The organism is Nonomuraea recticatena (assembly GCF_039533245.1).
Lineage (GTDB): Bacteria > Actinomycetota > Actinomycetes > Streptosporangiales > Streptosporangiaceae > Nonomuraea > Nonomuraea roseola.
The window spans coordinates 1-57,671 of sequence record NZ_BAAATE010000037.1 but is presented as its reverse complement, the minus strand read 5'-3'; the positions used below and the strand labels follow the sequence as shown (position 1 = coordinate 57,671).

Genomic DNA, 57,671 nt, shown 5'->3' with positions numbered 1-57,671 from the left:
GTTACAGCGTCCGCATGTCCCTGATGACGCTGCTGGTCGCCGGCTTCGCGGTGAACAGCGCCGGCAACCTCCTCACCGGACTGACCTGGGCCGTCGCCGCCGCGTTCACGACCCAGTTCATCCGCGGATTCGGTATCGCGGCGATGGACGTGGCCACCAACACCCTGCTGCAGCGGCTGGTGGCTCCGAGGATGCTCGGCAGAGTCTTCGGCAACCTCTATGGAGCGATCGGAGTAGCCGCCGCGCTGTCATACATCGCAGGCGGCTTCCTGCTGGACGCCACCTCCGCACCGATAACGCTCCTCATCGCGGGTGGCGGGGGGCTGCTGGCCACCATGCTTGTCGCGTTGGCGCTGCCGAGAGTGCTGGACGAGCACACCGCCGGCCAGGGCACCGACGACACCCCAACACCGAACGTCACGAAGTGAATATCTGTCGCATCTGCCGAGTGGCTGCCTCCCCTCCTGGCCAGGGCGTGGACGAGATTGCTGGAAAGACGCGCTCAACGACCGGCGACGGCTGTCAGCGCAGCGTGTGGCTGCCGTGGGAGCCCGGGCTCCGGTCAGTCGCGTCGGCACGGGGTACGGCGCGCCTCGTTGCCAGGTTCGCCAGCAGTCCGGCCACGCTCACAGCGGCGCCCGCCAGACCCAGTCCGGCGGGCGTGAGCTGCTCCTGGAGCAGGCCGCCGAGGGCGCCCCCGAGGGCGACGCCGACGTAGATCGCCGAGTTGTTCAACCCCAGCAGCACAGCAGCGGCGTCCGGCGCGTGCGCGACGAGGCGGCTTTGCTGCGGCACAACAGGCAGCGAGACGCAGACGCCCCAGAGCACCGCCCACACGATCGTCATCGCGAAGTCGCCGGTGGCCTGAGGGCTGATCCCGAGCATGACGGCGGCGGCGGCCAGCCCCCACGAGACCACCTGCCGAGGGGGGAAGCGGTCGGCGAGCCGTCCCGCCGCCATGTTGCCCACCATGTTGCCCACGCCCCAAGCCAGCAGCACGACGGTCAGCGACGTCGCAGAACCACCGGTGGCACCCGCGACCGCGGGACTGATGTAGGTGTAGAGAACATGGGTGCCCGCAAGGGTCAACACGGTGACGGCGAGCATGCCGAACACGCGGATCTCCCGCAGCGGGGCCAGTCTGTCCCGCAACGTGACGGCCGGCAGGGAGATGGGCCCCAGGGCGACGGTCACACCCGCCGCCGCGACGACGCCCAGCGCGGCGACGGCCCACAACGTCAGCCGCCAGTCGGCGCCGCCGATCAGCGTGCCCGCCGGCAGTCCGAACGCGATGGCCAGCGTGAGCCCGCCCATGACGAAGGCCAGCGCCCGGCCGCGCCGTTGCTCGGGTGCGATCGCGGCCGCGGCGCTGAACGCCGCGGCGCCGATCAATCCGGCGCCCATGGCCGTCACGACGCGCGCGATGATCACGATCTCGTAGTTCGGGCCCATGGCCGTCGCGGCGTTGCCGACCACGAAGATGGCCAGCGCCAGCAGCAGGGCGGCCCGCCTGTCCATCCCGCTCGTCAGCGCTCCAAGGATCGGCGCCGACACGGCGAACGCCAACGCGAACGCCGTAACCAGTTGCCCGGCCACCGCGACGCTCACGTCCAGGTCGGCGGCGATCTGCGGCAGCAGTCCGGCGATGATGAACCCGTCGGTGCCGACCGCGAAGAGCGCCATCGACAAGGGGATCAGCTGCCTGAGCAGCCGCTTCTGATCTCTCACGTGCTTTCGTGTCCTTCCCGTGGCCCACCCCGCCGCGGAGCGCTCACGTCGAGCGGTCACGACCGTGGCGGCATGGGCGCGGCAGTATGTCCTTGCTGCGCCAGCATTTTCAGCGCCACTTGCTGATCGCTGTCCGACGGCTGTCCGGCGTAGGGTGGGCAGGTGCGGTTCGGTGTGCTTGGCCCTCTCTCGGTGGCGAAGGCGGACGGGACGCCGGTTCCCGTGCCCGGGGTCGAGGTACGGGCCCTCCTTGCGCTGCTCCTGCTGCACGAAGGCCGCCTGGTCTCGGTCGACAGGCTGATCGGCGACCTGTGGCCTGGCTCGTTGCCGGCGCATCCCGCGAACGCGTTGCAGATCAGGGTCGCCCGGCTACGCCGGGCGCTGGAGGCTGCCGAGCCTGGCGCGCGTGCCTTGGTGGAGCACCGGTCCGCCGGTTACCGGCTTCGCGTGCCTGCCGAGTCGATCGACAGTGTCAGGTTCCAGACGCTGCTTCATCGTGCCCGCGCCTCCGTCGATCCATGGACCCGGCGCCAGGTGCTCACTGACGCGCTGATGTTGTGGCGAGGCCCGGCGCTCGCCGGCTTCGAGGACCGGGCGTTCACGCAGCCGGTGGCCGAGCGGCTGACCCAGCAGCGGCTGGCCGCCCTGGAAGACCTCGCCGAGACGCGACTGGACCTGGGCGAGCACCACGCGGTCGCCGCGGAACTGACCGAATGGGTACGACGGCACCCCGGCCGCGAGCGGCTCGTGGCAGCGCAGATGCGTGCGCTCCACCGCTCCGGACGGCAAGCGGAGGCGCTGGCCGCCTACGACGAGTTCCGCCGCCGGATGGCGGTGGACCTGGGACTCGATCCGAGCCCGGAGTTGGCGGCGCTCCATCAGGCGGTCCTGGTGCGCGACCCGGCGCTGGAGACGCCGCCGGATCAGTACCCCACGAACCTGCCCACCCCGGTGACCGAGCTGATCGGCAGGGAGGCGGCGGTCGCCGACGTGCTCATGTCGCTGGAGAGTCGACGTCTGGTCACGCTCACGGGCCCCGGCGGGGTGGGCAAGACCCGCCTGGGAGTGGCGGTCGCCGCTGCGCTGGCCCCTTCGTATCCGGACGGCGTGTGGCTGGTCGAGCTGACCGGGCTGGATGGCGCCCACGCGGCCGACGCCGTCGCCGAGGCCGTGATGGCGGTGCTGGGCATCCGCGAGAACACCATGCTGGGGCCGGTTCCCGCCGGCGAGCCGATGGGCCACGTCGATCGGCTCACCGCCTTTCTGCGCGGCAAGAGACTCCTTCTCCTGCTCGACAACTGCGAGCACGTGGCGGGACAGGTCGCGGAGCTCGTGCTGGCCCTGCTCCATGCGGCGCCTGGCCTGCGCGTGCTGGCGACCGGCCGCGAACCGCTGGGCATGGCCGGCGAGGTGCTGTACGCGGTGCCGCCGCTGGACGTCCCCGCTCCCGGGGCGGATGTGGAGGCCATATGGGAGTCCAGTGCGGCGCGGTTGTTCTGTGCCCGCGCCGCCGACGCCGATCCGGGGTTCGCGCTGGAGGCGTCCAACGCCCGGGTCGTGACCGACCTGGTGCGAGGGCTGGACGGTCTGCCGCTTGCTCTTGAGCTGGCCGCTGCCAAGGTCCGGGCACTGGGTGTGCACGAACTCGCAGCCCGTCTGGATGACCGGTTCCAGCTGCTGGCCTCCGGCAGCCGCGGCGCTCCGGCCAGGCACCGGACTCTGCAGGCCGTACTCGACTGGAGCTGGGAACTGCTCACCGACAACGAACGGGTCGTGCTGCGCCGTCTCGCCGTCATGGACGGCGGCACACTGGCGGCGATCGAGTCGATCTGCGCGGACGGCGACGCCACCGCCCGAGGCGTGGCCGGGGTCCTGGCACAGCTCGTGGACCGCTCGATGGTCATGGTCACCGGCGATCGGCGCTACCGCCTGCTGCAGACCATCGCCGCCTACGCCCGGGCGCGGCTCGAGGAGGCAGAGGAGAGCGACGCCGTACGTGCCAGACACTCCCTGTACCACGTGTCGATGGCCGAGGCGCTGCTGCCTGGACTGTTCGGTCCTGATCAGCAGTCCTGTCTCCAGCAGCTCGACACCGAGCACGGCAACCTCCATTGCGCGCTGGACCATGCGATCGCTCAAGGGTCCGCCGAGCTCGCGTTGCGGCTGGTCGACGCGCTGGCCTGGTCGCTGTTGCTGCGGGGCCGGGTACGCCAGGCGGCACGGTGGGCCGACCGGGCGCTCGCCGTCGCCGGGCCCGCGCCGAAGGCCCTGCGCGCGCGGGTGCACGCCTGGCAGGCGGGCATCGCGATCCTGCTCGACGTCGAGCACGACCCGGCGGCCGCGGCCCGCACCGCGCTGACACATTTCAGCGGCGCCGACGACCCTGACGGGCTCGCCATGGCGCACTGGCTCCTGGCGTACGTGCTCCTCCACGCCGGAGACCTGGACACCAGCGAGGAGCTGGCGATGCGTGCTGCGGCGGGCTTCCACACGCTCGACCACCCCTGGGGCCAGGCCGTCGTCGCAAGCCTGCGCGCCAACCACGCACTGGCAAGGGGAGATCTGGCCACCTCACAGGCGGCATGCGACAAAGCCCTCGCGCTGTTCCGGTCACTCGGAGACCGGGGCGGCGAACTGCTCACGGTGTACCCGCGCGCCGCGCTGGCCGAGATCCGTGGCGACCATGACACGGCCGAGCGACTGCACCGCGACGGGCTCCGGCTGGCCGAGGATCTGGGCATGTGGGCCGAGGCCGCCGATCGGCTGTCCGGGCTCGGCCGGATCGCGATGCTGCGCGATGATCACGACACGGCGAGAGAGCTCCACGAGCGGGCCAGGCGGCTCGCCGCCGAACACGGCTTCAAGGCCGGCGAGGTCTACGCCGTCATCGGCCTGGGGCAGACGGCCCGCCATTCCGGCGACCTGGCAGCGGCCAGCGATCATCTGCACGAGGCCGCCGCGTGGTATCGCCAGACGGTCAGCGCACCGGGATATGCGGCAGTGCTCAGCGAGCTCGGCTTCATCGCCGAGCAAAAAGGCGACCCGGCAGAGGCGGCGGCCTACCACCGGCAGGCGCTCGCCTTCGCTCGGCGGCTGGGTAATCCCCTGGCCCAGGCCACAGCCCTGGAGGGCATCGCCGGGGCCCACCTGCTGGCCGGTCGGCAGTCACAGGCCGCCCACCTTCTGGGCGCCGCACACGCCCTGCGGGAGTCGTCGGGGGTGAGGTGATCTCACTGAATTTCCGCCAGGTGGTTGTGCCTTCCGGCTGAGCCGGGTGCGAGTGCGCGGATCTGGTTCGGATCCTCCCCCTCCTCAACATGACCGCCCGGCAGGTCCCACACATCGGGATACCAACGGCGTCCGGCGCTTCGATGACACAGCAACACCCGATCGCCGTCGCGCAGAACGGCCGTCACGATCCGGACCGGACCGGAGTCGTCAGCGGAGATCGTCATCGGCACATTCTGACCCAAGCGGATCCGTCGCAGACAAGGCGCGTCCCGCCGCCCGACACCCGTCACCGTGCGTGAGCGGTGCGCCGGCCGGCGACAGACGTATCCCGCCCCCCGAGGGATGGCGCCCAAACTCACGAACATCGAGATCGGTGAGATTCCGCTGGTGCCGAAACTCAGCGACATCTGGTGCCGGAACTCCCGAACAAAGCCATTGGGGATGTCGCGTTCGCCGCGGAACCAGGGCAGCACCATGACCGCTTGCCGGAATGGGTCAAGGCCGGCCGGCTGAATTGCTTGTGGCGAGAGCTCTTCTACGGGGGCTCCACGTCTGTTCCGGCCTTCGACAACTTACCCCCGAAAGCCTGGAACGCCCTTGGAAGCCAAATCTCCCCGAACTATTTCGCTGAGATCACGACCGTTTCTCTGGGCCTATGGCGATGTGCCGACTTCGTGGCCAGTGTCATGCGCCTGAAATTCGTCGGCGATATTCACCGAGGGATTCGCGGATCGTCGGGGGTCTTTGTCCGGACGAACGGCTTCGGGTCGTCGTTCGATTGATCCATCCAGTCGCGGGATGTCGTGCTCCCATACTTGGACGCTCTTGTGGACCCCGCGGCGGAGCTCTTCGGGTGATCGAGGCGGCTCGGCAGTACTCGTTGATCGCTTCGCTGAGCACCTTTCGGCGCTGAGTCCGCCCCTCGATCGGCATGACGACTCGGTCGTCTTGATCCGGTGGGCATTGCCGGTAGTGCTCGGCATACCCCACTGGGACGGTGTCAGGTGCGGGTCCAGCGCTGGTTGGCGCCGCCGTGACAGGAGTAGAGCTGGAGCCGGGTGCCGTTGGCGGTGCCCTGGCCCACGGCGTCCAGGCACAACCCGGACTGCGCCCCGGTGATGGTGCCGTCGGCGTTCAGGCGCCATTTCTGGTTGCCGCCGCCGTGGCAGGAGTAGATCTGGATGCCGGCGCCGTTGCCGACGCCGGCCGCATCGAGGCACTTGTTGCCGTAGACCCGGAGCTCGCCGGCCGAGGTGGCGGTCCACTGCTGGTTGCCGCGCCCGTTGCAGTCCCACAACTGCACCGCGGTGCCGTCGGCGGTGGCGGCGCCGGGCACGTCCAGGCAACGCCCGGAGCCGACTCCCCTGATCTGCCCGGCGGGTGGCGGAGTCGGCGTCGTGGTGGACGAGCCGCCGTCCAGACCGAAGAAGCGGATGGCGTGCGCGGCCATCCCTGGTCGCGGCAGGTCATGGCCGGCTCCGGTGATGGTGTACGCCTCGACCTGCCCGGAGCCGAAGACTCGCCGGGTCCATCCGGACTGCGGGCTGTCGGTGGAGGCCGGAGTCTGGCTCAGCCCGTGCACGTTGGTCCACTGGTCGACCTCCTCCTGCAGCATCGTGTACGGCAGCACGGAGTCGGCGGTGCCATGCCAGGCCATCACGCGCGGCCGGGGCCCTGTGTAGCCGGGGTAGGCGTTCCTGACCAGGTCACCCCACTGCTGCGGCGTCTTGTCGCCGCACCCGGCGGGGCCTAGGCAACCGTAGGGAACTCCCGCGAACGGCGCGCCGGCCTTGAACACGTCCGGGTACGTGGCGAGCAGGTTGTTGGTCTCCATGGCGCCGGAGGAGAAGCCGGTGGCGAACACCCGCTGCGGGTCGCCGTTGTAGCGTTGCAGCACATAGGCCGTCATGGAGACGATCGACACCGGGTCACTGCCGCCACCGTGGCGCAGAGCCTCGTCGGACCACACGTCGAAACAGTTCGACATGCCGTTGGCGCTCTTGTTCGCCTGCGGGTAGATGACGATGAAACCGTACCGGTCGGCCAATGAGGCGAACTCGGTGCCCTGGTGGAAGCCCGGGGCCCAGCCGTTGCAGCCGTGCATCGCCACCAGGACTCCCGGGCGGGATGCCACCGTGTCGGGGACGTAGAGGTACATCCGCAGGCCGCCAGGGTTGGCTCCGAAGCTGGTCACTTCGGTCAGGGTCGCCGCCGACGCTCCCGGCGCGACCGTGACGAACACGGACAGAGCAGCGGCTACCGCCGCGATCAGAGCCGCCAGGGCGGCTCCGATACCCGCGCACCTTCTCGTACGGCGTTCGCTTCGCTGCATGGGTTCACCTCTGCGCTGTTAGCGTTAACAAACCGCTGGGCTGGTGGGGCTCCCCTGGGGCCGGTGGAGGTGGTGGCAGAACGGAGCAAACACGAGGCGGAAAGGTACTGTCAAGAGCGCCTTAACGTGCAGCGCGCCCAGGCGGCAACACCCGAGCGCGCTCACCTCGGATGACGAGCCATGCCGCATTCGACCAGCGCGAGCGTCTCAGTGAAACTTTCATCCGCATCCCCAGCCCGCGCCTCCGGTGAAACTTTCAAGGGGCGCCGTCCCAGAGAACGCCCAGCGCAATCGGCAAAGACAGGATCGATTCACCGAAAGTTTTTGTTCCATCCTTGACTATTTTCGGTGAACTTCTCACACTGAGTGCCCGAGGTGATCTCCCCTGCCGGCTCGGTGGTGCTCAACAGGGGCTGCCGTCCCGACGCCTGTGGTGTGCGTCCCAGCCGGGGCGCGGCGTCGGTCCCGCGGGTGTCCCGCACCGACCCTTCCTCTGATTCGCATACGGAGGCTCAAGCATGCGTGTCAACGCCATGTCCCCACCCACCGCCCGACGGCCGCTCGGCGCGCGCCGCCGGGCGCTGATCACCGGCGCGCTCGGCGCCCTCGGCCTGATCACGGCACTGGCGACGGCGATTCCGGCCGATGCCGCGGCGAGCACGCTCGGCGCGGCCGCCGCGCAGAGCGGCCGCTACTTCGGCACCGCCATCGCCTCGGGCAAGCTCGGCGACTCCGCCTACACGACGATCGCCAATCGCGAGTTCGACATGGTGACGGCCGAGAACGAGATGAAGATCGACGCCACCGAGCCCAACCGCGGCCAGTTCAACTTCACCGCCGGGGACCGGGTCTACAACTGGGCCGTGCAGAACGGCAAGCGGGTGCGCGGGCACACCCTGGCCTGGCACTCACAGCAGCCGGGCTGGATGCAGGCGCTGTCGGGCAGCTCGCTGCGCCAAGCGATGATCAACCACATCAACGGCGTCATGGGCCACTACAAGGGCAAGATCTACGCCTGGGACGTGGTCAACGAGGCCTATGCCGACGGCAACTCCGGCGGCCGACGTGACTCCAACCTCCAGCGCACCGGCAACGACTGGATCGAGGTGGCCTTCCGCACCGCGCGCGCCGCCGACCCTGCCGCCAAGCTGTGCTACAACGACTACAACATCGACAACTGGACCTGGGCCAAGACCCAGGGTGTCTACAACATGGTCAGGGACTTCAAGGCCCGCGGCGTGCCGATCGACTGCGTCGGCCTGCAGTCCCACTTCAACAGCAACAGCGCCTACAACAGCAACTACCGCACGACCATCCAGAGCTTCGCCGCGCTGGGGGTCGACGTACAGATCACCGAGCTGGACATCCAGGGCGGCTCGGCCACCACGTACGCCAACGTCGTCAACGACTGCCTGGCGGTGCCACGCTGTACCGGCATCTCGGTCTGGGGAGTTCGCGACAGCGACTCCTGGCTCGGCGCCAACACCACCCCGCTGCTCTTCGACGGCAACGGCAACAAGAAGGCCGCCTACACCGCGGTGCTCAACGCGCTCAACGGCGGCAGCACGACGCCGCCGCCCGGTGGGGGCGACGCGGGGCAGATCAGGAGCACGGCCTCCGGCCGCTGCGTCGACGTGCCCAGCGCCGGCACCACCGACGGCACCGCGGTACAACTGTGGGACTGCAACGGTCAGAGCAACCAGCAGTGGACGCGGACCTCAGCAGGGGAATTGAAGGTGTACGGCAACAAGTGCCTGGACGCCGGGGGCACGGGCAACGGCGCCAAGATCCAGATCTACTCCTGCTGGGGTGGCGACAACCAGAAATGGCGCGTCAACTCCGACGGCACGATCGTGGGCGTACAGTCCGGGCTGTGCCTTGACGCCGTCGGCGGCGGCGCCGGCAACGGCACGGGGCTGCAGCTGTACAGCTGCTGGGGCGGCAGCAACCAGAAGTGGACCTACAACGCGGGCTCCGCGTGAGCTTCACCGGCTGCTCGCCCTGGCGCCGGGCCTACTGACCCAGAACAGCTCCCCCTCGCTGACCGCACCCCGGTGCGGTCAGCGAGGGGAGGCGGAGCAGCGCGCGCACGGCCGTGGGTCGCCCGAGCGCCGGCGTGGTGCCGAACATGGCCCCAGACAGTAAGTTAACCCGCACGGGCCCGCACCTTACCTGTTGCCTCCCGGCGACTTCTGTGAAACTTTCACAGCAACGAGCGGTGCGGCGCGATCCTTGGGCGCAGAACTCCCAGGCGGGAAGGCATTCCGGCGGCAACGCCATGGTCGACGAGGAATGCCCTCGTTGACGCCGGGCCGGCCGTCGGATGTACTCCGCGACAACGTACTCAATGGAACAGGCCACACAGCTGGACAGAGAGATGTTAACGCTAACAGGAGTCCCGGATACCCCCTTCATCCCCGGCTACGGCACAGGACGCACCGTCCGTCGGCATGCCATGAGCCCAGGCGACGTCACCCATGAAATGTTAACGCTAACACTCACCTGAGAGTGAACCCGTGACCCCCGGGCGGTCACCACCCCCCATCTCCGAGGAGCACCGCATGTCCTTGAGCCGTCGTCAGCTCTTCCACGCCGCAGGTGCGACCGCCGCGCTCTCGGTCGCCGGCCAGGTAGCCGGCACATCCCCCGCTCTGGCGGCACTCCCCCAGGCCAGATCCGACATCGGCGTCTCGGCCTACGAGTTCGACCTCGGCCAGGTCCGGCTGACCTCCGGTCGCCTGCTGGACAACCAGAACCGCACCCTCAGCTACCTGCGCTTCGTCGACGTCGACCGGCTCCTGTACGTCTTCAGGGCCAACCACCGGCTGTCCACCAACGGCGCGGCGGCCAACGGCGGCTGGGACGCGCCCAGCTTCCCGTTCCGGTCTCACATGCAGGGCCATTTCCTGACGGCGTGGGCGCAGGCCTACGCCGTGCTCGGCGACACCACCTGCCGGGACAAGGCCGACCACATGGTGGCCGAGATGGCCCGATGCCAGGCGAACAACGGCGCCGCCGGATTCACCAGCGGCTACCTGTCCGGTTTCCCCGAGTCGGACATCACGGCCGTGGAGAACCGCACCCTGACCAACGGCAACGTGCCGTACTACTGCATCCACAAGACCCTGGCCGGGCTGCTGGACGTCTGGCGGCTGATCGGCAACACCCAGGCCAGGACCGTGCTGCTGGCCCTGGCGGGGTGGGTGGACGCACGCACGTCGCGACTCGGCCCAAGCCAGATGCAGGCCATGCTCGGCACCGAGTTCGGCGGCATGAACGCCGTCCTGACGGACCTGTACCAGATGACCGGCGACTCCCGGTGGCTGACCGCGGCCCAGCGGTTCGACCACGCGGCCGTGTTCGATCCGCTGGCCGCGGGCCAGGACCGGCTCAACGGGTTACACGCCAACACACAGGTGCCCAAGTGGATCGGGGCGGCCCGCGAGTACAAGGCGACGGGCACGACCCGCTACCGCGACATCGCCGTCAACGCCTGGTCCATCACCGTCGGCGCGCACACGTACGTGAACGGCTCCAACAGCCAGGCCGAGCACTTCCGCGCACCCCACGCGATCGCCGCCCACCTGAGCAGGGACACCGGTGAGGCGTGCAACACCTACAACATGCTCAAGCTGACCCGGGAGCTGTGGCTGCTGTCGCCGGCCCGGGCCGACTACTTCGACTACTACGAGAACGCCCTGCTCAACCACCTGATCGGGCAGCAGAACCCGGCGGACGCACACGGTCACGTCACCTACTTCACCCCGCTCAACCCCGGCGGACGGCGGGGTGTCGGCCCGGCCTGGGGCGGAGGCACCTGGAGCACGGACTACAACTCCTTCTGGTGCTGCCAGGGCACCGGGGTCGAGACCAACACCAAGCTGATGGACTCGATCTACTTCCACAACGGCACCACCCTGTTCGTGAACCTGTTCGTGCCCTCCACGCTCAACTGGAGCCGGCGCGGCATCACGGTCACCCAGACAACCTCCTATCCGGTCGGCGACACCACGTCGCTGCAGGTCACCGGCAACGCGAGCGGATCATGGACGATGCGCGTCCGCGTCCCGGCCTGGGCCCACGGCGCGACGATCAGCGTCAACGGAGTCCGGCAGAACATCGCCACCACGCCGGGCACCTACGCCGACCTCACCCGGCCGTGGGCGCCGGGCGACACCGTGACCGTGCGGCTGCCCATGCGGGTGGTCATGAAGGCCGCCAACGACAACCCCGACGTGCAAGCCGTCACCTACGGCCCGGTCGTGTTGTCGGGCGATTACGGCGACACCGGCCTGTCGTCAGCCCCCGCCCTGGCCCCTTCCTCGATCACCCGGACCAGCGCCTCCTCCCTGACCTTCACGGCCACGGCCAACGGGGCGTCGGTGCGGCTGGGGCCGTTCTACGACGCGCACGACCACAACCACGTCGTCTACTGGAACACCGGTGGCCAGGGCGGTACCGGCGCGGCGAGCTTCCGGCTGATCAACGCGGCCACCGGGCTGGCCCTCGGCGTCCAGAACATGTCCACCGCCGACGGCGGCCTGGCCCTCCAGTGGACCGACAACGGCACCGCCGACCACGACTGGGTCCCGGTCATCGACGGCGGTGCCCTGCGGCTCCGCAACGTGAACAGCGGCAAGGTGCTCGGTGTCGAGAACATGTCGACCGCCGACAACGCCCGGGTGCTCCAGTGGGGTGACACCGGCACCGCCGACCACCGCTGGACGATCAGCGACGTCGGCGACGGCTCAGTCAAGATCCGCAACGTCCACAGCTCCAAGCTGCTCGGCATCCAGAACGGCTCGGCCGCCAACGGCGCCCAGGTCGTCCAGGACGCCGACGACGGCAGCCCCGACAACCAGTGGCGGTTCGTGCCGAACGGCGCGCGGCGTCTCCAGAACATCGGCACCGGGATGGTGGTCGGCGTCACCGACATGTCCACGGCCGACGGCGCGATCGTCATCCAGTGGGGCGACACCGGCACCGCCGACCACTTGTGGACGGCGATCGTCGACACCGGCGGCTACCTGCGGCTGCGCAACTCCCACAGCCAGAAGGTGCTGGGCGTGGAGAACATGGGCACCGCCGCAGGGTCGCGCGTCGTGCAGTGGGCCGACAACGGCACCGCCGACCACCGCTGGCGGCTGCGCTACGGGTCGGCCGCCGCCTTCCGCATCCAGTGCGCCAACGGCGGACGCGTCCTCGGCCTCGCCGGCACCTCGCAGGGCGCGCGGGTCGTGCTCGCCGACGACAACGGCGCGGACAACAACCTCTGGAGGTTCCTGTGAGGCGCGTGCTCGCGGTTCTCTCGTCACTGCTTCTCGTGGGCGTGTTCCTCACGCCCCAGGCGTCGGCCGCGACGGTCGACACGAACGCGTGGTACGTGCTGCTGAACCGCAACAGCGGCAAGGCCCTGGACGTCTACAACCTGTCCACCGCCGACGGTGCGCGGATCACCCAGTGGACCCGTAACAACGGCAACCAGCAGCAGTGGCAGTTCGTCGACTCCGGCGGCGGCTACTACCGGCTCAAGTCCCGCCACTCCGGAAAGGTCCTGGACGTCCACAACTTCTCCACCGCCAACGGCGCGAACATCGTCCAATGGGCCAACCACAACGGCACCAACCAGCAATGGAGACTGGCCGACCCCGCCGGCGGCCACATCCGCTTGATCAACCGCAACAGCGACAAGGCCCTCGAAGTCCAGAACGCCTCCACCGCCGACGGCGCCGCCATCGTCCAATACGACGACTGGGGCGGGAACAACCAGCAATGGCAGCTCGTCCCGGTCAGCGGCGACAGCGACTACACCAACCCGGTCGTCTGGCAGGACTTCGCCGACGGCGACATCATCAGGGTCGGCGACGCCTACTACTACTCGGCCTCGACCATGCACTATTCGCCGGGCGCGCCGATCCTGCGCTCCTACAACCTGGTCGACTGGGAGTACGCCGGCCATTCTGTCCCGAGGCTCGACTTCAACTCGGCCGCCTACGATCTCACCGGCGGCCGGGCGTACGTGAAGGGCATCTGGGCCTCGACCCTGAACTACCGGCCCAGCAACGCCACCTACTACTGGATCGGCTGCGTCGAGTTCAACCGGACCTACGTCTACACCGCCTCCGCCGTGGACGGCACGTGGACCAAGCGCTCGCAGATCGGCAACTGCTACTACGACGCCGGCCTGCTGATCGACAGCGACGACACCATGTACGTCGCCTACGGCAACGGCACCATCAGCGTCGCCCAGCTCTCGGCCGACGGGCTCAGCCAGGTGCGCGCCCAGCAGGTGTTCCAGACTCCGAGCAGCGTCGGCACCCTGGAGGGCGCCCGCTTCTACAGGCGAGGCGGCTACTACTACATCTGGCTGACCCGCCCCGCCAACGGCCAGTACGTGCTCCGCTCCACCTCGCCGTGGGGCCCGTACGAGATGCGCCAGGTCCTGCTCGACATGCCGGGCCCCATCTCCGGCGGCGGCGTCCCCCACCAGGGCGGGCTCGTCCAGACGCAGAACGGCGACTGGTACTACATGTCCTTCGTCGACGCCTACCCCGGCGGCCGGGTCCCCGCCCTCGCGCCGATCACCTGGACCAACGACTGGCCGACTGTGCAGACCGTCAACGGCGGCTGGGGAGTCACCTATCCCAAGCCGAACATCCAGACCAACCGGACCGTGGCGCCCATGATCGGACCCGACGACTTCACCTCGGGCAGTCTCGGGCACCGCTGGGAGTGGAACCACAACCCCGACACCAGCCGCTTCTCCACCGGCAACGGCCTGCGCCTGCAGACCGCGACCGTCACAGGCGACCTCTACAACGCCCGTAACACGCTGACCCACCGCGTCCAGGGCCCGTCGTCGACGGCGACGATCGAGCTCGACCACTCGCAGATGGCCAACGGCGACCGCGCCGGGCTGGCCATGCTGCGCGACCAGTCGGCCTGGATCGGCGTCAGGCGCGACAACGGCGTCAACCGGGTCGTGATGACCAACGGCCTGACCATGAACAGCTCGTGGCAGACCACCGGCACCGGCACCGAGGCGGCGAGCGCGGCCATCTCGGGCGGCCGGATCTGGTTGCGGGTCAGCGCCGACATCCGGCCGGGGTCCGGCAGGCAGGCCCGCTTCTCCTACAGCACCGACGGCAGCACCTTCGTGAGCCTCGGTCCCGCCTTCACGTTGAACAACGCCTGGCAGTTCTTCATGGGCTACCGCTTCGGGATCTTCAACTACGCCACCAAGTCCCTCGGCGGCGCGGTCACCGTGCGCCGCTTCGACCTCATCACCCCCTGACCCGACCCGTCGACAGATGAATCGGAGAATTTCATGAAATTCAGACCACTGGCCGTCCTCGCGACGGTGGCCACCTTACTGGCGAGCCTGTTCGTCGTCCTTCAGACGCAGTCCGCCTACGCGGCCGCCGTCGACACCAACGCCTGGTACGTGCTGGTGAACCGCAACAGCGGCAAGGCTCTGGACGTCTACAACCTCGCCACCAACGACGGCGCCCGCATCACCCAGTGGACCAGGAACAACCAGAACCAGCAGCAATGGCAGTTCGTCGACTCCGGCGGCGGGTACTACCGCATCAAGTCCCGCCACTCCGGCAAGGTGCTCGACGTCCACAACTTCTCGACCGCCAACGGCGGCGCGATCGTGCAATGGGCCGACGGCAACGGCGCCAACCAGCAGTGGCGGCTGGCCGACAGCTCTGGCGGCCATGTGCGGTTCATCTCGCGCCACAGCAACAAGACCCTGGAGGTCCAGGGCGCCTCCACCGCCGACGGCGCGAACATCGTCCAGTACGACGACTGGGACGGCGCCAACCAGCAGTGGCAGCTCGTCCGGGTCGACGGCGGCAATCCCGGTACGTGCGATCTACCGTCGACGTACCGCTGGACCTCGACGGGCCCGCTCGCGAACCCGAAGTCGGGCTGGGTCTCGCTCAAGGACTTCACCGTCGCCCCCTACAACGGCAGGCACCTCGTCTACGCCACGACGCACGACACGGGCACGAGATGGGGGTCGATGAACTTCAGCCCCTTCACCAACTGGTCCGACATGGCCTCGGCCGGCCAGAACACGATGTCCTCCTCGACAGTCGCGCCCACGCTCCTCTACTTCGCGCCGAAGAACATCTGGGTGCTCGCCTACCAGTGGGGCGGGACCGCCTTCTCCTACAGGACCTCCAGCGACCCCACCAACCCGAATGGCTGGTCGGCGCAGCAGGTGCTCTTCTCAGGAAGCATCACCGGCTCCAGCACGGGCCCCATCGACCAGACACTCATCGGTGACGGCACGAACATGTACCTGTTCTTCGCCGGGGACAACGGCAAGATCTACCGGGCCGGCATGCCCATCGGGAACTTCCCTGGCAGTTTCGGCACGACCTCGACGGTGATCATGAGCGACACGACGGACAACCTGTTCGAAGCCGTTCAAGTCTACAAGCTGCAGGGCCAGAACCGATACCTCATGATCGTCGAGGCGATCGGCTCGCAGGGCCGCTACTTCCGCTCGTTCACCGCCACCAGTCTGAACGGTTCATGGACACCCCAGGCCGCCACCGAGAGCAACCCCTTCGCCGGCAAGGCCAACAGCGGCGCCACCTGGACCAACGACATCAGCCACGGCGAGCTGGTCCGCGCCGGCGCCGATCAGACCATGACCGTTGATCCCTGCAACCTGCAGCTGCTCTACCAGGGGCGCAACCCCAACTCCGGCGGCGACTACGGCCTCCTGCCCTACCGGCCGGGTCTGCTGACACTGCAGCGCTGATGGCGTGACGCCGTTCGGGGGCGGCCCGGCGGTCCGGGCCGCCCCTCCATCAACGGCGGGAGCGTACGGCGCGACCAGCGACACCGACACCGACACATGCCGTGCACGCGCGCGGCCACGGTCCCCGTCACCTCGCGGGCCGGAAACGAACGGTCCTTCCGCTCGCTCTAGACTGCCGCCATGACCACGGAGTCGTCCCCTCTCACCATCGCTCAGCTCGCCGAGCTGGCCGGAGTCTCCACCGCGACGGTCTCCAAGGTCGTGAACGGCCGTTCCGAGGTCTCGTCCGAAACCCGCGCCGCCGTGGAGGAGCTCATCCGCCGGCACGGCTACCGCCGCCAGCGCCGCCGCTCCCCGCCGACGGCCCTGGTGGAGCTCGTCTTCCACACGCTGGAGGGCGATTATCCCGTCGAAATCACCAAAGGGGTGGCGCAGGTCGCGCGTGAGCACGACCTCACGGTGGGGATAGCGGACCTGCGCCGCGACCACACCGCCGCGGCCGCCTGGCTGGAGGGTGTGCTGCGGCGCCGCCCGAGCGGCGTGATCGCGGTGTTCTCCGGCCTGACCGAGACCCAGCACGAACAGCTCGCCCGCCACGAGATCCCGCTGGTCCTGCTCGATCCTGCCGACGCTCCCGCACGGAACATCCCATCGGTGGGCGCCGGCAACTGGAACGGCGGCCTCATGGCCACCCGCCACCTCCTGGAGCTCGGGCACCGCCGCATCGCCATCATCACCGGGCCCGACTCCGCGCTGTCCAGCCGAGCCCGGCTCGACGGCTACCGCACCGCCCTCGACATGGCCGGCGTGCCCGTCGACCCGGAGCTGATCGGCCGGGGAGACTTCCTCATCGAGGGCGGTCTGGCCGAATCGCACCGCATGCTGCGCCTGCCCGACCGGCCAACCGCGATCTTCGCCACCAACGACGGCCAGGCCATCGGCGCCTACCACGCGGCTTATCAGCTCGGCCTGCGCATCCCGGACGATCTCAGCGTGATCGGATTCGACGACATGCCGTCGGTGCGGTGGACCATCCCACCGCTGACCACCATCCGCCAGCCCCTCACCGAGATGGCCGCCGCGGCCACCTCGATGCTGCTGACGCTGGCCCATGGCGAGCCGCTGCCCCAGAGCCGCGTCGAGCTGGCCACCGAACTCGTCGTCCGCGAGAGCACCGCGCCTCCCACACCCCCACCCCGCTGAGCCGAACCGCGTCGTCTATGCCTTCCTGTTCTTCACCCGCGAGCGGAGGAGCTTCCTGTGACGAGACCGGAAGGGGCGGCTCGGCGATGCCGTCGGCATCAGCAGGCAGAGCGCCCGCACGCTGGCCTCACTTACCGGCCCCCACGCGCCGTCGTGGCCGCTGTCGTTCGGCCACTCCCCCGGCGTCGGACATCCCCATGACGGCTGACCCGAGTTCGATCCGCGCGAGCGTGCGCGACTCGGCCCCGACACGGAGCAACGCGCGTGGCTGAGTTCAGCAGAGGTCGACCCGGCTGGCTCCATGTCGGCCCTCTGGAACCGCGTCTCATCCGAGCTTGGGATCCATCCGCCTTTCCGCCCGCCGAGTGCCTGCTGACCATCATGACGCTGGCCACCGTTCCCCGAGCCCTGGCCTCCCGCCTGGCCGCACACCTGACCGGCGGGATCACCGTGGGCCCAGGCGCGGTCCCCGACCTGCCGGGGTACGAGGGACTACGGAACATCTCCTTACCGGTCCAGGAGGGCACCTGGGAGAGGTCCGCCGGCGTGTACGATCCAGCGCGCCGCCGCATCGGGGTGGGGAGCGTGCCTTCTGCTTCCGTCAGCGTCGCCGCCCACGAGTTGGCCCACGCCCTCGACGATCTTGAAGCGCGCCCGTCGCACTCGACGTTCTGGATCACGCTGCACGCCTTGCGCGCAGCTGACCTGGCTCCGCCCTTTCAGCAGGACGTCAGCGAGCTGTTCGCTGAAGCCTTCGCCTGCGTGCTCACCCGCCGCGCCCGCCAGCTGATCAGGCTCATGGGCGGCGAGGAACGGGCCGCCCAGCAGGCCTACCAATGGTTCGCCCATCGCTACGGCATCGGGTGAGCAGAAGGGGTGCGATGAGCCGCAGGCTATGCTGGAAACCACGCGCCGCCTCGCGGGACGGAAGGGAGCGGGCATGAGCGCCGTCTTGTTGCCGAGCGGGGTCATCCGGGTTCCGACCATCAGCACGCTGGAGAACGGCGCCGTGGTGCACGGCACCCGCGACCTGACCCCTGAGGCGCCCGACTACGACGCCTGGCTTCCCCACGCGGTTCCCGAGGCGGAAAGCTGGCACGGTGACGCCGACGACGCCGAGCTGCTGGCCCGTTGGCGTGGCGCCGCCAGCGCCTGAAGGCGAGCGCCCGTGAGGGGCTGAGCCGCGAGCACCAGATCGCCCACCCACGCCAGCACCGACAGGGCGGCGTACTGCCACCATCCGGCCAACGCGAGCGCGACGGCACCCGAGATGAGGAACAGCGGGGTCCTGGAAGTCCTCACGGCGACCATGATTCGACGATGCCAGGCCCGGGGATCAGCCGGCAGCTTCCGTTCGGATGTACACGGAACGGTGACACTCCGCACATGGTCCGGATGTTCGTCGCGTTGGTCCCGCCCGGACGTGCAGGCCCCAGAGCGAGTGGGCCGGGCGTCACCGCGGCGGGCCACCACGACGCGGCACCCCGTGGCTCAGCATCTTCGCCTCGTCGTCAGCTTCCTGATCCCCGGCAGACCGGCCGTCGCCGGTGGATCGAGCATTGACAGCGGCCCAGCTTCGACGAAAGATACGGTCATCCGTACAACATGTGGAGGCTGTATGAGGCTTCTGGCCACCGTGGTGCTGTTACTGGGCATCATGGTCTCCCCCGCGCGAGCCACCGCCACGATCGAGTCGCACTACAGGGTTGCGGGACCGTGGACGGTCGCCACCGCCGACGTCGGCACCGCGTACAAGCTCCACTACCCGGCCGATCTCGGCGTCGGAGGCTTCAGGCATCCGATCATCACGTGGGGCAACGGAACCAACGCGGTGCCCTCGCAGTACTCGGGTGTGCTCAACCAGCTCGCGTCCTGGGGTTTCGCGGTGGTCGCCTCGACGGACAAGACGACAGGCACCGGCTCGGAGATGATCGACGCCGCACGGTACCTGGTCGACAGGAACGCCGATCCGGCCAGCGTCTTCTACGGAAAGCTCGACGTCACCAAGGTCGGTGCCGTCGGCCACTCCCAGGGCGCGGGCGGATCGGTGAACACGGCCACCAAGTCGGGTGGCCTGATCACGTCGGTGGTGCCGATCGCCCTGCCCGCCCCTGGCTTGGTGGGGTCGGGCGACAGGTTCTTCGTGGATCAGCTGACCTGTCCCGTGCTGTTCCTCAGCGGCAGCAACGACTGGCTGATCTCGCCGCACTCCGCCGTCCAGGGTTACTACAACGCCGTCTCCGGCGCCGCCGCCAAGGCCATGCTCAAGGGGGCGGGGCACAACACGATCCAGGGCTCGGGCGGCGGCTTCCTCGGGTACCTGACCGCGTGGCTGATGTACACCCTCCAGGGCGACTCCACCGCGCGCGGCGCCTTCGTCGGCTCCCCTCCCGAGATCGGCACCAACCCCTCATGGGAGAACGCGGCCCAGAAGAGCCTGCCCTAGCTGTCGCCAGGCCTGGTGATGTCGATGCCGTCGGCGAGATCGACGCCGAACGCCGTGCCGCCGGTGGCCTCCACCGCCCCGATGCAGGCGCTGCCGATGCCGCCGTGCGATCCGGTCACCAGGACGGTCATGGCTTTCTCAGCACCTCGGCCGCCCTGCGGGCGTGCTTCAGATAGGCGGCCTCGAACAGTTCCTCGGCTCGCCGCGGCCCGACGAGCTTGGCGCTGGAGATGACCGGCGGAACCAGGCCGTCCTCGGCCAGCCGCTCGGCCGTACGGACCTTGATCTCGTTGACCACGGCGACGGCGGCCACCGTGCTGCCGGGGCCGACCGGCTCGGTCAGCCCGTCGATCCTGCACAAGGCGTCGCCCACGGGTGTGCAGAGGTCGATCACCACATCGGCGTGGTCGGCCAGGCGGGTCCCGCTCGGGTGGCCGGGCTCGACGGCGTTCGTCTCCCGCATCGACGTCACCGCGATCACGGGCACGCCCGCCTTGCGCAGCCCCATGGCCATCTCGATCGGGACCGCGTTCAGCCCGCTGACGCTGAACACGATCGCCGCGTCGGTCGGGCGCAGCTCGTAGTTGGTAAGGATCTGCTCGGCCAGTCCCTCGACCCGCTCGATGAACATCGCCTGCCGCATCCCGTTCGCCCCGCCGGCCTGCGTGTAGAACGTCATCGACAGCTCCACGACGGGATGGAAGCCCGGATAGGAGCCCGTACCGAGGGAACATCTCCTCCACGCCCATCCGGGAGTGCCCGGTGCCGAAGGTGTGCACGACGCCCCCGCTGCCGATCACCCTGGCCGCGATCGCGGCCGCGGCCTCGATCGCCTCCTCCTGGGTGCGTTCGATCTCGCCGAGCAGTTCGACCGCGCGCCTGATCCATCTCATGCCGGTGTCCCTCCATGGGGTGCGGCGCCGACGGACAGCACCCTGCTCTCGAACGAGGCGCCGCCGCCGATGCGGAGGGCGCCTGAGATGTCGGGCTCGACGCCCAGGAGCCGTAGGTAGGCCAGCAACGGCTGGGCGTGCGCGTGCAGGTTGGCCACCGGGTAGGCCTGCATGGCGACGCCGAGGCCGACCAGGTCCCAGGTGCGGCCCGGGCGGACCGACTCCGGCGGCAGGTAGGCGTCGGGCCCGGACAGCGTGCCCTCCCAGACGTCGGGGTAGGCCGCCGCGTGCGCGGCCAGCGACATCCGCCGCCACCAGGCCCAGCCGAGCTCGGGAGCGTGCGCGGCGGCGGCCCAGACGAGTGTCATGTTGATCGCGTACCAGATCGCGCCGTCGGCTCCCGGCGCGGCGGGCCACCTGACCCTGGCGCCCAGCGGTGATCCCGCGGCGGCCGTGTCCTTGATCCGCTCCAGCAGCCCGCGGGCCCGCACGGGCGAGGCGGCGCCGCAGAGGATCGCCTACGGCTGGACCTCCAGCCACAGGTCGTCCTCGCCGACCACGGCTCCGGGACCGTAGGCGCGGCGGAACCAGCGCCCGTTCCACTCGCCGGCGACCAGGTCCCGCAGTTCCTCGCCGAGCTTGCGCGCCTCAGCCCCCGTCGCGTGGTCGCCGAGCCGCTCGGCCAGCGCCGCGTAGCGAGGCAGCACCCAGGCGGCCATCGCCGAGTTCAGCACGGACTCGCCGTGCTCGATCATCTCCTCCCTCGGCACGCCGCTCATGGAGATCGCCAGGTCGTTCCAGTCGGCGTTGAGCATCCGCATGTGCCCGTGCTCGCCCCGGCCGACGACGTCGGCGAAGAAGCGGAACTGGCGGCGCAGGTTCTCTCCGAGAGGCACCGCCTCTGCGGCGTGCACAGGGTGGTACGGCACGGCCTCGCCGAACGCCCGCACGTCTCCCGTCGCGGCCAGGTACTCCACTCCGAGCCACAGCGCCCACAGATTCTGGTCGGAGGGCCGGAACAGGTCGGTCCACGGCGACTTGTCCGGCCGTAGCGCGTACGGCAGGTCACCGTCGGGGCTCCCCCACGCGCACGTGTTGCGCAGCACGGACAGGGCCAGGTCGGGCTCGGTGTACACGAGCGGCAGCGCGTGCTGCAGCGGATCACGCGCGGCCCCGTTGAAACCGTGCCTGAACGAGTAGCACGAGCCCTGGTCCAGCGTGTGGCCGCCGAGCACGCCGTCGGCGCACGCGCCACCGGTCAGCAGCGCCGCGTGCCACGGAATCTCCCGCTCGGCTTCGGGAGCCTGTACGGCATGCGCCCGCGGCAGCCGCGCGACGAGCTTCCCCAGGCTTTCCTCGAAGCCGGCGGCCCCCTCGAATCCGGCGGTGCCCTCGGCGAGGAGGCCGTAGCGGAACTCCACGATCGTCTCGGTTTCGAGGTCGAGGGTGACGGTGAGCCGCCCCGACCTGGTCCTTTCCCCTCCCAGCAGCTCCAGTTCGAGCCCGGGATCCGCCGCAGGAACAGGACCGCTGATCAGCCTGACGTCGGCGGGGCGGGACTCCCACTCCTCGGTCAGCGCCAGCCGTACCGGCTCGCCGGTGAGGTTGCGCACCCGCAGCCGGATGAGGACCCACGGCTGCTCCCCCTCGGGGCAGAGCACCGTGCGCTCGAGCGACACCCGTTCGTCGGCCACTCGGACCACCGCGAACGTCGGCCCGAACAGGCGCTCGGCCGTGGATCCCGCGGTGGACAGCTCGCCGATCCTGCTCACGCCGGTGCCGCGGGTCAGCCAGCGCAGCCCGGTGTGCTCGTCGAACAGGTCGCAGCGGCCGTAGTTGTCGGCGACGAGTGTGATCCGCCGGTTCCCGAGGTGGACGACGTGCCGCCTCGTCGGCGGGTCGAGGATCGGGTCCCACAACGCGCGCGGGTCGCGCTCCTGGTCCATGGTGTAGGAGAACGCGGGCAGGCCGTGGAGGAGCGTCCACTCGCCGAAGGAGCTCATGGCCTGGCCGGGCCGAGCAGGACGTTCTTCGCGTCGTTGAGATCGACGGAGAAGACGGCCAGGTCGCCTCTGGCGTGGCGGATCGTGTACTCCAGGGGCAGTCCCGCCTCGGTGGCCGTGGTCCTGCTGGTCGCCAGGAGGGCCGCGGCGATGGGGACGTGAAGCAGCTCGGCCAGGCGGTAGTCGGCGTTGACCGCGCCGATCGTCTCCCTGCCCGAGGTGGGGCTCAGCCCGTACCTGAGCCGCAGCAGCCCGTACAGCGAGCCGGTCAGATCCTCGTCCAGGATGCCCGGCACCAGCTCCGAAGGGAGATGGGCGCTCTCGATCATGCACGGCTCGCCGTCGAGGAGCCTGATCCGCTCCAGGAACACGATCTCCGCTCCGGCCTCGAGACCGAGTGCGGGCGCCACGGCGACGGGGCAGGGCCGCGGCTTGGCCTCCAGCACCCGCGTGGTGGGCTTGCGTCCCAGCTTGGCCATCGTCTCGGTGAAGCCGGCGGGCCTGGCGCCCAGCTCGGAGGCGGCCCCGAGCGGCGCCGTGTAGGTGCCGCTGCCCTGCCTGGCCACCAGCAGGCCCTCCTGGACCAGGTCGCCGATCGCCCGCCGCGCGGTCGCCCTGCTGACCCCCGCGAAGGTCATCAGGTCCTTCTCGGCGGGGATGGGGGTGTCGGGGGCGCAGCCGGCGATCACCGCGCGCAGGCGCTCGCGCAGCTGGTAGTAGAGCGGTACGGCAGCGCCGGGTTCGAGGGCCAGCCGCCGCGCCCAGTCGATGTCAGTCATCCGTCCTCTTCCCAATTTGTACGGACGACCGTATCTTTTCCGCCAACGGTATCCGTGTCAACGGAGGTGCTCGGTCATGGCCGTCTTAACTGGGCAGACGACGAGGGGCGAGCGGCTCGCCTATTTCGGCGGCGGTTTCGGGATCAACCTCCTGAGCGGGACCATCGGTTCCTACGTCCTCATCTATCTCACCGACGTGGTCGGGCTGGCCGCGGCGGCCGTCGGCACGCTGCTCCTGGTGGCGAGGCTCCTTGACGCGGTCGGCGACCCGCTCATGGGGTACGTGATCGACCACCTCCCCGAAAGGCACGGCGGCCGCTACCGCCCATACCTGTTCACCGGCGCGCTCCTGGCCTCCGTCAGCTTCCTCTCGGTCTTCTTCCTTCCCCTCCGGACGCCGTGGCCGCTGCTGGCCGCCTGGGTCACCTACCTGCTCTGGGGCTTCGTCGCGGACCTGGTCGACCTGCCGTTCATCTCACTGCTGCCGACGATGGCCGCCGACACCGCCGAGCGATCGCGCCTGGCGGGGCTGTCGACGTTCGGGCGGATCCTCGGCGTGCTGGTGATCAACGTGGCGACCATCCCGGTGGTCTCCTCGTTCGCCGACGAGCGGACGGGCTAGCAGGTCTGGGCCCTCTGCCTGGTCCTCGCGTCGCTGGCCATCATGGCGATCGTGCCGGGAAGGGTGCGCGAGCGCGTCCGCCCGGTGAATCCGCAGCGGTACGGCCTGCGCCGGCTGGTCACGCTGATCCTGACGAACCGGGCGGCGATGGTCCTGGTCACCGCCAAGCTCAGCGCTTCGACCGCCATCGCGGCCGGCGGCGCCAGCGTCTACTACTTCACCTACAACGTGGGCGACAGGTCGCTGATCAGCATCGCGGCCCTGGCCATGGTGGCGCCGACGATGCTGGGGGCGCTGCTGGTGCCGGCGCTGATCCGGCGCATCGGGCTCAAGGCCGCCCTGCTGGGGGCGCTGATGCTGTCGGCTGCGCCGTCCGTGGTGATCTGGCTGGTGCACTCGAACGTCACGCTGGTCCTTGTCCTGATGGGGCTGACGGCCGTGGGCGGCGGCGCGACGCTCACCGCGGCCAACGCCACCATCGCCGAGCTCGTGGACTACGCCGAATGGCGCTTCGGCGACCGCGCGGAGGGCGCGTTCACCTCGCTGGCCGCCTTCGCCGCGAAGGCGGGCGCTGGGCTGGGCGGCGCGATGGTGGCCTACACGCTCGCGTTCACCGGCTACGTGGGCGGCGCCCGGCAGAGCGAACAGGCGTTGGACGGGATCGTCTTCGCGATGACGCTGCTGCCTGCCGCCGTGTTGCTGGCCGGCGCTGCGGTCTTCCTCGCCTACCCCGTGACCAGGGAACTGTCGGAGCGGGTCGCGGCCGAGCTCGCCGAACGACGTCAGGAGGCTCTTTCGTGATCGTGTCCAGTGCGGCCCAGATGATGGAGTGGATCGAGACGGTGGTCGCCGAAGGCGTCCGCCGCCCCGGGTATCCGGCCGACGACAGGGTGGCGCAGTGGGCCGCAGGGTTGTTCGCGGACTTCGGGCTGCGGGACGTACGGCTGCCGCCAGTCGAGCTGGAAGCCTGGCACCCGGTCGGCGCCACGCTGCGGGCCCACCTCGACGCCGACCCGGCCACGATCGTCGAGGTGGCGGCGTTCGCGCTGCCGTACACGATGGAGAAGGCGCGGGTGACGGCGCCGCTGGCCCGCGCGCCCGAGCCCGGCGCGATCGTGGTGAAGGAGTGCGTGCTCGGCCGGCTCCCCCAGGCGTTGCTACGTGAGGCCGCGACGTCGTTCTACGATCCCGAGGGCGTCTTCGACCACCTCGAACAGATCCTGCCCATGGACCTGGACGCGATGGCCGGCCTCGGGGCGGCGATCGAGGCCGGCGCCGCGGGTTTCGTCGGCGCCTTCACCGGCATGCCGTGGGAGAGCCGCGACCACTACGTGCCCTACGACGCGGTCCGCCGGCCCCTCCCCGCGGTCTGGCTGTCGCGCGACGACTCCCGCAGGCTGCTCGCCCTCATGTCCGAGGGCCCGTGCACCGCGACGCTCAGCGTCGAGGCGGAGGTACGGCCGGCGGTCTCGCGCAACGTGACCGGCGTGCTGCCAGGCCGCTCCGACCAGTGGGTGATCATCGGGTCGCACCACGACGCGCCCTGGGCCTCGGCGGTGGAGGACGCCTCGGGCGTGGCGCTCGTGCTGGCCGCCGCGCGGTACTGGTCGCAGGTGCCGCGTGAGCGGCGGCCACACAACCTGCTGTTCCTGCTCACGGCGGGGCACATGGCTCATGCGGCCGGCACCAGGGCCTTCATCGCCGCCAACAGGGACCTCCTCGGCAAGGTCGTGCTCCAGCTTCACCTGGAGCACGCCGCCCTGCGGTGCGAGATCGTCGACGGCGTTCTGGTGCCGACCGCCGATCCCGAGCCGCGCTGGTGGTTCACCACCCAGGATCCCCGGCTGGAGAAGCTGGTCCATGACACGCTCGTCGCCGAGGACCTGCGCCGGTCGTTCGTCGTACGGCCCGACATCTTCGACCCGATGCCGCTCACGGACGGCGCGTTCTTCTTTCCCGAGAAGGTGCCGCGGGTGCACTTCCTGGCGGCGCCGATGTACCTGTTCGACTCGGCCGACACCCTCGACAAGGTCGATCAGGCCGCTCTCGAGCCGCTCACCAGGGCGGCCATCCGCATCGTGCTCGGCACCGACGGCTGGACCCGACCACCGGACCTCTGACACACGACCCGGAAGACTCTAGAAGTACGGTGTCCAGCCGGGTCCGATGGCGGCGGCGTGCACGGGTCCGGAGAGGTGACGGGCGGCCTGCTCGCGGGCGTAGAGGCGGATCAGGTCGTGCATCCGGTAGCGGCCGGGTCCGGCGGACTCCAGGAGGCGGGCGTCGAGGAGGTGGTTGAGCGCGGCTTCCGCCCTGCGTTCCGGCCAGCCGGTGAGAGCGGAGATGCCGGCCGCCGTGTGGATGGGGGTTTCCATCGACCCGAGCCTCAGGAACGCCTGGGAGGCGTCATGACCCGCGGGCCCTCTCAGCAGGTGCTGGAGGCTGACCGCGATGCTGTGGCGGATGGCCAGATCGGCATGTTCGAGGGCGTCGAGGCGGCGGTCGGGGTCGGTGAGCTGATCGGCCAGCCAGGACAGTGCCCGATCGGGCCTGGCAGCCACGCGTGCCGCCGAGATGCGGAGCGCGAGGGGCAGGCCGCCGCACTGCCGGACGATCTGCTGCGCCGCTTCCGGTTCGCCATGGACCCGGCCGGGACCCGCGAAGCGGACGAACAGCGCGGTGGCGTCGGCGTGGTCGAGCCTCGACAGCTCGAGATGACTCGTGCTGTCCAGCGAGGCCATGATCTGGCGGCTGGTGATGATCACCGCGCATGCGGGCCCTGCGGGGATGAGAGGCCGGACCTGCCCGGCGTCGAGCGCGTTGTCGAGGACGACGAGCAGATTACGCGTCGAGGTCAGCGAGCGGTACCGCGCAGCGGCCTCGTCCAGGGTGGACGGTACGGCGGCGCCGTCAAGCCCGAGTGAGCGCAGCAGCCGGCCGAGGGCCTCGTACGGCGGCAGTGGCCGGCGCCCGGCGGTGGCGGCGCCCATGTCGACGTAGAGGACGCCGTCGGCGAAGCGGTCGGCGACGGCGTGCGCGACGTGAACGGCCAGCGCGGATGTGCCGACCCCACCGGGACCGTGCACCGCGGCGACGGCAGGCAGCCCTGGCCGGGTGTCGGTGAGCGTCCTGCGCAGCCATGCGATCTCCGTGGCCCGCGCGGTGAACGCCGGGATGTCGGCGGGGAGTTCGGTGGGGATGACGGGCCTGCCGAGCGTGGCTCGCTGCGCCGGGGTGTCGAGGTCGAGCGTGGGATCTCGCCGGAGTACCGCCTGCTGCAGCCGGCGCAGCGTCGATCCTGGTTCGACACCCAGCTCATCGGCCATGGCACGGCGCGTCTCCCGGTACACGGCGAGCGCCTCCGAGGGACGGGAGGCCCGGTACAGCGCGAGCATCAGCTGGGCTCGCGGACGTTCCCGCAGCGGGTGGGCCTCGACGTGGGCGGTGAGCACCGGTACGACCGCGTGGTGATCACCGGCTGCCAGGCGCAGGTCTACGTGGTCCTCCAACGTGGTCAGGCGCTCCTCTTCGAGGCGAGCCGACTCGGCCTCGGCCCACGAGGCTGTCATGCCGGCCAGGGCATCCCCTCGCCACAGGGCCAGAGCCCGCTGGAACAGCCCGTCCGCCGTCTCGATCTCGCCCTGTGCCTTCGCGTCACGCGCACGGCCGGCCAGGAGCGAGAACAGATGGACGTCGATGCGCTCGCGTGGGAGGTTCAGCTGGTACCCGCCGGAGACGGTCGCGATGATGTCGTCGCCCTGGTGCGGTGCGAGCAGGCCGCGAAGTTTCGACACCACGATGTGCAGCTGCTTACCCGCCGTCGTCGCCGTGCTATCGCCCCATACCTGGGCGAGCAGCTGTTCCGAGGAGACCGGCTGCCCAGCATTCAGTGCCAACCTGGTCAGAACCCCGACCCGCCGCTCACCGGCCAGCACGGCCGGCTCGCCGTTCGCCGCGATCTCGCACGGCCCCAGGATGTTGATCTCCAGTCCCATCAGGGCCCCCTGTCATATCGATGGCGCATGCGAATCTCTGTGGCCGGGAGCAGGCAAGGAGACGTCCGCTCATGGGAGCAGGCCGGCGTACGTTCGTCCCCGCGTAAGGGGATGCCCACTGCCCCGTGGAGTGGGCATCCTCGCGACCTGACCGCAGCAGATCACCACCCTACGGAGACATCGGGCGTACCGATGTCCGGCGAACGACCTACAACGAGGCCTCCGTCTCGTTGAGCTCGGCGAGCGTGATGAGCCCGTCGTCGAGGGCGCGGCTGACCAGTTCGCTCTTGGTGCGGGCGCTCCGACCCACGTTGGCGTACTTCACCCGCACCCGTGTGATGTAGGTGTCGACAGTCTTGGCCGCGATGTTGAGCTTGGCCGCGACGAGCTCCTTGGAGGAGGAGACGAACCACGCCCGCAGCACCTCGACCTCACGCTGTGACAGCCGAGGCCGGTCGGCGGCGGTGTCGGCGATGAACGCCCCGGACAGCGAGGGCGTGGTGTACGGCTCACCCCGCGCGGCCGCCCGGATGGCGGGGACCAGGTGCTCAGGCCCCTCCCGCTTGGTCAGGTAGGCGAGCGCGCCGAGATCGACGCACTTGATGGCGATGGCGTCTTCCGTGTGTTGCGAATACACGATCACGCGCCTGCCGATGTCGACCAGCCTGCGAAGCTCCCCGAAGTTCGGCAGACCGGGCACCAGCTCCAGATCGAAGATCACAACATCGGCGGCGGCCCCCGGCCCGGTCCAGACGTCGGCGAGCCGGTCTCCGGCGTCGATGAGGCCGATGGGCGGTACGGCGTGGGCACACCAGCTGCCGACTCCGGCGGCGATGGCCGCGTGATCGTCCACGATCACGGCAGTGATCAGCTCGTCGGCTGCCATCGGGCCTCCATCCAGACCATGTCGTCGTGGTACAACGCCTCGACGCGGACACCGGTCGAGGCCGGGTTCGGCGCCGTCACCTCGTCGCAGTCGGCGACGACGCTGACCGACACCAGGTCCGCATCGCCCACGACGGTGACCCGTGCCCGTGAGGCGGCTGTGGCCAGCACAGTCAGCACCGCCTCGGTGAGGTCGCGCCGTACGGCCACGGGCGGCACCGGCCACTGGCCGCGGGCGTCCAGTTCCACCGCGACACCCTTGCGGTCGGCCACGTCGGCGCAGTGACGCAACTCGTGCAGCAGGGGGTCGGCGACGGAGTCGGCCTCGGCGAACAGCCGCCGCATCCGGGCCGCCTCAATGGCGCAGCGCCGCTGAACCTGCGGATCTCCGGGGTCGAGCGATCCGTCGGCGAGCCCTTCCAGCAGCGGAATCGTGGCCACTGACAGCTCGCCGTACCGTCGCAGCCTGCGCCGGTGCGCCTCAGCCGTACCGGCCTCGGAAGCCCGTACTCGCTCGATCTCCAGGTGCGAGGCCGCCGCCACCGCGCTGAGACGGTGCAGGATCGCCGCCATCACCGCCACGCACAGCGGGAAGCCCACCACGCTCACCGAACCGGTGGCGAACCTGGCCAGCGCCTGCTGGGTGGGGTGATCGAAGACGAGCAGGTGCAGCAGGGCAGTGAGCTCGTGGGCCATCAGGAACGCCACGCAGGAGCGCAGCGGCCGATCGAGCAGGACGACGACGCCCACCCAGTTGGCGGCGCCGAACACCCAGTCGATCTCGGTCGAGGTGCTCCTGCCCGGCAGGGCCGCGTACGACAGAGCCGACGCGCCGAGCACGACAGTGATGGCGAGCCCGCGAAGCCGGTGCCACGTTCTTCCCCGGACGAGCAGGGCCGCCTCACCCGCGAGCACGGCCCCGAGTGCCGCCATGGCGCCGAACTGCGCGAGCGCGGGCTCATAGCGGTCCATGTGGCGCAGCAGGTTCACCATCCCGAGCCCGAACACGATCGCCGAGGCGGCGAGCAGCGTCGCGAGCCGCAGGCCGTGCCGTAACGCGGCCTCGAACAGGTCAGCCGTCACCGGCGCGCCACTCCAGCCGTACCAGGGTGCCCTCGCCGGGGGCGGAGGTGATCGTGGCCGTGCCGCCGATGCGGGTCATCCGTCCATGGACGGACTCGCGCAGGCCGTACCTGGTGGCCGGCACCTGCGCCGGGGAGAATCCCCTTCCTCTGTCGGCGATGTCGAGCCGCAGCGCTTGGGAGTCGCCACGCAGCCGTACGGTCGCCCGGGTCGTATCCGCGTGCCGGCGCACGTTGGTGAGCGCCTCTCCAGCCGCATCGGCGATCGCGCGCGCGACGTCGTACGGCAGGCGCACCTCCCCGGGAGCGTCGAACTCCACGGTCAGCGGCACCGCGTCGAGGCCCGCGCGCAGCAGTTCCACGACATCAGCGTGCGGGTGCGCCGGGCTGCTGCCCGATGCGAGCCTGTCGAGATCCCTGCGGGCCTGAGCGGGCAGCCAGCCTGCGTCGGAGCGCACCTGCCCGATGCCGACCATCAGCAGGGTCGTCGCCGCCGTGTCGTGCAGGGCGTTGGCGAACTCGCGTTCCTCGGCGCGGACGGCAGCAGCCACGAGCGATCGGCCGCGCGCCCGCGCGGCCTCGTCGGCCGCCAGGTCGGCCCGGTGGGCGGCCCGCCGCAGGAGCGTCCAGGCCACCCGGGAAAGCACGGCCGCCGCCGGCGCCCACAGCAGCCCTCGGATCACGCTGGCGTCCGCGCCCGCCACGGCGACGGCGACCACCGTCCCGCCTCCGGCCGCCAGCGCCGCGGCGGCGCCCACCAGCACGGGGGTGTGCCACTGGCAGGTGACGCACATGAAGAGGACCAGCAGGCGCAGCCAGCCGGTGTTGGTGTCCTCGATCGCGTCCGTCCACCAGACGCACGCGGCCAGCCCCAGCAGGACGACAACGTCGAGGACGACCGGGACGCTCCCCCGGCCCCTGCCGAGCCACCACGCGTAACCACAGGTCCAGGCCGCCGCGACGGCGACGACGAGGGCGGTGGGCGCGAGGTTGCCGGGAGCGGAGCGGAACAGCGCGATCGCGCAGATGGGAACCAGCGTCACCAGACGCATGACGGCCGCGTACTGGCGGCCGAAGCGGACCAGTTGGCGCATCGCCTCCTGCGCCACCCCGTCACCTCGCTCCCGTCGATTTCGTTCGGACAAATCCTAACGATCGACCAAACCGTAATCGCGGTGAGAGGCGTTCGCCTGACACTCCCGCATATCCGTCGTCCGTAGGCTCGCATCGGGGGCGCAAAAGGGGCGAAGCACGCCTTCCCGTCGTATGCCTGTCATCTCAGGGGCGGCAGGCTTGCCCGCTCTGGAGGTTCGTCCGATGTCCACCCCTCACCCGCCGTCTCACGGGTCCGGCGCGCCCGGATATCAGGGCGGCCGGCACGTCGCGCCGCCCTGGGCTTCCGGCGGCTTCCCGCCCCCCGCCCAGGGTGGACCTGCACCAGGCGGGACAGGACCGGGCGGGACAGGACCGGGCGTACGGTGGCCTCCTGGTCCCGGCGGGCAGCCGCCCCACCCGCAGGGCGGCCCGGGAGGGCAGTGGTCTCCTCCTCAGCGAAACGGCGGCGGAGGGGGAGGGAAGGGGCCGCTGATCGCCGTCCTCGTCGTGCTCGGCGTCGTCCTGCTCGGCGGACTGGCAGGGGCCTGGCTGCTCCTGAGCCGTGACGAAGCCGGCCCGCCCGCGAACCCGGTCTCCGGCCGGAGCGCTCCGGTCCGGTCGCCCACGGCCAAGGAGGCGAAGACCACCGAGGCGGTGGAACTCCGGGCGATCACTGGCGACCAGCTCTGCGCCGCCGTACCGGACAACCTCCGTAAGAGCCTGGTAGCCGACGCCAGATACGGGGGGAAGGACGCCTCCACCGGGGCGGCCGCCGACACCGAGAAGCGAGCGGCCTGCCGCTGGACGAACAGCAAGATGGACGTCGGCGACGGCGTCCTCGGTTATCGCGCGCTGAGCATCGCCGTGGAAGCCAGGAGCACAGAGGCGCTCAGCGCCGTCGAATACGCCGCAGATCGCTTCGAGCGGGACAAGAAAGCGCACGAGCGGCGAGTCAACGTCCGCGACGGCAAGCGGATCGACGGCAGGACCTCAGGCTCGGCGTTCGGCGAGCTCAAGGCGCTGGAGTATGGCGACGCCTCCTACAGCCAGTCCTCCATCGGGATGAACGGCCTCAAGGCGGAGGTGTTCGTGCGGCAGGGCCCCTGGCTGATCAAGGTCACCTACGGCGGCGACAACCGGACCGGCGCCAAGTACCCCTCCGGCGACGAGACGCGGGCCGCGGCCGGGAAGGTCACCGAGCTCATCACCGCAGAGATGGCCAAGAGTGCCGACAAGGTGAAGCTCACCGGGCCCTGCGGCATCGTCACCGCCGAGCAGATCGAGTCGGCGTTCTTCCCCGCCGCCGGCGGGCCGTCCGTCAGTACCAACGACGGCAGGATCAAGCAGACCGCCTGCACCTGGACGGTCAAGGAGGCCGTCAAGCACCGGCCTGGGGATGAGTTCACCGCGCGCGGAGGCCAACTGACCATCCGCCTGGTCCGCTGGGGTGGGGGCGACACCGGATCGACGTTCCAGTTCGATCGCGACGCCAAGAAGTACGACCGCTACCACGCCAAGGGCGGCATCGGCGACGATCGCCTCCACATCGTGTACGAACCCCGCCAGGAGCTGTCCGGGCTCGGGGAAAAAGCGTTCGTCGTGCGTTCCAGCACCACCAAGCTCTACGACAAGAGCGCGCCTCCCATGATGGAGATGCTCGTCAAGGTCCTGGTCGGTGACCAAACGGTCGAGGTCGCGTTCCGGGGGACGACAACCGGAGGCGGCCTCGTCGACGCCGCCGGCTACCGGGCCCCTTTCCTCGATCCGGCGGTCGCGCAACCGGCCCTGACGAAGGTGGCCAAGATCTTCGTCGACGGCCTGAAATGACCTGAAGGTCGCGTGGGGGGCGCCAGAACGGCGAATACTGGCGCTGAACGGCAGCCTCAGGTGTCCTGGTATAGGCGTCGGGAGGCGGGCCTGTCACCGGTGCCGTGCGGTGCCCAGCTCGTCGCTGTACCGGGCGAGGACGTCCTCGGCCGTGGGGACGGGGCCGAACAGCTGCTCCTGGCGGCGGGCGTCGGCGACGTAGCGGCCGGTGTCGAACCAGCCGAACATCGCGGCCATGTCCTTGATCAGGGGCATGAAGCGGCCGGCGACGGCTCCTGCGGCGCGGGCGACGGAGGAAGGAACGGCCCACACCTTGATCTTCTTTCCGGCCCTGCCGCCCATCAGGTCGGCCACCTCGCGCATGCTGACCGGACGATCCCAGCCGATGTCGATGCGCTCACCGTCGTCGGCCTCGGCGTCGACTGCGGCTGCCAGGTACGTCGCGAGATCGGAGGTGTGGACGAAGGTCAGCGGGACAGTGGTCTTGCCAATCCACATCAGGCGGCCCTTGTCGATCGGGTCGCCCGCCATGCCCGCGATCTGGTCGAGGAACGCCCCCGGGCGCAGTGCCAGGAACGGGACGCCGAGCTGTTCGAGTTTGTCCTCGGCGAGCTTCTTGTGCCAGAAGTGTGGGACATCGGGGGTCTGGTCGCTGGTGAGGATGCTGGTCAGGACGAACCGTCGGATGCCGGCGCGGTGGGCGGCCTCGGCGAGGTTGGCGTTGCCGACGGTGTCGATGTCATGGGCGTTCTTGCCGCCGCGGGTGTAGCCGGCGGCGGTGGTGATGACGGCATCGGCGCCGTTCATGGCGGCGACGAGCGAGTCGAGGTCGAGCATGTCGCCGCGGGCGATCTCGACACCCCGGCTTTCGAGCCTGCTCGCGTCGGTGGTCGGCCGAACCAGGGCACGGACGTTCTTGCCGCGCTTGAGTAGTTCGTCGACGACCTTGCCCCCGAGAGAGCCGGTCGCCCCGACGACGAGAACCGGGAGGGTGGTGGAGTCGGTGGCAGTCATGAGGTTTTCACTTTCCATCAGGTCAGGAGCGAGGGGCTTGGTTGCCGAGGTCGAAGGGATGGGACGGGGTGATGCGGTCGTCATGGAGGTGCAGACGGCTGGCCGCACCGGCGAGTTACTCGGACTCTTCTTGCGGAAGCGCGCGGCTGGTGAGCGCCTCGGCGATGGCGTAGGCGGTGTCGACGAAGGACTCGGCCTGCTGCTCCGACAGGTTCCGCGCGGAGGTCTCCTCCAAGGTCTGCCACAGGGCCGCGATGGGTTGGCGCATGGAACGGCCTTTGTCGGTGAGGTGGACCACCATGACGCGCCGGTCATGTGCGGCCGGTTCGCGGACGACCAGGCCGGCGTCCTGCATCCGGCGCAGGGACTTGGAGACGGTGGAGTGGTCCAGGCCGACGCTTTCGAGCAGCTCGGACTGGGTCTGGCCGTCCCGGTCAAAGAGCTGCATCAGCAGCAGCTCCTGTCCGGGATGCAGGTCCATCGCGCGAAGCAGGGCGGCGGCGTGGGCGCGGTGGGCGCGGGCGAGCTGGAAGATCGCGTAGCTCATCGGCCCTTTGCCGGCCGTCGTGGGAATGTGGGGCATGGTTCGGCGCCTCAATCCGTGTAGGTGGGGTAGTCGGCGTAGCCGGCCGCTCCGCCGCCGTAGAAGGTGGCCGGGTCGGGGGCGTTCAGCTCCGCGGCGGCGCGGAGCTGCTCGAGGATGTTTCAGCCGACGGCGAGGACCAGCTTGCCCCGGACATGCCCGGCGTCGCTGACCTGCTGGGCCGTGGCGGCCTGGTCGAGCGGATAGGCGGTGACGGTGGTGACGACCTTGCCGGTCGCGGCGTCCTGGGCCAGGACCGCCAGGCGGTCGGCCGAGACCTCCTGAGGACCGGTGGCGAAGGTGATGCCGAGCTGCTGCGCGCGGAAGTCCGCGATGGTGACGATGCGGTCGGTACCGCCCCGCAGGGTGATGGAGTCCTCAAGGGCGCCCTTCCCTGCCAGGTCGAACACCGCGTCCACGCCGTCAGGGGCGAGCGCCAGGACCCGCTCGACCAGGCCCTCGCCGTACACGGTCGCGGTGGCGCCGAGCGAGGCGAGATAGTCCTGATTCCCGGGGCCGGCGGTGCCGATGACACGTGCTCCGCGGGCCGTGGCGAGCTGAACCGCCAGGGTTCCGACCCCTCCGGATGCGCCGTGCATCAGCACGGTCTCTCCCGCGGCGACGCCGAGCAGGTTCAGGACCCGTTCGGCGGTCTCACCCGCCACCGGCAGCGCGGCCGCGTGCTGCCAGTCGAGGGCGGCGGGCTTGGGGGCCACGATGGTGGCCAGCGCGTACTCGGCGTACGAGCCGGTGTCCGACCAGCCCAGCACCTCGTCGCTGACCTGTACGTCGGTCACGCCCTCACCCAGGGCATCCACCACGCCGGCGAACTCACGACCGGGGACGGCGGGGAAGGTCGTCGGGTACACGGCCTCCAGCTTCCCTGAGCGGATCTTGCCGTCCAGCGCGTTCAGCCCGGCAGCCTTCACGCGGACACGGACCTGCCCGGGGCCGGGCTGCGGGATCTCGATGTCCGCCTCGTGCAGTACTTCCGGGCCGCCGAAACGGTCGAAGACGATGGCTTTCATGACAGCTCCTAACGTTGCGCCACACATTAGGTGGCTAGACACATAATCACTGTACAGCAAATATGTGGCTAGCCAAGTATCTGCCTGCCGCCCGGACCGTACGAGATCGACCGCGGCTGCGTCATGTCCGGCTTCGAGGGCCGAACGACCCTCATCATTCGCGGCGTCGTCGTATGTGCACGTGGCCTGGACTGCGGCGACCTCCAGGCGCAGCCTGCGGATGCCGGACAGCATGCGCCCGTACGGCGGGCGGCTGACGGCGACCTCGGCGTGGTCGCCGCCGGGCTGGAAGTGGGTGAGCTGCCGGGTCAGCAGGTCGGCCTTGGCCTGGGGGTCATCGATGACGTGCGCCTGGCAGGTGAACTGGACGGCCGCGTAGTAGTGCGCCAGGGCCGGGGACGAAGGCGTAGTCGCCGACGACGGTGAAGGTCACCTCCGGGTTGCGCTCGACCGCCTTCCACACGGGGTTGGGGCGGGCGAGGTGGATCAGCAGGTCACCGCCGTGGCAGATGAAGCGGGTGGGGACGACGACGGGCGGCCGGCCGGGCAGGCCGTTGACGGCGAGCTGGACCGAAGTCGTGGCTGTCGGCGATCCAGGTCTGCCATTCGGCCTCGTCCAGGCCGGCGTCTCAGGGCTGGATGAACACAGGAACTCCTTCGCGGTGATCGGCGTGGTGGAGGCGGTGCGGGGCGGTCAGGTGAGGGCCAGCAGGCTGACCGCGACGGCGGCGGCGCCCAGACCGGCGAGCTGGCCGCGGCCGACGCGTTCGTGCAGCACCCCGCGGGCCAGCAGGACCGTCCCGGCCGGATACAGGGCGACGATCACCGCGACGATCGACAGGTCGCCGCTGCGGGCGGCGAGCAGGAACAGCAGGTTGGCGATCGAGTCCAGCACTCCGGCGGTCGCCGACAGGGCGTAGGCGGGCTTGTCGGGGCCGAGCCTGCGAGACATCATCGCGGCCGCGGTCAGGGTGATCGCCGAGGAGACCGTTCTTCCGGCGATCAGCGGGGCGATGCCACTGCCCGCGGGCGCCTGATGCAGGAAGATAAGCTGCAGGGCGATGGCCGCGCCTGCGCCGAGCGCCAGGAGCAGCGCCGTACGAGAAGGACGGGCCGATGTGCCGCCCTGTCCGGTCCCGGGGCCGGCGCTGACCAGCACCACCGCCACCAGGGCCAGCGGCAGGCCCACCAGCCCGGCCACCGACAGGTGCTCGCCCTGGACCAGGCCGACCGTCACCGGCAGCACCGCCGACACCAGCGCGGTCACCGGCGACAGCACGTTCATCGGCCCGATCGCCAGCGTCCGGTACAGCAGCGTGAACGCCGCCGCTGACGCCACTCCCGAGGCCGCACCCCACGCCAGCGCCCCGGGGCTGAAGGTGGCGCCCAGGATCGGCCACAGCAGCAGTTCCACCACCAGGCTGGCTGGGGCGGCGACCATGACGGTGCGCAGCACGTGGGCCTTGCGGGCGCCCAAGCCGCCGAGGAAGTCGGCGCATCCGTAGGCCAGGGAGCTGCCCAGCGCCAGCAGCAAAGCGATCACGACACCTCCGATGGGTTCAATGGAATGACTTCACGGTACATCAGAACGACCGGAAAGTGCCAATCGAACGACCGTGGAGTACACTGAAACGACCGAGGAAGGGGAGCCAGCCAGATGGCCGAGAACGACACCGCCCTGCGGACCGTCGCCCACAACGTCAGGACCGCTCGGCTGCGCGCGGGTCTGTCCCTGGAGGAGCTCAGTCGTCGCGCCCAGGTCTCCAAAGGCGCGCTCGCCGCGCTGGAGAAGGCCCAGGGCAACCCCAACCTGGCCACCCTCGTTCGCCTGGCCGACACGCTCGGCATCTCGGTGCCCACCCTCATGCAGGGCCCGCCAGAAGGTCGTACCGTCCGCATCGCCAGCGCCGAGGAGATCGAGCCGCTGTGGACCGGCGAACACGGCGGCCAGGCCCGCCTCATGCTGGTCATCGCCGGTGCTGCGCCGGTGGAGGTGTGGCGGTGGCGGCTGCACCCCGGAGAGGACTACCCGAGCCAGCCCCACCAGGCCGGGGTCGTGGAGACCGTCAGTGTCACCACCGGCCAGATGGTCCTCGTCCTCGACGGCGCCGAGCACACCGTCACCGCCGGGCAGAGCGCCACGTTCAACGGCGACAGCCCCCACACCTACCGCGGTGCCGGCACCGGCCCCTGCGATCTGATCATGACTGTGCACCTGCCGCCCGGCCCCGCCTGACCGCCCTGTCCACGCCGGGCCGCACGGACGCCCTCCTCGCCCGGCCGGCCGGTGGCCGTCGTGCCGCTGCGTCGAAGAGGTCGCCAATCAGTTGACCGCGTCGTCACCGGAACTCTTCCCCCCAGCCTTGCCCATCGGCCGCCTCGTCCTCACTTAACCGGCATAGCCCCTTTCGTCCCGATCCTTGCCGGCGTCGAGCGAGAACCGAATCGGTTTCGGGAGCATCGATCCGGGTCGGCCCGCCTATTTCAGCAGAACCTCGCCGAAATTCGCCTGAGTCGAGTTGAGGCCGTACCAGCTGGGGTGGACGGCCTGGGCGGTGACGGTCGAGACGCCGGTGGCCGAGCCGTGCAGGACGGCCAGCATGCCGCTACCCCCGTTCTTGGCGGGTGTGCCGACGATGACCTCGCCCCTGCCGTCGCCGGTGATGTCGGTGATCGTGATGGCCTGTCCGAAGTGGTCGCCGGGCTTGGACTGCTCGCGGATCGGGTCGGGCAGGGAGGACCCGCCGATGGGCCCGATGCCGTCCTGGGTGATGGTCTGAGCACGTTTGACCACCGGACCGTTGGCGGAGCCGGGGATCACCATGACGGCGCCGGCTTCGCTGTGGCCTGAGACGGTGGCCTTGGCGGCACCGACGGCGATCTCGGCCCAACCGTCGCCGTTGACGTCGCCCACGGCCAGGCCTGGGCCGAGTTCTGCGCCGGTGGCCAGCGAGGACAAGTCGACGCTGTAGCCGGGGGCCGGGGCTCATGTGTGCGTCTCCTGCGATGCGTTTTCGCTTACCTCGTGGAGCATCGCGGAGCCCACTGGTGATCCACTTGTGCCTCGGTTGAGGCTGCGGCCGGGCGCACCCGGTGCTGGGGCGGGTGCGGGCGGTCGACCTTCGCCACAGTGTCGATCGTCTGGAGCTTGGGTCCAGGTGCACAATGGGCTCTGGCGAACATCGACCGGGGCGCGATCGGCGGCGAGACCGGGTTGGCCGGCAAGGACTTGGCAGCGGCCCTCGAGTCTGGGGAGAGGCCCGAGCGCCGACCTGGAGGGGCGGCCAGCGACGGCTGTCATCGGCCGCTCCAGGACTCCCGGGCTGGTGACCGGCGGCATCTGAAGAGGCCTCAGCAGCCGGTCATCGGTGGCGTGCGGAGAACATGGCCTGCCGGTCCGATCGGATGTCGGGTGCTGGTGCTGCAGACCGGCATGCACCACCCCTGCCCCTCACGGCTAGGGTACCGACCAGGGTTCATCCCTGGGGCGACGGGCGGCTGCCGCCAGGATCATGATGGTCGGTGTCGACCGGCATGCGCTGTGGCGAAGGAGCTGACGATCGTGGACTTCAAGACCGGAGATCTGAACGGGCCGTCGTGGTACGCCGCCCATGTCGCCGGAACCGCCGGCCTGGGCAGCTGAGACTCGTGGCGGAGCCTGAGCACGGAGGTCGACGGGACGTGGCGAGTATCCCACCGGGGTCGCACCTGCGCGGGCGGGCCCTGGAACAGGAGGTGCTCGACCGGCTGCTGCGTGACGTGCACGACGGGCACAGCCGGGCGCTGGTCCTGCGTGGCGAGTACGGTATCGGCAAGACCGCCCTGCTGACATATCTGGCCGGCCAGACGCCGGTGGGCCGCGTCGTGCGGACTGCCGGGGTGGAGACGGAGTCGGAGATCCCGTACGCGGCGCTCCAGCAGGTGTGCGCGCCCCTACTGGACCACCTCGATCGGTTGCCGGAGGCGCAACGCGAGGCGCTGACCACGGCGTTCGGGCTGAGCCGTGGTAAACCGCCCGGGCAGCTGCTGATCGCGCTGGCCGTGCTGGGTCTGCTGGCGGAGGCTGCCGCCGACGAGCCGCTGGTCTGCGTCGTCGACGACGCGGAGTGGCTCGACGGGCTCTCCGGGGCCATCCTCGCGTCCGTGGCCCGTCGGTTGCACGCCGAGTCGGTGGCTCTGGTGTTCGCCGTCTCCACGTCGGCTACCGCACCCGCGCAGGCCAACGCCGAGTACCTCGCCGGCCTTCCGGAGTTGCGGGTGGACGGGCTCGGCGACGACGACGCCCGGGCGCTGCTGGACTCGGTGCTGCCCGAGCCGGTGGATCCCCAGGTGCGGGACCGGATCGTCGCCGAGGCACGCGGCAACCCGCTGGCGCTGCTGGAACTGCCACGGGGGCTGTCCCCGGCGGAACTGGCCTTCGGCTTCGACGGCGCCCGCAGCGCCTCACCGGTGAGCCGCGTCGAGGAGGACTACCGCCGGGAGATCGCTGCGCTGCCCGCTGACACCCGGCAGCTGGTGCTGGCGGCCGCCGTGGAGGCTGTGGGCGACGGGGCGCTGCTGCTTCGCGCGCTGGAACGGCTCGGGATCGGGCCGGAGGCGGCCGCTCCGGCGCGGATCGACGGTCTGATGGAGATCGGTGCCAGGGTGCGGTTCCGACACCCGCTGGTTCGCGCGGCGGCCCGCCGTTCGGCGGACGCCGCCGAGCTGCGCGAGGTCCACCGTGCTCTCGCCGAGGTGATCGACCCGAGCCGGGAACCGGACCGCCGTGCCTGGCACCGAGCCCAGGCCACGGTCGCGACCGACGAGGAGGTCGCAGAGGAGCTCGAGCGCTCGATCGGCCATGCTCTGGCCCGTGGCGGCTACGCCGCCGTCGCCCACGTCCTGGAACGGGCCGCCGAGCTCAGCGCGGACAGCACCGCGCACGCCGCACGCCTGCTGGTGGCCGCGGACGCGTACCTGACCGCCGGCATGCCGGTGCGGGTTTCCCAGCTGCTCGACATCGCCGGGACGGCTCCGCTCGACCCGAAGCGCCAGGCCCACGCGGAACGGCTGCGCGCGCAGGCGGCGTTCGCGCTCACGCACGGCCGGGCAGCAGGGCCGCGTCTGCTCGCCGCGGCGCAGCGACTGGCCGAGCTGGAACCCGCCGCGGCACGCGAGACGTACCTCTGGGCGCTCGGAGTGGCGCTGCACGCCGGCCCGATCGAAGGCGAGGATCTGCGCCGTGCCGCTGCAGGCGCCCGCGCCATGCCACCCGGCACCGATGCCGTTGGTCTTCTGCTGACCGGACTCGCGACGTGGGTTCTCGACGGGCACGCCGCGGCCGTCCCCGAACTGCGCCGCGCGCTGCGGACGTTGAGCGACGACGACGACCTCCGGCTGCTCTGGCTCGCGGCTCCGGCGTCGTACGCGGTGTGGGACGATGAGACCTGGTACCAGCTCAGCGAGCGGGCGGTGGCGCACGCTCGGGCGACCGGCGCGTTGTCGCTGCTGCCGGCGGCCCTGTCCTCCCTGGCCGGAGCGCTGATCCAGGGGGGGCGTTTCGCGGACGCGGCCGCCCTGACCGACCAGATCGACGCTTTGGGCCGGGCGACCGGCCTTGTACCGGACCTGTGTCCCGCACTTACCCTGGCCGCCGCGCGGGGACGGGAGGCGGAGGCGGGCGAGCTGATCGCCACGGTCCTCCGGGACGCGGACGCATACGGCGAGGGGCGGCTGAACGGCATGGCCGACGTCGCCGCGGCGCTGCTGTACAACGGCCTCGGCGAGTACCCGGCCGCGATGCGGGCCGCGCAACGGGCGGCAGGGCGTGACGACCTCGGCGTGGGGAACTGGGCACTGGTCGAGTCCGTCGAGGCTGCCGCCCGGGCGGGAGAGACGGGGATCGCGTCCATGGCCCGAGAGCGGTTGTCCGAGCGGACCCGGGCTGCCGGCTCGGATTGGGCGCTCGGCGTGCAGGCTCTCGCCGACGCGCTCGCCGGGTCGGCCGGCGAAGCCGAGGACCGCTATCGCGAGGCGATCGAGCAGTTGTCGACGACCCGGCTCGATCTGCTCGTGGCCCGGGCGCGCCTGCTCTACGGCGAGTGGCTGCGCCGCGCGGGCCGCCGGACTGACGCGCGCGACGAACTGCGCGCGGCGCACCACGCGTTCGCCGCGATGGGAGCGGAGGCGTTCGCCCGCCGTGCCGGCCGCGAGCTGGAGGCCACCGGCGAGACGGTCCAGAGCCGGACGAACGGTCCCCGCGACGAGTTGACACCACAGGAGACGCAGGTCGCCCGCCTGGCCGTGACGGGACGTACCAACGCGGAGATCGGAGCGGCCCTGTTCCTCAGTCCGCGAACCGTCGAGTGGCACCTGCGCAAGGTGTTCACCAAGCTGCGCATCGCCTCGCGTCGCGAACTCGCAGCCGCGCTGCGCGTCCAGCCGTGAAACTGACCGGGTGTGGGGCGTCCCCTTCGTCACAGTCCCACACCCGGTCAGCTCGACTGCCCAAACGGAGCCGCGACGTGTTCCGACGGCGGCCCGCTCCCACCAGGCTCACCTCTGACCTGGGGCGGCAGCGGCGCCCTGCCCGCAGATGTGAGAGGCTTTCGCTCGCCTCAAACATGTTCAGCGATGGCCGTAAGGAGATGACCATGCTGCTCGGGCGACGCACGGAATGCGCGGCACTGGACGCGTTGCTCAAGGCCATGCGCGACGGCCGCAGCGAGGCTCTGGTGCTCCTGGGTGAGGCGGGTGTCGGCAAGACCGCACTGCTCGACTACGCGCAACAGGCCGGCGGCGACCTGAAGGTCCTGCGGGTCGCCGGGGTCGAGTCCGAGATGGAACTCCCCTATGCGGCACTGCACCAGCTGTGCCTGCCGCTGCTGGACGGAATCGACCGTCTGCCTGCACCCCAGGCGGACGCGCTGGCGACGACCTTCGGTTTGCGCGCCGGTGAGGCTTCCGGCCCGTTCCTCGTCGGACTCGGCCTGCTCAACCTGCTCGCCGAGGCGGCCCGCGAACGCCCGATGTTGTGCGTGGTGGACGACGCCCACTGGCTCGACGACGCGTCAGCGCAGGTTGTGGCGTTCGTGGCGCGCAGGCTGCGTGCCGAGTCGGTGCTCATGCTGCTTGCGAGCCGCCGGCCCATAGCCAGCATGCGGGGCCTGCCCGAGTTGGCGGTCCAGGGACTCGCAGAGGACGCCGCACAGCAGCTGCTGAGTTCCGTGGTGCGCTGGCCGCTCGACGACGGAGTCCGAGCCGCGCTCCTCGCCGAGGCCCGCGGCAACCCACTGGCGTTGCTCGAACTCCCACTCGCCTCCCCGGACCGGCTCGCCGGCGGCTTCGGCCTGCTCGAAGCGTCCGAGCTCACCGGACGGATCGAGGAGAACTTCCAGCGCCGCATCGCCGAGCTGCCCGCCGACGCCAGGGAGTTGCTGCTGCTCGCGGCCGCCGACTCGTCCGGCGATCCGGTCCTGATGTGGCGGGCCGCAGCGGCTCTCGGGCTGAGCCCCGAGGCGGGCAGTGCCGTGCAGGAGGCGGAGCTGCTCACGATCGGGGTCCGGGTGGCGTTCCGCCACCCGCTGGTGCGTTCCGCGGTGTATCGCGTGGCCACGCCTGACGCACGCCGCCGGGTGCACCGTGCCCTGGCCGAGGCGACGTCACGGGAAGCCGATCCGGACCGGCGGGCCTGGCACCTCGCGCACGCCTCCGCGGACCGGAACGAGGCTGTCGCCGCCGAGCTGGAGGCGTCGGCGGACCGGGCCCAGGGACGCGGCGGGCTGTCGGCGGCCGGGGCGTTCCTGGAACGCGCTGCCGCACTGACCGGCGATCCGGTGGTGCGCGCCGAACGCGAGCTCGCCGCGGCCAGGTACAAGTACCACGCGGGCGCGCCTGAGGGCGCCCGGATTCTGCTCGACAAGGTGGAGTCCGGTCCGTCCGACGATCTGCGGGCCGCCCACGTCGGGCAGTTGCGCGGGCATCTGGCGTTCGCCACCGGACGAGCCGCCGAGGCGCCGGTACTGCTGCTGGAGACCGCACAGCGGTTCGAGCAGCTCGACCCCGTCCTGTCCAGGGAGACCTATCTGGATGCCATCACCTACTCACTGCTGGCGGGCCGGTTCGCCGGCCGCGCCACCGTGGCGGAGGTGGCCGCCTCCGCGCAGACGGCTCCCGCGCCGGGCCGGTCTCCGCGCGCGCAGGACCTGCTGCTCGACGCCTTCGCCGTTCTGTACACCGAAGGGCACGCCAAGGGCACCCGACCGATGCAGCGGGCTCTGGACGCCTTCCGGCGCGACGAGCTCCCGGTCACGGAGGCCATGCGCTGGCTCGCCATCGCCGGCCATGGGGCCTGCGAGACCTGGGACGACGTGGCCTGGGAGGCGCTGGCCGAGCTGAATCTCCGTCACACCAGGGATGTCGGCGCACTGGTGATGCTGCCGGTCGCGCTGACCCAGCGGATCGCGGCCCACCTGCACGCGGGCCGGTTCGCGGCCGCGGCCGAGCTGCTCGAGGAGGCGGAGGCCGTCGCCGAGGCGACTGGAATCGCCCGCCCCGCCTACGACGCGGCGGCGGTGGCCGCGTGGCGCGGCAGGGAGGCCGAAGCCGTCGGCCTGATCCAGACGGCCGAGCACATCGCGGTCGAGCGAAGCGAGGGCATCGGTTTCACCCTGATCAACTACAACAAGGCCGTCCTGCACAACGGCCTCGGTCGTTTCGCAGAGGCGAGGAACGCGGCAGCGCTGGCGACGGCCAGCCCCACGGAGTCCGCGTTCGCCTCCTGGGCATTGAGCGAGCTGGTCGAGGCGGCCGTCCGCTGCGGCGACCGTACCCAGGCCGCCCAGGCCGTCGAACGGCTGGCCCGGACCACCACCTCCAGCACGACGGAGTGGGGCCTGGGCACGGAGGCGCGCTCACGCGCCCTGATCAGTGAGGGCGCCGAGGCCGACGAGCTCTACCGCGAGGCGACAGAGCGGCTCGGACACAGCCGCGGCACGGTCTCGCTGGCCCGGGCCCACCTGCTCCACGGCGAATGGCTGCGCATGCAGGAACGCGGCGGGGAGGCACGCGAGCAGCTGACCACGGCGCACGAGATGTTCGCGGCCATCGGCGCCGAGGCGTTCGCCGAGCGAACGCGCCTCGAACTGGCAGCCTGCGGCGTGTCGGTGCCGCAGAGCGCCCAACAGCGGACGGTCGAACTGACGGACCAGGAACGCCAGATCGCCCGGAGGGCCCGGGACGGCCGCTCGAACGCCGAGATCGGAGCCGAGCTGTTCCTGAGCGCCCGCACCATCGAGTGGCACCTGCGCAAGGTGTTCAACAAGCTCGGGATCAGCTCACGGCGTGAGCTGCGCACAACCCTTCCGTAGACCTTCCGCGCCCCGGGCGTCGTCGGTCAGCGGCCATATCAGGTCGCGAATCTTATCGGCGGCGTCAAAGAAGGCCTGCAGCCTGCCGGTTCCGCGTCCGATCGCTCACGGAATACCCGGCCCGGGCCCCACCCTGGCCGGCCGCCGAACCTGGGCCAGGGGGCACGGGCCAGGGACAGCCAGGGATAGCCCCGGGGGCGACCGGGCCGCCGGCCGGGCGAGGCTGGCGGCATGCAGACAACAACCCCTGAACGCGTAGTCGTCCTCGTCCACGGCGCGTTCGCCGAGTCGTCCAGCTGGAACGGCGTGATCGAGCGCTTCATCGCCGCGGGCGTGACCGCGGGTGGCGGTCGCCAACCCCCTGCGCGGCGTCCGCACCGACGCCGCATACCTGCGGGACGTCGTCGCGTCCCTCGGCCGCCCGGCCGTCCGGGCACTGGTCTACGTGGCCGCCGCACCCGCGTGGCGGGATTTGCCGAGTTGGTTCGTCTGGGGCGACGCCGATCGCAACATCCCCGCCGAGGCGCTGCGCTTCATGGCCGAGCGCCGGTGGCAAGGAGGCGGTCGTGATCACCGGCGCCGGGCACGCCCTGCCGGTCACCCAGCCCGGTCCGGTGGCCGACTCGATCCTGCGAGCCGTCACGGCACCTGCGCCGGCGACGTCATCACCGAGGCCGCGAGCGGCGACCCGAGGGTGAAGGCCCTCGTCCACGTCGCCGCGTTCCTGCCTGACACCGTTTGAAAGGCCCCCGGCGGGGGCGTGTACGACCGACACGGATCGGAGCAGCCGGTCCAGCGACAGAGGAGGACACGGGCAGTGGATCGCATGCGTGCCCTGGTGGGTCGGGAGGCCGAGCAGCAGGCCCTCTCGGCGTTCATCGCCTCGCCCGAGGAGGGAGCCCTCGTCCTGCGAGGCGAAACGGGCGTCGGCAAGAGCGTGCTGCTGGAACACCTCGCGGACCTCGCGTCGGCGACGGGCCACCGCGTGATCCGAGCTGCCGGGGCCGAAGCCGAAGCCGAGCTGCCGTTCGCCGGACTGCACCAACTGCTCTACCCACTGCTCCCCGACATGGACCGGCTCGACGGCGTCCACCGGGCGGTCCTCGGCGCGGTCTTCGGGAGGTGCGACGGGCCGGCGCCGTCCGTGATGGCCGTGGGCCTCGCGGTCCTCGACCTGCTGACCCTCGCGGCGTCCGCGACGCCTCTGCTGATGGTGATCGACGACGGCCAGTGGCTGGACGTCACAAGCACCGCGGTGTGCGGATTCGTCGGCCGACGTCTGGCCGACAGCAAGGTGAAGCTCCTGCTGGGCGTGCGCTCCGGCGTCCCCGTGGGGTTCGACAGCGCCGGTCTTCCCGAACTGCACGTGCCGCCCTTGTCGCGGGAGGCCTCGCAACAGGTACTGGACAGCCATTACCCCGCCTTGGCCCCGCACATCCGGGTTCTCGTCCTGGATGAGGCGCTGGGAGTCCCTCTGGCGCTCGTGGAACTGCCGCCCCTGCTCAGCAGTGCCCCATCCGGACACGGCGTCGAGGAGGCGTTCGGGGCCGGGGGCGTGCCGCTTCCGCGTCGACTCCAGCACGTCTACGGAGCACGCGTGGCGGCCCTGACCCCTGCTGCCCGCACGGAACTCCTGCGCGGTGCCCTCGACGGCGTCAGCGCGCGAACCGGCTCCAGTCCGGTGCCGGCGGTGCGGTACCGCATGCTGAACGCCGACGAAGCGGCCGCCTGCGGACTGCTGGACATGGACCCGTACACCGGTGAGTTCGTCTTCCGGCATCCGCTCGTCCGTTCCACCGTGGTGCGGATGGCAACTCCCAACGAGCGCCGGACCGCTCACACCGTTCTGGCTCAGCTGCACCGGCAGGACGTTGAACGGCACGCCGCGCATCTGGCCGCGGCGGCGATCGACCCGGACGAACAGGTCGCAGCCGAGCTTGAGGCGGCTGCAGCCTCGGCGAGGCGGCGGGGCGGTGAAGCCGCGGCCATCGCGTGGCTGACCCGAGCCGCGGAGCTGAGCGAGAACCGCGAGAGCCGTTGTCGCAGGCTCGGAGACGCGGCGTTCATCGCCGCGCAGGCCGGTCTCCTGGAGCGGGCTCACCATCTGGTCCACTCCGGCACCACGCATGGGGTCCCGTCCCCGGCTGCCGTGGCCGCAAGCGCCTACGTGGCCCTCTACGAGGACGGGGAGGTGTCTTCCACGCACCGTCAACTGCTGAACGTGATCGAGAACGTCCGTGACCGGGCTGAAGGCGAGCCGCACGACGTCCTCACGCCCTTGGTGAACCTCCTGCTCGTGATCAGCCAGTATGCGAGCGACTGCGCCATGTGGGAGAGGACCCATGCCGTACTCGCCTCAGTGAAGCATCTGATCCCATCCAACTCGCTGGTCTACCAGGATGCCTGGAGCGATGTGCTGCGCCGGGGGACCGGGCTGCAGGAGCGGGTGGAAAGCGCGTTCGGCGACGTTCCCCAGCTGGACCCCTGGGACGTCGCCCGGCTGTGCGACGTCGCCTACCGCGTGGGCGCCCTCGGCCGGTACCGGTCCCATCTCCGGCGGACGATGGAGCGCGAGCGGGAGGTCGAGGCCAAGGCCGGCGACATATCCATGCTGCACTTGCTCCTTCTCGACCAGATGGCCGCTGGGCGATGGGAGGTCGCCGAGCAGACGGGCCGGCGCAGCCTGGAACTGGCAACGGTTCGCGGACTCACCCTCTTCGCCTACCAGAGCCGCGCCTATCTGGCCGTCCTCGCGGCCATGCGAGGTCGAGTCGAGCAAGCACGTGAGCTGCGGGCCATGGTCGACTCCTGGGCCCGCCCGCGCGGGATAGGCCTCCTGACCCAGCTTGCCGACACCGCCGGCGCAATCGCTGCGCTGAGCGAAGGGGACTACGAAGCGGCGTACCTCCATGCCAGCGGCATCACCCATCCCGGCACGTTCGAGCCGTATCTTCACCAGGCCTCGGGGACCCTGCTCGACCTCGTCGAAGCCGCCCTCCACACGGGTCGCGCGGAACAGGCCCGACGGCACGCGCTGGCGGCCCAGACCGCCGGGCTCCCGGACATCTCGCCCCGGCTGGCCCTGCTCACCTACGGAGTTCTCTCGATGACGGCGACCAACGACCGGGAGGCCGCCGAGATGTACGCGCGGGCCGAAGCGCACCCGGAGGGGGCGAACTTTCCCTTCGAGCTGGCCCGGATCCGCCTGGCCCACGGCATCCGCCTGCGGCACAGTCATGGCCGCAAGGCCGCACGGCAGTTGCTGGCCAGCGCTGCCACCTGCTTCGAACAGCTCGGTGCCACAGGGTGGGCGGAACGGGCGCGCACTGAGCTGCGCACCATCGACAACTCCTCCCGCACCCCGTCGATCCCCCTGACCTCGCTGACCTGGCAGGAGCGCCGCATCGCGGATCTCGCCGCCAGCGGCCTGACCAACAAGGAGATCGGCCAACGAACACGCCTGTCTCCTCGAACCGTCAGCTCGCATCTCTACCGTGTCTTTCCCAAGCTGGGCATCACGTCACGGGCCGCACTGCGCGACGCGTTGGGGCGGCTCCCCGACCTGGCGAGCGCGTGAGCCCGTCAGGGGTGGCGTCCACGGGGCTCGGCGACTCCATGCCCGTCCTGGCCGTCGTCGCCAACGACTCCGACCACGGCCTGTCCTGAGGCATCTGGACCACCGAGCCCCAGCGCGCCCTGGGGGTCGCACGCAGGTTGCGCACCGGAAGTGTCACCCTCAACGGCTCGCCGCTCCTCTCCATCCCTGTGGTGCCCGTCCGCGCTGCCCCTCAGCTCGACCGGTAGCCCGAGGCCCTGCCTCCTCGAAGACGAGGAGGCAGGGCGTCTTCATCCAGCGGACCTGGAACAGCGGGCCCGGGCAGGCGAGATCACCTGCTCGAGCAGATGGTGTTCGCCGCTTCCTCGACGACGCGGGCGACGAGATCCGGATGGCAGACGGCGACCGAGTGGCATGCGGCCACCTGGGCCATGAGGCCTCCTATGCTCCGACCTTCTCTGCTCGCCCACGACCTGGTCCACGTGCTTGACGGTCGCGCGTACTCGACGGTCTCTCCCTGCCGGCAGGTCCACCCCCACGGGTCTGCGGGCCCGTCCCTGGCGCCGCACGGCCAGGGTCCTTCACCGGGGCCGACGCCCCCACTCCGGAGAGATCGTGGCGTCATGGACTGGATGCTGCTCAATACGATCTGTTCGATATACCTCGGAGTCCCGTACGTTCCGCAAGCTCCTGCAGCCTGGGTCGGAACAGGACCTACCGAGACGGACCTGTGGATCACGCGGCTCACCTACGAGGTCGTCGCGGACGGCAGTGCCTGCGACAAGTGCCAGGCGCCCTTCGGCCGCAGGCTGCGCCTCACCGAATCGCGCAACGGTTCCGGCGCATGGTGGATCACGGTGGCGGCGCGCTGCCGTGGGTGGCGGCGCCACCGGTTCACGGCGCTCGTCACCGAGTGGGGCGACGGACTGCGGTTCGGTGAGTGGGTGTAGCGCGCGCTTCGGCGGCCGGAACGGTGCCAGGCGTCTGATCCGGCCCCGACGGCAGCGCCCCGGCCCTGGCCGGCAGCATGAGGGCGACCCGGCCTGCCAGGTCGATGCGGTGCCCGCGGGCGACCTGAGCCTCCTGCGGAGTCAGCTCAGATGTCGAGGCCCGCGGCCCGCACCATGTGCACGGCGTCCACCGGCGTCGTGCAAGACCTCGCTGACTCGAGGCCGCGCCGGTGCCGCGCCGGTCACCCCGGTGCCCATGTTGATCGACGCGGTCGATCCAGGCGGGGTGAGATGGACGACCCGGAAGCCGCCCGGGCCGGACAATTCGCCGTCCTCGCGAAAGACGATCCCCGTGGAGAAGTCCTTGGCCCGGTCCACGTCCGTGACAGGGACGACCACACATCTCGATCGTGAAGTCCACCATCAGCTCCTTCTCAACAGGGGATGCCCGTCGGCACCCACCGACCACGGTGCCCCGTCTGCCCAGGGGCGAGCCCTGGCCCGGGCCAGGGGTCCCCGGGGCCGGGCCAGGGGTACGGCGCCTGGGGACCAGGGTCCGGTACGGGCTCGACGAGGCTTGCCGCCCCGGCAGTCTTGGTGCAGCCGATCACCACACCGATGCAAGGAACGCAGGGGAGAAACCCATGGCAACGATCCACTTCACCGAGCAGACGAGCGCGACACCGGAGCAGTTCTTGGCCGGCCTCACCGACTTCAGCCCGGGCCGCCGGCAACTGTTCGGCAACAGCTCCGACGACTACCTGAAGGTGCACGCGAAGGGCGCCGACACGGCCGACGTCACCGAGGGATCCGGCGGCATCTGGGAACGGCTGCGGTACGACTGGTCCGACCCGCACCGCGTGGTGATGACGACCATCGAATCGAACGTCTGGAGCGGCCGCTCGGGCCACATCTACACGTTCATCCCCTTGCCCGACGGGACGACACAGCTGGACGTCGTCGTGGTCCGCGAAGGCAGGAACCTCAAAGGCCGCGTCATCGGACTGCTGTTGGGCAGCATCGGCAAAGGCGCGCTGGAGAAGGCGCTGAAGAACACGATCAGAGCCATCGAGGCGCGAAGTCAGGTGTCTCGGGGCTGACAACGGCACAACCGGGGTGCACGAGGCCACGGGCCGGCACCCAGAGCGCGGCCTGTTCCGTGCGGCGGCCCGAGGCGGTACGAGTTCCCTGGAAGATGGTCGATCAGCAGGTCGACCACGCTTTCCGATGACTGCCGTCCTTCTTGGACGCCCCCTGAATACCCGCGATGAAGGCGGCCGCGGCACGGTCCGCAAAGGCGGGAGCCCGGTCACGGCTGCCCGGCTGTCGCTTCCAAGGTGCGCCGACGTGCCTTCGACGATGCGCTGCCTGGTGGCGCGCACTTCACCCAAACGGCTCGCCGCCGCCGGCGAACCACCCAATCCTCTGGAGGTCTCTGCCATGTCCGATGTCACTCAGCACGACGCGTTCGTCCGCGACTTCGTCAGCACTTTCAACGCCAAGGACGCGGACGCGCTCGCCTCGTTCCTGACCGAGGACGTGACCTTCTCCGCGTACGGCGACAAGCCGGTTCACGGGCGCGCAGCGGTGATCGCCCTGTGGAGGGGCGTGTTCGCGAACTTCGCCCAGGTCCGTTTCGAGACCGTGCACCAGGCGGTGAACGGCGACGTGGTCATCGCCGAGCAGATCCACGGGCTCGCGCTGGCGGGAGGAAAGCTGGTCCCCGTGATGAACATGGCCGTCTACGAGCTCCGCGGCGGCAAGATCGCGGCCTGGCGCGACTACACCAATCCCGCCTACGCCGCCTCGCTCCTGCAGGCCTGATCCGGCTGCTCAGCGCGAGGAGCGCGCAGGCTGTCCCTTGTTGATCCCCGGGGCGAGTCGCCCCACGAAACAATCGCCGCCCCCCAGCGGGGGTTGTCGACCGGTAGAAGGAGGTGCGCGCTGTGCGCGCAGTAGTGGTAGAAGAGTTCGGCGGCCCCGAAGTCCTCAAGGTGAAGGATTGGCCCGACCCCGAGCCGGGACCGGGTGATCTCCTGGTGGACGTCGACTTCGCAGGGATCAACTTCATGGACACCGGCTCTCGTGTCGGATTCGGTCTGGTCGGCGAGGTTCCGGCGGTCATCGGAGTCGAAGGCGCGGGCCGAGTCGCCGCAGTCGGCGAAGACGTCAGCGGATTCGCGGTGGGCGACCGGGTCGCCTGGGTCTCGGTCTTCGGCAGCTATGCGCAGAAGATCGCCATGCCTGCCGCCCAGGCGGTCCCGATTCCGGACGACATCCCGAGCGACGTCGCCGCCGCCACGATGATGCAAGGGCTGACCGCGCATCACTTCGTGACCGAGTCGGCGCCGTTGGCGGAGGGTGAAACGGCCCTCGTGCACGCCGCGGCCGGCGGCGTGGGACGCATGGTCACCCAGTTGCTCAAGTTGCGTGGCGCCCGCGTGATCGGACTGGTCTCCCGGGAAGAGAAGGTCACGGCCGCCAAGGCCGCGGGAGCCGACGAAGTACTCGTCTCCTCGGACGGCGACTTCGTGGACCGAGTCCTGGCTCTCACCGACGGCGAGGGCGTGCACGCGGTCTTCGACGGTGGCGGTGCCAGCACCTTCTGGCGGTCGATCGAGGTCCTGCGGCGGGTCGGCACCCTCGTCTACTACGGTCCGCTGATCGGCGAGATCCCCACGGTGCGGATGTTCGACCTGCCCAGGAGCATCCGGATCACCTACGCCGTTTTCGCGGACCACATTCACAGCCGGGAGTCGCTGCTCGGTCACGCCGGGGACCTCTTCTAGAAGATCCGCGAGGGCAAGCTCAGCGTCGACATCACCGGGCGCTACCCGCTGGATGCGGCCGCGCAGGCCCATGTCGACATCGAATCGCGGCGCACCTCGGGGAAGCTGCTGCTCGATCCGCGGCGGTAGGCCGCCGCCTCCGCGGGCGGAACCGGGCTCGTCGCTCATCAACCTGTCCTGTGAGGACCACGGCGCGGGGCACCCGATCGTGCTCATCCAAGGCTTCCCGCTGAGCGGTGACTCGTGGGAGAAGCAGTCCCCGACGCTGCTCGCCGCCGGCTTCCGGGTGATCACGTACGACCGCCGCGGCTTCGGTCGCTCGGACCGGCCCGGTACCGGGTACGACTACGACACCTTCGCCGCCGACCTGGACCGGGTGCTGACGGCGCTGGCTCTCAATGACGCGATGCCGAGGACGCGTAGGTAGAGCGCGTCTGTCGCCCATGAAACACGACACAAAGCAACGCGCTTGACGGGCACGGCCGGCCGAGGCGCAGCACCGGCGGGATGCCCGTCCACATCACTGGTAGAGGGATGATCGATTATGGATGCCATTGAGCGTCTGAGCATTACTGAGGATCTTCGTCGTCTGATGGCTCGCTACGTCCGTTACGCGGATCATCAGCGCTGGCAGGACCTGGCGAATCTGTTCACGCCGGACGGCACGTTCACCCCGCACAAGCCTGACGGATCGGTGTGGTTGCACATGGAGGGCAGGGAAGGGATCGCCGCCACGGTCGGCGCCAGCGGCGGCCCCGGCGTCACCCTGGTCCACCACCTGTTCTCCGACGAGATCGACGTCGACTCGGCGACCGCCGCCCACGGCGTATGGGCGATGGAGGACCTCATCACCCGTCCCGAGGACGCCGCCGTGTCCGAGCACATCCCTTTCCGGGGCATGCACGGGTTCGGCCACTACCACGCACGCTTCGTCAAGATGAACGGTTCCTGGTACATCGCCGAGCTCAGGCAGACTCGGGTCCGCCTGGACTTCACCAGCTGACGCCACCTGCGGCCCCTTCACACCTCGCCCGGCGGCCGGTCGCGTCCGGCCACCGCGCGATCAGAACACCGGCAGGCGGCACCCACCTGCCGGCAGCGATTTCTCATCCACCACTCCACGAAAGCAGCCTTGCCGTGAGCGACAACAAGCCCAGCGCGCTGGAACCCTACAAGATCAATGTCCCCCAAGAGGCCCTGGACGACCTCAAGGACCGACTGAACAGGACCCGCTTCTTCGACGACCTGGACAACGATGATGAGTACTACGGGATCAGCACCGCCTACCTCAAGCCGCTCGTGGAGTACTGGGCGGACGGCTTCGACTGGCGTGCGCAGGAGCAGCGGCTGAACACCTACGACCAGTACAAGGTCGAGATCGACGGCACGCCCGTGCACTTCTACCACGTACGCGGCAAGGGCCCGAACCCGGTCCCGCTCGCCGTTCACTCCGGCTGGCCGTGGTCCAGCGGATTCAGCCTCCCACTCGTCGGCCCGCTGACGGACCCCGCCGCCCACGGCGGTGACCCGGCCGACTCCTTCGACGTCATCATCCCCGACCTGCCCGGATTCGCCTGGTCCACCCCCGTCGGCAGGGGCGACCTGAACTACTGGAAGATCGCCGACATCATGCACAAGCTCATGACCGAGGTACTGGGCTACGACAAGTACGCCGCGGCGGGCTCCGATTACGGCGCCCTCGTCACCAGCGCGCTCGGCCACAAGTACGCCGACAGCATCATCGGCCTGCACTACGGGCACGACCTGCCTCCAGGCCAGTTCGCGAACGAGCGGTTCTGGGACCTGACCGACGGCGCCAAGATTCCCGAGGACGCCACACCGGAGCTGCGGGCGGGCCTGGAGAACCTCGTCAGCACCTACGTCTCCCACGTCGCGGTCCACATGCTCGACGCCTCGACCCTCACCCACGGCCTGAACGACTCCCCCATCGGCATGCTGGCCTGGCTCCTGCGGCGGTGGAAGAAGTGGAGCGACAAGAGGGGTGACTTCGATGAGAACTTCCCCCGCGACTTCATCCTCGCCGAGGCCACGGCCTTCTGGGTGAACCAGGCCATCGGGTCCTCCATCCGCATGTACCGCAACGCGGTGCGCTACCCGTGGGTGCCCTCCCACAACCGCCGGCCCGTCGTCGAGCCGCCGGCTGGCTTCACCTTCCTTCTCGGCGACGCCTACCCGCCCGGCGTTGACACCGTCGAAGGGCGTATCGCCGCCTTCGAAGCCGGCCCCACGCGCAGCTCCTTCAACGTGATCAATGTCAACGCCCACATGAAGGGCGGCCACTTCGTCCACTACGAGAACCCCGAAGCCTTCACCGACGACGTCAGGGAGACGTTCCGAAAGCTGCGCTGACCATGTAGCCGGTGGGCCTCCTGCTCCGATCCCGGAGCAGGAGGCCCACTGCCATCCACCGGCGGCTCTCCTGCGACGCCGCTCACAGCGATGCCGTCACGGCTTCATGGCAGGCGGATGTGGCGGCCCTGCCAGCGGGAGCGCAACCATCGGTCGTGGCTGGCGATCACGATCCCGCCGGGCCCGTCGGTGCCCAAGGCTTCCTCCAGCTCGTCGGAGAGGCGGGGTGAGAGGTGGTTGGTGGGCTCGTCGAGCAAGAGCACCTCGGGTGGATCAGCCACCAGCAGCGCCAGAGCGAGCCGGCGGCGCTGGCCGACCGACAGCTCCCCCACTCGCAGATCCACGTCACGCGGGCTGATCAGGCCGAGCGAGCGCAGCGGCACGGACTCGGCGCGCTCCTGGCCGAGCGCCCGCTCGTAGGTCTGCCGTACCGTGCGGTCCGGCCGCTCGAACACGGTGTCCTGCGCCAGCAGCCCGACGGTCAGCCCGCACCTTCGCCATACCTCTCCCTCCGCGCTCAGCCGTCCGGCCAGCACCGCCAGGAGCGTGGACTTGCCCGCGCCGTTCGGCCCGGTGACCAGCAGCCGCTCCCCCGGCGCCACCTCCAGCCGGTCGATATAGAGCCGTCCCGGAACCCGCACGTCCCGCAGTGACAGCAAGGTCTCGTCGTGAGGATCGCGGGAACCGGCGGCGACACCCTTCGCGGCACCGGCAGCATCGGAGGCGGCTGCGGCGTGGTTGGCCTCCGCGAGATCGGTGACGGTGACCAGGGTGCGGGGACGGAAGCGGAGCGGGGGTGGTGGGGCGGGGACCTGCTCGCGTTCCAGTTCGGCGAGCCGGCGGGCGGCATTGCGTACCCGCCGCGAGATCTGGTGCTGCACGCGTCCCCCGCGGTGTCCGTACCCCATCTTCTCGTTGTCGCGTCGCAACCCGTCCACTGCCACCTGCCGCGCCGTCACCGCGACGGCGCGGCGCAGCTCGCCGAGCTCCTCCTGCTCTTCGGCGTGGCGCCGCTCCCAGCGCTCCCGCTCGGCGCGCTTCTCGGCCAGGTACGCGCCGTACCCGCCCCCGTAGCGGGCGGGCCCGTCCACCGCCGGGTCGAGATCGATCAGGTCGGTGCAGACCGCGTCCAGGAACGCCCGGTCGTGGCTCGCCACGACCACCACCCCGGTCATGCCGCGGAGTCGCTCCTCCACGAACACCGCGGCGGCATCGTCCAGGTGGTTGGTGGGCTCGTCCAGCAGCAGCGCGGTGGGCTGTCTGATCAGGAGCGCCGCCAGGGCGAGCCGCCCGCGCTGCCCGCCTGACAACGACACGAGCACGCGCCCGTGCGGCACACCGCCCAGGCCGAGCCGGTCGAGTATGATCTCCGCGCGCCGGTCGGCGTCCCAGGACTCGCGCTGTTGCGCCTGGTCGAGCCGGGCCCCGTACGCTTCGAGCAGAGCGGCATCGTCAGGGGCCTCGGTGAGCGCCCGGGTGAGTCGGTCGAGCTCGGCCAGGTCGGTACGGGCCTCGCGCAGGGCGTCGTCGAGCACGCCGGCGACCGTGGTGTCGTGGGCGAACGGCGCCTCCTGCTGCAAGAAGGCCAGGTCGGCGGGCCGCATGACGGTGCCGGAGTCCGGCTCGTCCACTCCGGCCAGCAGCCGCAAGAGGGTGGACTTGCCCGCACCATTCTCGCCGATCAGCCCGATCCGGCGGCCGGGTGCGGCGGTGAGCGAGACGCCGTCGAGCACGCGCCGCGCGCCCAGCGTCCGTACGAGATCGCGAGCGAGCAGCGCGTCACTCACCGGCGGGCCCTCCGGTCTCCAGCAGCCGCCCGCCGGACAACTCCAGCCAGCGCTCCACCCTGATCTCCGCCAGGAAGCGCTCGTCATGGCTGACCACCACGAACGCCCCCTCATACGCGCCGAGCGCGCTCTCCAGCTGTCCCACGCTGACCAGGTCGAGGTTGTTGGTCGGCTCGTCCAGCAGCAGCAGTTGCGGCGCGGGTTCGGCGCACAGCACGCAGGCCAGGGTGGCGCGCAGCCGTTCGCCGCCCGACAGCACGCCGACCGGCAGGTACGCCCGCGCGCCGCGGAACAGGAAGCGGGCCAGCAGGTTCATCCGCTCCGCCTCCAGCATGCCGGGAGCGAAGGCCGCCAGGTTCTCGGCCACGGTGCGCTCGACGTCGAGCAGGTCGAGCCGCTGGGAGAGGTAGGCGATCCGGCCGTCGGCCCGCCTGGCGCTGCCGCCGTCCGGCTCCAGCTCGCCGCTGACCAGGCGCAGCAGGGTGGACTTGCCCGCGCCGTTGGGGCCGGTCAGCGCGATGCGCTCGGGCCCGCGGATCGTCAGGTCGAGGCCCGGCGCGGCGAACAGGCCGCGGGCCTGCAGATGCTCGCCCAGGAAGACCGTGCGCCCGGCGGGGACGTGGGTTCCGGGCAGTCGCAGCGTGATCTTCTGGTCGTCGCGCAGGGTGCGCCCGGCCTCCTCCAGCCGGGCCTTGGCGTCGCCGACCCGGGCGGCGTGCGTCTGGCCCGCCCGCCCGGCCGACTCCTGGGCGCCGCGCTTCATGGTCCCCGCGAAGATCCGTGGCAGGCCGGCGTTCTTGAGGTTGCGGGCGGCGTTGCTCGCCCGGCGCTCGGCCCGCTCGCGGGCCTGCTGCATCTCCCGCTTCTCGCGCTTGAGCTCCTGCTCGGCGCTGCGCACGTTCCGCTCGGCGGCCTCCTGCTCGGTCCGTACGGCCTGCTCGTAGGCCGTGAAGTCGCCGCCGTAGAAGTGGACCTCGCCCCTGTCCAGCTCGGCGATGCGATCCATGCAGTCGAGCAGGGCCCGGTCGTGACTGACCACGAGCAGGCAGCCGGTCCAGTCGCCGAGCACGGCGTAGAGCTTGCGGCGCGCGTCGAGGTCGAGGTTGTTCGTCGGCTCGTCGAGCAGCAGCACATCGGGACGCCTGAGCAGCTGCGCGGCCAGGCCGAGCGAGACGACCTGGCCGCCGCTCAGCGTGCGCAGCGTACGCCCCAACTCAAGGTCGCCGAGCCCGAGCCGGTCGAGCTGGGCTCGGGTGCGCTCCTCGATGTCCCAGTCGTTGCCGATCGTGGTGAAGTGCTCCTCGCTCGCGTCGCCCGACTCGATGGCGTCCAGCGCGGCGATCACGG

General features: G+C 70.4%; 44 protein-coding genes and 5 pseudogenes (1 of these 49 running past the window's edge). 27 read left to right on the top strand and 22 right to left on the bottom strand.

The window, feature by feature from the left end:
- Positions 1-428, top strand: partial view of an MFS transporter gene (locus ABFX50_RS42575; protein ID WP_346154970.1) — the end only. 865 nt of this gene lie to the left of the window's left edge; 428 of the gene's 1,293 nt are visible here — the last part of the coding sequence; its start codon lies off the left edge, out of view; the stop codon is at positions 426-428.
- A gap of 94 nt (positions 429-522) precedes the next feature.
- On the opposite strand, the gene ABFX50_RS42570 is transcribed toward ABFX50_RS42575, so the two are convergent.
- Positions 523-1,728, bottom strand: a complete 1,206-nt coding sequence (locus ABFX50_RS42570) for an MFS transporter (RefSeq protein ID WP_346154969.1) — start codon at positions 1,726-1,728, stop codon at positions 523-525.
- Positions 1,729-1,890: 162 nt separating this feature from the next.
- Here ABFX50_RS42570 and ABFX50_RS42565 point away from each other — a divergent pair, with 162 nt between their 5' ends.
- Positions 1,891-4,956: an AfsR/SARP family transcriptional regulator gene (locus tag ABFX50_RS42565; RefSeq protein ID WP_346154968.1), complete on the top strand. Its 3,066-nt coding sequence runs from the start codon at positions 1,891-1,893 to the stop codon at positions 4,954-4,956.
- A 2-nt stretch (positions 4,957-4,958) separates the two neighbouring features.
- On the opposite strand, the gene ABFX50_RS42560 is transcribed toward ABFX50_RS42565, so the two are convergent.
- Positions 4,959-5,435 carry an NUDIX hydrolase gene (locus ABFX50_RS42560; protein WP_346154967.1) on the bottom strand — a complete coding sequence of 159 codons (477 nt, stop codon included), beginning with the start codon at positions 5,433-5,435 and terminating at the stop codon, positions 4,959-4,961.
- Between the two features lie 6 nt (positions 5,436-5,441).
- On the opposite strand from ABFX50_RS42560, the gene ABFX50_RS42555 reads away from it, so the two are divergent.
- Positions 5,442-5,741: a hypothetical protein gene (locus ABFX50_RS42555; RefSeq protein WP_346154966.1), complete on the top strand. Its 300-nt coding sequence runs from the start codon at positions 5,442-5,444 to the stop codon at positions 5,739-5,741.
- A gap of 218 nt (positions 5,742-5,959) precedes the next feature.
- Here ABFX50_RS42555 and ABFX50_RS42550 read toward each other — a convergent pair whose 3' ends face one another.
- Positions 5,960-7,291 carry an extracellular catalytic domain type 1 short-chain-length polyhydroxyalkanoate depolymerase gene (locus tag ABFX50_RS42550; RefSeq protein ID WP_346154965.1) on the bottom strand — a complete coding sequence of 444 codons (1,332 nt, stop codon included), beginning with the start codon at positions 7,289-7,291 and terminating at the stop codon, positions 5,960-5,962.
- Positions 7,292-7,809: 518 nt separating this feature from the next.
- On the opposite strand from ABFX50_RS42550, the gene ABFX50_RS42545 reads away from it, so the two are divergent.
- The 8 genes from ABFX50_RS42545 to ABFX50_RS42510 all read left to right on the top strand — a co-directional run bounded on the left by ABFX50_RS42545 (position 7,810) and on the right by ABFX50_RS42510 (position 19,719).
- Entirely contained in the window at positions 7,810-9,273 is a 1,464-nt protein-coding gene (locus ABFX50_RS42545) for an endo-1,4-beta-xylanase (protein WP_346154964.1), read from the top strand.
- 579 nt (positions 9,274-9,852) lie between these two features.
- Positions 9,853-12,579, top strand: a complete 2,727-nt coding sequence (locus ABFX50_RS42540) for a beta-L-arabinofuranosidase domain-containing protein (protein WP_346154963.1) — start codon at positions 9,853-9,855, stop codon at positions 12,577-12,579.
- A gap of 5 nt (positions 12,580-12,584) precedes the next feature.
- The gene (locus ABFX50_RS42535) at positions 12,585-14,585 is read left to right on the top strand and encodes a family 43 glycosylhydrolase (RefSeq protein ID WP_346154962.1); all 2,001 of its coding nucleotides are present in this window, start codon (positions 12,585-12,587) and stop codon (positions 14,583-14,585) included.
- A gap of 33 nt (positions 14,586-14,618) precedes the next feature.
- Positions 14,619-16,070 carry a non-reducing end alpha-L-arabinofuranosidase family hydrolase gene (locus ABFX50_RS42530; protein ID WP_346154961.1) on the top strand — a complete coding sequence of 484 codons (1,452 nt, stop codon included), beginning with the start codon at positions 14,619-14,621 and terminating at the stop codon, positions 16,068-16,070.
- A gap of 180 nt (positions 16,071-16,250) precedes the next feature.
- Positions 16,251-17,273: a LacI family DNA-binding transcriptional regulator gene (locus ABFX50_RS42525; RefSeq protein ID WP_346154960.1), complete on the top strand. Its 1,023-nt coding sequence runs from the start codon at positions 16,251-16,253 to the stop codon at positions 17,271-17,273.
- A 381-nt stretch (positions 17,274-17,654) separates the two neighbouring features.
- Positions 17,655-18,140, top strand: coding sequence for a hypothetical protein (locus ABFX50_RS42520; RefSeq protein WP_346154959.1), 486 nt, complete (start codon positions 17,655-17,657; stop codon positions 18,138-18,140).
- Between the two features lie 73 nt (positions 18,141-18,213).
- On the top strand, positions 18,214-18,429 hold the full coding sequence (locus tag ABFX50_RS42515; protein WP_346154958.1) for a hypothetical protein: 216 nt from the start codon (positions 18,214-18,216) through the stop codon (positions 18,427-18,429).
- Positions 18,430-18,891: 462 nt separating this feature from the next.
- Positions 18,892-19,719: an alpha/beta hydrolase family protein gene (locus tag ABFX50_RS42510; RefSeq protein ID WP_346154957.1), complete on the top strand. Its 828-nt coding sequence runs from the start codon at positions 18,892-18,894 to the stop codon at positions 19,717-19,719.
- Here the strand turns inward: ABFX50_RS42510 and ABFX50_RS42505 are convergent.
- The 6 genes and pseudogenes from ABFX50_RS42505 to ABFX50_RS42485 all read right to left on the bottom strand — a co-directional run bounded on the left by ABFX50_RS42505 (position 19,716) and on the right by ABFX50_RS42485 (position 23,394).
- Positions 19,716-19,850 carry a hypothetical protein gene (locus ABFX50_RS42505; RefSeq protein WP_346154954.1) on the bottom strand — a complete coding sequence of 45 codons (135 nt, stop codon included), beginning with the start codon at positions 19,848-19,850 and terminating at the stop codon, positions 19,716-19,718. The genes ABFX50_RS42510 and ABFX50_RS42505 overlap by 4 nt on opposite strands.
- Positions 19,847-20,428, bottom strand: a pseudogene (locus ABFX50_RS42500) (sugar isomerase domain-containing protein); the annotation flags it as partial. The gene ABFX50_RS42505 and the pseudogene ABFX50_RS42500, both read right to left, overlap by 4 nt.
- Positions 20,429-20,453: 25 nt before the next feature.
- Positions 20,454-20,612, bottom strand: a pseudogene (locus ABFX50_RS51550) (SIS domain-containing protein); the annotation flags it as partial.
- Entirely contained in the window at positions 20,609-21,103 is a 495-nt protein-coding gene (locus ABFX50_RS42495; RefSeq protein WP_346154950.1) for a hypothetical protein, read from the bottom strand. The gene ABFX50_RS42495 and the pseudogene ABFX50_RS51550, both read right to left, overlap by 4 nt.
- A gap of 27 nt (positions 21,104-21,130) precedes the next feature.
- A complete protein-coding gene (locus tag ABFX50_RS42490) occupies positions 21,131-22,615 on the bottom strand; it encodes a GH36-type glycosyl hydrolase domain-containing protein (RefSeq protein ID WP_346154943.1) in 1,485 nt (494 codons plus the stop codon).
- On the bottom strand, positions 22,612-23,394 hold the full coding sequence (locus tag ABFX50_RS42485) for a GntR family transcriptional regulator (protein ID WP_346154941.1): 783 nt from the start codon (positions 23,392-23,394) through the stop codon (positions 22,612-22,614). Before ABFX50_RS42485 ends, ABFX50_RS42490 begins: the two co-directional genes overlap by 4 nt.
- On the opposite strand from ABFX50_RS42485, the pseudogene ABFX50_RS42480 reads away from it, so the two are divergent.
- Positions 23,384-24,817 (top strand): annotated as a pseudogene (locus tag ABFX50_RS42480) (MFS transporter). The gene ABFX50_RS42485 and the pseudogene ABFX50_RS42480 overlap by 11 nt on opposite strands.
- A complete protein-coding gene (locus ABFX50_RS42475) occupies positions 24,814-26,136 on the top strand; it encodes a M28 family peptidase (protein WP_346154938.1) in 1,323 nt (440 codons plus the stop codon). Before ABFX50_RS42480 ends, ABFX50_RS42475 begins: the two are co-directional and overlap by 4 nt.
- Positions 26,137-26,154: 18 nt before the next feature.
- Here the strand turns inward: ABFX50_RS42475 and ABFX50_RS42470 are convergent, their stop codons facing one another.
- The 4 genes from ABFX50_RS42470 to ABFX50_RS42455 all read right to left on the bottom strand — a co-directional run bounded on the left by ABFX50_RS42470 (position 26,155) and on the right by ABFX50_RS42455 (position 31,072).
- Positions 26,155-28,011, bottom strand: a complete 1,857-nt coding sequence (locus ABFX50_RS42470) for an AfsR/SARP family transcriptional regulator (protein WP_346154936.1) — start codon at positions 28,009-28,011, stop codon at positions 26,155-26,157.
- A gap of 208 nt (positions 28,012-28,219) precedes the next feature.
- Positions 28,220-28,897 (bottom strand): response regulator, encoded by a 678-nt coding sequence (locus ABFX50_RS42465; RefSeq protein ID WP_346154934.1) that lies wholly within the window; start codon positions 28,895-28,897, stop codon positions 28,220-28,222.
- Positions 28,879-29,979, bottom strand: coding sequence for a hypothetical protein (locus tag ABFX50_RS42460; RefSeq protein WP_346154931.1), 1,101 nt, complete (start codon positions 29,977-29,979; stop codon positions 28,879-28,881). Before ABFX50_RS42460 ends, ABFX50_RS42465 begins: the two co-directional genes overlap by 19 nt.
- Positions 29,969-31,072 (bottom strand): sensor histidine kinase, encoded by a 1,104-nt coding sequence (locus ABFX50_RS42455; RefSeq protein WP_346154926.1) that lies wholly within the window; start codon positions 31,070-31,072, stop codon positions 29,969-29,971. The genes ABFX50_RS42460 and ABFX50_RS42455 overlap by 11 nt, the downstream gene beginning before the upstream one ends.
- Before the next feature lie 508 nt (positions 31,073-31,580).
- Here ABFX50_RS42455 and ABFX50_RS42450 point away from each other — a divergent pair.
- The gene (locus ABFX50_RS42450) at positions 31,581-32,900 is read left to right on the top strand and encodes a hypothetical protein (protein WP_346154922.1); all 1,320 of its coding nucleotides are present in this window, start codon (positions 31,581-31,583) and stop codon (positions 32,898-32,900) included.
- A gap of 93 nt (positions 32,901-32,993) precedes the next feature.
- Here ABFX50_RS42450 and ABFX50_RS42445 read toward each other — a convergent pair whose 3' ends face one another.
- From ABFX50_RS42445 to ABFX50_RS42420, 6 genes and pseudogenes are all read right to left on the bottom strand, one after another.
- Positions 32,994-33,914: an SDR family oxidoreductase gene (locus ABFX50_RS42445; protein ID WP_346154920.1), complete on the bottom strand. Its 921-nt coding sequence runs from the start codon at positions 33,912-33,914 to the stop codon at positions 32,994-32,996.
- A 115-nt stretch (positions 33,915-34,029) separates the two neighbouring features.
- Entirely contained in the window at positions 34,030-34,497 is a 468-nt protein-coding gene (locus ABFX50_RS42440; protein WP_346154917.1) for a MarR family winged helix-turn-helix transcriptional regulator, read from the bottom strand.
- Positions 34,498-34,619: 122 nt separating this feature from the next.
- Positions 34,620-35,525: an NADP-dependent oxidoreductase gene (locus tag ABFX50_RS42435; RefSeq protein WP_346154915.1), complete on the bottom strand. Its 906-nt coding sequence runs from the start codon at positions 35,523-35,525 to the stop codon at positions 34,620-34,622.
- Between the two features lie 255 nt (positions 35,526-35,780).
- A pseudogene (locus ABFX50_RS42430) lies at positions 35,781-35,867 on the bottom strand (FMN-binding negative transcriptional regulator); the annotation flags it as partial.
- Positions 35,860-35,988, bottom strand: coding sequence for a hypothetical protein (locus ABFX50_RS42425; RefSeq protein ID WP_346154912.1), 129 nt, complete (start codon positions 35,986-35,988; stop codon positions 35,860-35,862). The pseudogene ABFX50_RS42430 and the gene ABFX50_RS42425, both read right to left, overlap by 8 nt.
- A gap of 231 nt (positions 35,989-36,219) precedes the next feature.
- Positions 36,220-37,068 (bottom strand): EamA family transporter, encoded by an 849-nt coding sequence (locus ABFX50_RS42420; RefSeq protein ID WP_346154909.1) that lies wholly within the window; start codon positions 37,066-37,068, stop codon positions 36,220-36,222.
- Between the two features lie 114 nt (positions 37,069-37,182).
- On the opposite strand from ABFX50_RS42420, the gene ABFX50_RS42415 reads away from it, so the two are divergent.
- Positions 37,183-37,761: a helix-turn-helix domain-containing protein gene (locus ABFX50_RS42415; protein WP_346154907.1), complete on the top strand. Its 579-nt coding sequence runs from the start codon at positions 37,183-37,185 to the stop codon at positions 37,759-37,761.
- A 243-nt stretch (positions 37,762-38,004) separates the two neighbouring features.
- Here ABFX50_RS42415 and ABFX50_RS42410 read toward each other — a convergent pair whose 3' ends face one another.
- Positions 38,005-38,484, bottom strand: coding sequence for an FG-GAP repeat protein (locus tag ABFX50_RS42410; RefSeq protein ID WP_346154905.1), 480 nt, complete (start codon positions 38,482-38,484; stop codon positions 38,005-38,007).
- A 722-nt stretch (positions 38,485-39,206) separates the two neighbouring features.
- Here ABFX50_RS42410 and ABFX50_RS42405 point away from each other — a divergent pair.
- The 12 genes and pseudogenes from ABFX50_RS42405 (at position 39,207) to ABFX50_RS42350 (ending at position 54,537) form a co-directional block, all read left to right on the top strand.
- Positions 39,207-41,951, top strand: coding sequence for a helix-turn-helix transcriptional regulator (locus ABFX50_RS42405; protein WP_346154902.1), 2,745 nt, complete (start codon positions 39,207-39,209; stop codon positions 41,949-41,951).
- 206 nt (positions 41,952-42,157) lie between these two features.
- Positions 42,158-44,872, top strand: coding sequence for an AAA family ATPase (locus ABFX50_RS42400; protein ID WP_346154899.1), 2,715 nt, complete (start codon positions 42,158-42,160; stop codon positions 44,870-44,872).
- A gap of 343 nt (positions 44,873-45,215) precedes the next feature.
- Complete coding sequence (locus ABFX50_RS42395; protein ID WP_346154895.1) at positions 45,216-45,614, top strand: hypothetical protein; 399 nt, start codon at positions 45,216-45,218, stop codon at positions 45,612-45,614.
- A gap of 84 nt (positions 45,615-45,698) precedes the next feature.
- Positions 45,699-48,449 carry a helix-turn-helix transcriptional regulator gene (locus tag ABFX50_RS42390; protein WP_346155002.1) on the top strand — a complete coding sequence of 917 codons (2,751 nt, stop codon included), beginning with the start codon at positions 45,699-45,701 and terminating at the stop codon, positions 48,447-48,449.
- Positions 48,450-49,051: 602 nt separating this feature from the next.
- Positions 49,052-49,378 (top strand): hypothetical protein, encoded by a 327-nt coding sequence (locus tag ABFX50_RS42385; protein ID WP_346154893.1) that lies wholly within the window; start codon positions 49,052-49,054, stop codon positions 49,376-49,378.
- A gap of 644 nt (positions 49,379-50,022) precedes the next feature.
- On the top strand, positions 50,023-50,478 hold the full coding sequence (locus ABFX50_RS42380) for a hypothetical protein (RefSeq protein WP_346154891.1): 456 nt from the start codon (positions 50,023-50,025) through the stop codon (positions 50,476-50,478).
- 340 nt (positions 50,479-50,818) lie between these two features.
- Entirely contained in the window at positions 50,819-51,202 is a 384-nt protein-coding gene (locus tag ABFX50_RS42375; RefSeq protein WP_346154889.1) for a nuclear transport factor 2 family protein, read from the top strand.
- Positions 51,203-51,324: 122 nt separating this feature from the next.
- Positions 51,325-52,167 carry a quinone oxidoreductase family protein gene (locus ABFX50_RS42370; RefSeq protein ID WP_346154884.1) on the top strand — a complete coding sequence of 281 codons (843 nt, stop codon included), beginning with the start codon at positions 51,325-51,327 and terminating at the stop codon, positions 52,165-52,167.
- A gap of 3 nt (positions 52,168-52,170) precedes the next feature.
- Entirely contained in the window at positions 52,171-52,296 is a 126-nt protein-coding gene (locus ABFX50_RS42365) for a zinc-binding dehydrogenase (RefSeq protein WP_346155001.1), read from the top strand.
- A 37-nt stretch (positions 52,297-52,333) separates the two neighbouring features.
- Positions 52,334-52,576: pseudogene (locus tag ABFX50_RS42360) on the top strand (alpha/beta fold hydrolase); the annotation flags it as partial.
- 135 nt (positions 52,577-52,711) lie between these two features.
- Positions 52,712-53,170, top strand: coding sequence for a nuclear transport factor 2 family protein (locus tag ABFX50_RS42355; RefSeq protein WP_346154882.1), 459 nt, complete (start codon positions 52,712-52,714; stop codon positions 53,168-53,170).
- Positions 53,171-53,304: 134 nt separating this feature from the next.
- Complete coding sequence (locus ABFX50_RS42350; RefSeq protein WP_346154878.1) at positions 53,305-54,537, top strand: epoxide hydrolase family protein; 1,233 nt, start codon at positions 53,305-53,307, stop codon at positions 54,535-54,537.
- Between the two features lie 104 nt (positions 54,538-54,641).
- On the opposite strand, the gene ABFX50_RS42345 is transcribed toward ABFX50_RS42350, so the two are convergent.
- Entirely contained in the window at positions 54,642-56,324 is a 1,683-nt protein-coding gene (locus tag ABFX50_RS42345) for an ABC-F family ATP-binding cassette domain-containing protein (protein WP_346154873.1), read from the bottom strand.
- Positions 56,317-57,671 (bottom strand): ABC-F family ATP-binding cassette domain-containing protein (locus ABFX50_RS42340; protein ID WP_346154871.1); only part of this gene is annotated, 1,355 nt, incomplete at its 5' end. The genes ABFX50_RS42340 and ABFX50_RS42345, both read right to left, overlap by 8 nt.

Excerpts from the sequence above, each read along its gene's own strand:
- ABFX50_RS42355 (WP_346154882.1), top strand. The coding sequence starts at position 52,712 with ATGGATGCCATTGAGCGTCTGAGCATTACTGAGGATCTTCGTCGTCTG.
- ABFX50_RS42415 (WP_346154907.1), top strand. The coding sequence starts at position 37,183 with ATGGCCGAGAACGACACCGCCCTGCGGACCGTCGCCCACAACGTCAGG.
- ABFX50_RS42550 (WP_346154965.1), bottom strand. The coding sequence starts at position 7,291 with ATGCAGCGAAGCGAACGCCGTACGAGAAGGTGCGCGGGTATCGGAGCC.
- ABFX50_RS42390 (WP_346155002.1), top strand. The coding sequence starts at position 45,699 with ATGCGTGCCCTGGTGGGTCGGGAGGCCGAGCAGCAGGCCCTCTCGGCG.
- ABFX50_RS42560 (WP_346154967.1), bottom strand. The coding sequence starts at position 5,435 with ATGGTGCTGCCCTGGTTCCGCGGCGAACGCGACATCCCCAATGGCTTT.
- ABFX50_RS42490 (WP_346154943.1), bottom strand. The coding sequence starts at position 22,615 with ATGAGCTCCTTCGGCGAGTGGACGCTCCTCCACGGCCTGCCCGCGTTC.
- ABFX50_RS42400 (WP_346154899.1), top strand. The coding sequence starts at position 42,158 with ATGCTGCTCGGGCGACGCACGGAATGCGCGGCACTGGACGCGTTGCTC.
- ABFX50_RS42505 (WP_346154954.1), bottom strand. The coding sequence starts at position 19,850 with ATGACCGTCCTGGTGACCGGATCGCACGGCGGCATCGGCAGCGCCTGC.
- ABFX50_RS42525 (WP_346154960.1), top strand. The coding sequence starts at position 16,251 with ATGACCACGGAGTCGTCCCCTCTCACCATCGCTCAGCTCGCCGAGCTG.
- ABFX50_RS42435 (WP_346154915.1), bottom strand. The coding sequence starts at position 35,525 with ATGAAAGCCATCGTCTTCGACCGTTTCGGCGGCCCGGAAGTACTGCAC.
- ABFX50_RS42440 (WP_346154917.1), bottom strand. The coding sequence starts at position 34,497 with ATGCCCCACATTCCCACGACGGCCGGCAAAGGGCCGATGAGCTACGCG.
- ABFX50_RS42385 (WP_346154893.1), top strand. The coding sequence starts at position 49,052 with ATGGACTGGATGCTGCTCAATACGATCTGTTCGATATACCTCGGAGTC.
- ABFX50_RS42530 (WP_346154961.1), top strand. The coding sequence starts at position 14,619 with ATGAAATTCAGACCACTGGCCGTCCTCGCGACGGTGGCCACCTTACTG.
- ABFX50_RS42465 (WP_346154934.1), bottom strand. The coding sequence starts at position 28,897 with ATGGCAGCCGACGAGCTGATCACTGCCGTGATCGTGGACGATCACGCG.
- ABFX50_RS42470 (WP_346154936.1), bottom strand. The coding sequence starts at position 28,011 with ATGGGACTGGAGATCAACATCCTGGGGCCGTGCGAGATCGCGGCGAAC.
- ABFX50_RS42520 (WP_346154959.1), top strand. The coding sequence starts at position 17,655 with ATGACGCTGGCCACCGTTCCCCGAGCCCTGGCCTCCCGCCTGGCCGCA.
- ABFX50_RS42515 (WP_346154958.1), top strand. The coding sequence starts at position 18,214 with ATGAGCGCCGTCTTGTTGCCGAGCGGGGTCATCCGGGTTCCGACCATC.
- ABFX50_RS42540 (WP_346154963.1), top strand. The coding sequence starts at position 9,853 with ATGTCCTTGAGCCGTCGTCAGCTCTTCCACGCCGCAGGTGCGACCGCC.
- ABFX50_RS42510 (WP_346154957.1), top strand. The coding sequence starts at position 18,892 with ATGAGGCTTCTGGCCACCGTGGTGCTGTTACTGGGCATCATGGTCTCC.
- ABFX50_RS42375 (WP_346154889.1), top strand. The coding sequence starts at position 50,819 with ATGTCCGATGTCACTCAGCACGACGCGTTCGTCCGCGACTTCGTCAGC.
- ABFX50_RS42445 (WP_346154920.1), bottom strand. The coding sequence starts at position 33,914 with ATGACTGCCACCGACTCCACCACCCTCCCGGTTCTCGTCGTCGGGGCG.
- ABFX50_RS42485 (WP_346154941.1), bottom strand. The coding sequence starts at position 23,394 with ATGACTGACATCGACTGGGCGCGGCGGCTGGCCCTCGAACCCGGCGCT.
- ABFX50_RS42380 (WP_346154891.1), top strand. The coding sequence starts at position 50,023 with ATGGCAACGATCCACTTCACCGAGCAGACGAGCGCGACACCGGAGCAG.
- ABFX50_RS42455 (WP_346154926.1), bottom strand. The coding sequence starts at position 31,072 with ATGCGCCAACTGGTCCGCTTCGGCCGCCAGTACGCGGCCGTCATGCGT.
- ABFX50_RS42545 (WP_346154964.1), top strand. The coding sequence starts at position 7,810 with ATGCGTGTCAACGCCATGTCCCCACCCACCGCCCGACGGCCGCTCGGC.